The 56082-nt window shown below is 74.3% G+C and carries 54 protein-coding genes and 2 pseudogenes (1 of these 56 only partly in view); 20 read left to right on the top strand and 36 right to left on the bottom strand.

The genetic code is table 11. The annotated features are described in order from the left end of the window. The 5 genes from Sya03_RS00275 to Sya03_RS00255 form a co-directional block, all read right to left on the bottom strand. Positions 1-487, bottom strand: the 5' end (the start) of a protein-coding gene (locus Sya03_RS00275) for a glutamyl-tRNA reductase (RefSeq protein WP_203936043.1). The gene continues 815 nt to the left of window position 1, outside the view; the window shows 487 of its 1302 coding nt (coding positions 1-487); its start codon is at positions 485-487; the stop codon falls past the left edge of the window. Beyond that, complete coding sequence (locus Sya03_RS00270; protein WP_203936042.1) at positions 484-1224, bottom strand: redox-sensing transcriptional repressor Rex; 741 nt, start codon at positions 1222-1224, stop codon at positions 484-486. Before Sya03_RS00270 ends, Sya03_RS00275 begins: the two co-directional genes overlap by 4 nt. Positions 1225-1511: 287 nt before the next feature. Then, on the bottom strand, positions 1512-2153 hold the full coding sequence (locus Sya03_RS00265) for an HAD family hydrolase (protein ID WP_203936041.1): 642 nt from the start codon (positions 2151-2153) through the stop codon (positions 1512-1514). 10 nt (positions 2154-2163) lie between these two features. Next, a complete protein-coding gene (locus tag Sya03_RS00260) occupies positions 2164-2409 on the bottom strand; it encodes a glutaredoxin family protein (RefSeq protein WP_203936040.1) in 246 nt (81 codons plus the stop codon). Beyond that, positions 2406-3896 (bottom strand): AMP-binding protein, encoded by a 1491-nt coding sequence (locus Sya03_RS00255; RefSeq protein ID WP_275411411.1) that lies wholly within the window; start codon positions 3894-3896, stop codon positions 2406-2408. The genes Sya03_RS00260 and Sya03_RS00255 overlap by 4 nt, the downstream gene beginning before the upstream one ends. 367 nt (positions 3897-4263) lie before the next feature. On the opposite strand from Sya03_RS00255, the gene Sya03_RS00250 reads away from it, so the two are divergent. From Sya03_RS00250 to Sya03_RS00240, 3 genes and pseudogenes are all read left to right on the top strand, one after another. Beyond that, positions 4264-5208, top strand: coding sequence for an ECF subfamily RNA polymerase sigma factor, BldN family (locus Sya03_RS00250; protein WP_203936039.1), 945 nt, complete (start codon positions 4264-4266; stop codon positions 5206-5208). A 106-nt stretch (positions 5209-5314) separates the two neighbouring features. Next, positions 5315-6181: pseudogene (locus tag Sya03_RS00245) on the top strand (DUF5667 domain-containing protein); the annotation flags it as partial. Between the two features lie 379 nt (positions 6182-6560). Beyond that, entirely contained in the window at positions 6561-7643 is a 1083-nt protein-coding gene (locus Sya03_RS00240) for a hypothetical protein (protein ID WP_203936038.1), read from the top strand. A gap of 52 nt (positions 7644-7695) precedes the next feature. Here the strand turns inward: Sya03_RS00240 and Sya03_RS00235 are convergent, their stop codons facing one another. The 6 genes from Sya03_RS00235 to Sya03_RS00210 all read right to left on the bottom strand — a co-directional run bounded on the left by Sya03_RS00235 (position 7696) and on the right by Sya03_RS00210 (position 12351). Beyond that, entirely contained in the window at positions 7696-8376 is a 681-nt protein-coding gene (locus Sya03_RS00235) for a hypothetical protein (RefSeq protein WP_203936037.1), read from the bottom strand. A gap of 109 nt (positions 8377-8485) precedes the next feature. Continuing rightward, positions 8486-9493, bottom strand: coding sequence for a lysophospholipid acyltransferase family protein (locus tag Sya03_RS00230; RefSeq protein WP_370871909.1), 1008 nt, complete (start codon positions 9491-9493; stop codon positions 8486-8488). Next, positions 9490-10596, bottom strand: a complete 1107-nt coding sequence (locus tag Sya03_RS00225; protein ID WP_203936236.1) for an NAD-dependent epimerase/dehydratase family protein — start codon at positions 10594-10596, stop codon at positions 9490-9492. Before Sya03_RS00225 ends, Sya03_RS00230 begins: the two co-directional genes overlap by 4 nt. A gap of 108 nt (positions 10597-10704) precedes the next feature. Then, positions 10705-10806, bottom strand: coding sequence for a 30S ribosomal protein bS22 (locus tag Sya03_RS00220; RefSeq protein ID WP_007465623.1), 102 nt, complete (start codon positions 10804-10806; stop codon positions 10705-10707). Positions 10807-11011: 205 nt separating this feature from the next. Continuing rightward, a complete protein-coding gene (locus Sya03_RS00215) occupies positions 11012-11221 on the bottom strand; it encodes a helix-turn-helix domain-containing protein (RefSeq protein WP_203936036.1) in 210 nt (69 codons plus the stop codon). A 209-nt stretch (positions 11222-11430) separates the two neighbouring features. Further along, entirely contained in the window at positions 11431-12351 is a 921-nt protein-coding gene (locus tag Sya03_RS00210) for a proline dehydrogenase family protein (protein ID WP_203936035.1), read from the bottom strand. A 119-nt stretch (positions 12352-12470) separates the two neighbouring features. Between Sya03_RS00210 and Sya03_RS00205 the strand changes: the two genes are divergently transcribed. After that, the gene (locus Sya03_RS00205) at positions 12471-13016 is read left to right on the top strand and encodes a CGNR zinc finger domain-containing protein (protein ID WP_203936034.1); all 546 of its coding nucleotides are present in this window, start codon (positions 12471-12473) and stop codon (positions 13014-13016) included. On the opposite strand, the gene Sya03_RS00200 is transcribed toward Sya03_RS00205, so the two are convergent. Together Sya03_RS00200 and Sya03_RS00195 are read right to left on the bottom strand one after the other, a co-directional pair. Continuing rightward, the gene (locus Sya03_RS00200; protein ID WP_203936033.1) at positions 13003-13809 is read right to left on the bottom strand and encodes a sugar phosphate isomerase/epimerase family protein; all 807 of its coding nucleotides are present in this window, start codon (positions 13807-13809) and stop codon (positions 13003-13005) included. The genes Sya03_RS00205 and Sya03_RS00200 overlap by 14 nt on opposite strands. 80 nt (positions 13810-13889) lie before the next feature. Continuing rightward, complete coding sequence (locus tag Sya03_RS00195; RefSeq protein ID WP_203936032.1) at positions 13890-17090, bottom strand: hypothetical protein; 3201 nt, start codon at positions 17088-17090, stop codon at positions 13890-13892. A gap of 107 nt (positions 17091-17197) precedes the next feature. On the opposite strand from Sya03_RS00195, the gene Sya03_RS00190 reads away from it, so the two are divergent. Next, positions 17198-18088 carry a DUF3109 family protein gene (locus tag Sya03_RS00190; RefSeq protein WP_203936031.1) on the top strand — a complete coding sequence of 297 codons (891 nt, stop codon included), beginning with the start codon at positions 17198-17200 and terminating at the stop codon, positions 18086-18088. Here Sya03_RS00190 and Sya03_RS00185 read toward each other — a convergent pair. After that, a complete protein-coding gene (locus tag Sya03_RS00185) occupies positions 18061-19026 on the bottom strand; it encodes a helix-turn-helix domain-containing protein (RefSeq protein ID WP_203936030.1) in 966 nt (321 codons plus the stop codon). The genes Sya03_RS00190 and Sya03_RS00185 overlap by 28 nt on opposite strands. Before the next feature lie 98 nt (positions 19027-19124). On the opposite strand from Sya03_RS00185, the gene Sya03_RS00180 reads away from it, so the two are divergent. Further along, positions 19125-19313, top strand: coding sequence for a hypothetical protein (locus Sya03_RS00180; protein WP_203936029.1), 189 nt, complete (start codon positions 19125-19127; stop codon positions 19311-19313). A 116-nt stretch (positions 19314-19429) separates the two neighbouring features. Next, entirely contained in the window at positions 19430-20902 is a 1473-nt protein-coding gene (locus Sya03_RS31450) for a cellulose binding domain-containing protein (protein ID WP_275411410.1), read from the top strand. A gap of 43 nt (positions 20903-20945) precedes the next feature. Here Sya03_RS31450 and Sya03_RS00170 read toward each other — a convergent pair whose 3' ends face one another. Next, positions 20946-21629 (bottom strand): response regulator, encoded by a 684-nt coding sequence (locus Sya03_RS00170; RefSeq protein WP_203936028.1) that lies wholly within the window; start codon positions 21627-21629, stop codon positions 20946-20948. Then, a complete protein-coding gene (locus Sya03_RS00165) occupies positions 21629-22882 on the bottom strand; it encodes a sensor histidine kinase (RefSeq protein ID WP_239107016.1) in 1254 nt (417 codons plus the stop codon). The genes Sya03_RS00170 and Sya03_RS00165 overlap by 1 nt, the downstream gene beginning before the upstream one ends. Positions 22883-23026: 144 nt before the next feature. Here Sya03_RS00165 and phoU point away from each other — a divergent pair, with 144 nt between their 5' ends. Together phoU and Sya03_RS00155 are read left to right on the top strand one after the other, a co-directional pair. Beyond that, positions 23027-23671, top strand: a complete 645-nt coding sequence (gene phoU, locus Sya03_RS00160) for a phosphate signaling complex protein PhoU (protein WP_203936027.1) — start codon at positions 23027-23029, stop codon at positions 23669-23671. A gap of 37 nt (positions 23672-23708) precedes the next feature. After that, positions 23709-24593 carry a DUF4232 domain-containing protein gene (locus Sya03_RS00155; RefSeq protein ID WP_203936026.1) on the top strand — a complete coding sequence of 295 codons (885 nt, stop codon included), beginning with the start codon at positions 23709-23711 and terminating at the stop codon, positions 24591-24593. A gap of 46 nt (positions 24594-24639) precedes the next feature. Here Sya03_RS00155 and Sya03_RS00150 read toward each other — a convergent pair whose 3' ends face one another. Then, complete coding sequence (locus Sya03_RS00150; protein WP_203936025.1) at positions 24640-25389, bottom strand: phosphoglyceromutase; 750 nt, start codon at positions 25387-25389, stop codon at positions 24640-24642. 128 nt (positions 25390-25517) lie between these two features. On the opposite strand from Sya03_RS00150, the gene Sya03_RS00145 reads away from it, so the two are divergent. The 3 genes from Sya03_RS00145 to Sya03_RS00135 are packed head-to-tail and all read left to right on the top strand — an operon-like array spanning position 25518 to position 28929. After that, the gene (locus tag Sya03_RS00145; RefSeq protein ID WP_203936024.1) at positions 25518-26822 is read left to right on the top strand and encodes an MDR family MFS transporter; all 1305 of its coding nucleotides are present in this window, start codon (positions 25518-25520) and stop codon (positions 26820-26822) included. Next, the gene (locus Sya03_RS00140; protein ID WP_203936023.1) at positions 26819-28036 is read left to right on the top strand and encodes an MFS transporter; all 1218 of its coding nucleotides are present in this window, start codon (positions 26819-26821) and stop codon (positions 28034-28036) included. Before Sya03_RS00145 ends, Sya03_RS00140 begins: the two co-directional genes overlap by 4 nt. After that, positions 28033-28929, top strand: coding sequence for a GNAT family N-acetyltransferase (locus tag Sya03_RS00135; RefSeq protein ID WP_203936022.1), 897 nt, complete (start codon positions 28033-28035; stop codon positions 28927-28929). The genes Sya03_RS00140 and Sya03_RS00135 overlap by 4 nt, the downstream gene beginning before the upstream one ends. A 234-nt stretch (positions 28930-29163) precedes the next feature. On the opposite strand, the gene Sya03_RS00130 is transcribed toward Sya03_RS00135, so the two are convergent. The 3 genes from Sya03_RS00130 to Sya03_RS00120 form a co-directional block, all read right to left on the bottom strand. After that, positions 29164-30036, bottom strand: coding sequence for a hypothetical protein (locus Sya03_RS00130; RefSeq protein ID WP_239107015.1), 873 nt, complete (start codon positions 30034-30036; stop codon positions 29164-29166). A 74-nt stretch (positions 30037-30110) separates the two neighbouring features. Beyond that, the gene (locus Sya03_RS00125) at positions 30111-31508 is read right to left on the bottom strand and encodes an FAD-binding oxidoreductase (protein WP_203936021.1); all 1398 of its coding nucleotides are present in this window, start codon (positions 31506-31508) and stop codon (positions 30111-30113) included. A gap of 27 nt (positions 31509-31535) precedes the next feature. After that, entirely contained in the window at positions 31536-31955 is a 420-nt protein-coding gene (locus Sya03_RS00120; RefSeq protein WP_203936020.1) for a DUF6194 family protein, read from the bottom strand. Positions 31956-32045: 90 nt separating this feature from the next. Here Sya03_RS00120 and Sya03_RS00115 point away from each other — a divergent pair, with 90 nt between their 5' ends. Beyond that, positions 32046-32810, top strand: coding sequence for a MerR family transcriptional regulator (locus tag Sya03_RS00115; RefSeq protein WP_203936019.1), 765 nt, complete (start codon positions 32046-32048; stop codon positions 32808-32810). On the opposite strand, the gene Sya03_RS00110 is transcribed toward Sya03_RS00115, so the two are convergent. After that, on the bottom strand, positions 32722-33207 hold the full coding sequence (locus tag Sya03_RS00110) for a type III secretion system chaperone family protein (protein ID WP_203936018.1): 486 nt from the start codon (positions 33205-33207) through the stop codon (positions 32722-32724). The genes Sya03_RS00115 and Sya03_RS00110 overlap by 89 nt on opposite strands. Further along, positions 33204-34502, bottom strand: coding sequence for a D-inositol-3-phosphate glycosyltransferase (gene mshA / locus Sya03_RS00105; protein WP_239107014.1), 1299 nt, complete (start codon positions 34500-34502; stop codon positions 33204-33206). Before mshA ends, Sya03_RS00110 begins: the two co-directional genes overlap by 4 nt. A gap of 140 nt (positions 34503-34642) precedes the next feature. Here mshA and Sya03_RS00100 point away from each other — a divergent pair, with 140 nt between their 5' ends. From Sya03_RS00100 to Sya03_RS31975, 3 genes are all read left to right on the top strand, one after another. Further along, complete coding sequence (locus Sya03_RS00100) at positions 34643-35392, top strand: SDR family oxidoreductase (RefSeq protein WP_203936016.1); 750 nt, start codon at positions 34643-34645, stop codon at positions 35390-35392. Then, entirely contained in the window at positions 35392-36171 is a 780-nt protein-coding gene (locus tag Sya03_RS00095) for a class I SAM-dependent methyltransferase (RefSeq protein WP_203936232.1), read from the top strand. Before Sya03_RS00100 ends, Sya03_RS00095 begins: the two co-directional genes overlap by 1 nt. A gap of 914 nt (positions 36172-37085) precedes the next feature. Continuing rightward, positions 37086-37400: a YMGG-like glycine zipper-containing protein gene (locus Sya03_RS31975; RefSeq protein WP_503167688.1), complete on the top strand. Its 315-nt coding sequence runs from the start codon at positions 37086-37088 to the stop codon at positions 37398-37400. Here Sya03_RS31975 and Sya03_RS31970 read toward each other — a convergent pair. The 3 genes and pseudogenes from Sya03_RS31970 to Sya03_RS00080 form a co-directional block, all read right to left on the bottom strand. Beyond that, positions 37358-37876: pseudogene (locus Sya03_RS31970) on the bottom strand (CBM96 family carbohydrate-binding protein); the annotation flags it as partial. The gene Sya03_RS31975 and the pseudogene Sya03_RS31970 sit on opposite strands and share 43 nt — an antisense overlap. Positions 37877-38093: 217 nt before the next feature. Next, entirely contained in the window at positions 38094-38492 is a 399-nt protein-coding gene (locus Sya03_RS00085) for a response regulator (protein ID WP_203936015.1), read from the bottom strand. A 113-nt stretch (positions 38493-38605) separates the two neighbouring features. Further along, complete coding sequence (locus Sya03_RS00080; protein ID WP_203936014.1) at positions 38606-40267, bottom strand: S8 family serine peptidase; 1662 nt, start codon at positions 40265-40267, stop codon at positions 38606-38608. 237 nt (positions 40268-40504) lie between these two features. Between Sya03_RS00080 and Sya03_RS00075 the strand changes: the two genes are divergently transcribed. Further along, positions 40505-40726: a DUF7455 domain-containing protein gene (locus Sya03_RS00075; protein ID WP_203936013.1), complete on the top strand. Its 222-nt coding sequence runs from the start codon at positions 40505-40507 to the stop codon at positions 40724-40726. Positions 40727-40902: 176 nt separating this feature from the next. Further along, on the top strand, positions 40903-42828 hold the full coding sequence (locus Sya03_RS00070; protein WP_203936012.1) for a PAS domain-containing sensor histidine kinase: 1926 nt from the start codon (positions 40903-40905) through the stop codon (positions 42826-42828). A 31-nt stretch (positions 42829-42859) separates the two neighbouring features. Here the strand turns inward: Sya03_RS00070 and Sya03_RS00065 are convergent, their stop codons facing one another. The 3 genes from Sya03_RS00065 to Sya03_RS00055 form a co-directional block, all read right to left on the bottom strand. After that, positions 42860-43492 carry an SRPBCC family protein gene (locus tag Sya03_RS00065; RefSeq protein WP_203936011.1) on the bottom strand — a complete coding sequence of 211 codons (633 nt, stop codon included), beginning with the start codon at positions 43490-43492 and terminating at the stop codon, positions 42860-42862. A gap of 73 nt (positions 43493-43565) precedes the next feature. Continuing rightward, positions 43566-44279, bottom strand: a complete 714-nt coding sequence (locus tag Sya03_RS00060; RefSeq protein WP_239107012.1) for a hydrolase — start codon at positions 44277-44279, stop codon at positions 43566-43568. 163 nt (positions 44280-44442) lie between these two features. Beyond that, positions 44443-45999, bottom strand: a complete 1557-nt coding sequence (locus tag Sya03_RS00055; RefSeq protein WP_203936010.1) for a methyl-accepting chemotaxis protein — start codon at positions 45997-45999, stop codon at positions 44443-44445. 175 nt (positions 46000-46174) lie between these two features. Here Sya03_RS00055 and Sya03_RS00050 point away from each other — a divergent pair, with 175 nt between their 5' ends. Then, a complete protein-coding gene (locus tag Sya03_RS00050; protein WP_203936009.1) occupies positions 46175-46999 on the top strand; it encodes a peptidoglycan DD-metalloendopeptidase family protein in 825 nt (274 codons plus the stop codon). Here the strand turns inward: Sya03_RS00050 and Sya03_RS00045 are convergent. Continuing rightward, positions 46986-47594, bottom strand: coding sequence for a LysE family translocator (locus Sya03_RS00045; protein ID WP_203936008.1), 609 nt, complete (start codon positions 47592-47594; stop codon positions 46986-46988). The genes Sya03_RS00050 and Sya03_RS00045 overlap by 14 nt on opposite strands. 30 nt (positions 47595-47624) lie before the next feature. Between Sya03_RS00045 and pdxR the strand changes: the two genes are divergently transcribed. Next, positions 47625-49100, top strand: coding sequence for a MocR-like pyridoxine biosynthesis transcription factor PdxR (gene pdxR, locus Sya03_RS00040; protein ID WP_306889581.1), 1476 nt, complete (start codon positions 47625-47627; stop codon positions 49098-49100). Here pdxR and Sya03_RS00035 read toward each other — a convergent pair. The 7 genes from Sya03_RS00035 to flgN form a co-directional block, all read right to left on the bottom strand. Further along, on the bottom strand, positions 49086-49991 hold the full coding sequence (locus Sya03_RS00035; protein ID WP_239107011.1) for an aminoglycoside phosphotransferase family protein: 906 nt from the start codon (positions 49989-49991) through the stop codon (positions 49086-49088). The two genes, pdxR and Sya03_RS00035, sit on opposite strands and share 15 nt — an antisense overlap. Before the next feature lie 25 nt (positions 49992-50016). After that, positions 50017-52188, bottom strand: a complete 2172-nt coding sequence (locus Sya03_RS00030; protein WP_203936006.1) for a glycosyltransferase — start codon at positions 52186-52188, stop codon at positions 50017-50019. Between the two features lie 105 nt (positions 52189-52293). After that, entirely contained in the window at positions 52294-52533 is a 240-nt protein-coding gene (gene csrA, locus Sya03_RS00025; protein WP_203936005.1) for a carbon storage regulator CsrA, read from the bottom strand. A 52-nt stretch (positions 52534-52585) separates the two neighbouring features. Further along, positions 52586-53017: a flagellar assembly protein FliW gene (gene fliW / locus Sya03_RS00020; protein ID WP_203936004.1), complete on the bottom strand. Its 432-nt coding sequence runs from the start codon at positions 53015-53017 to the stop codon at positions 52586-52588. Positions 53018-53019: 2 nt separating this feature from the next. Then, complete coding sequence (gene flgL, locus Sya03_RS00015) at positions 53020-53898, bottom strand: flagellar hook-associated protein FlgL (protein WP_203936003.1); 879 nt, start codon at positions 53896-53898, stop codon at positions 53020-53022. Positions 53899-53930: 32 nt separating this feature from the next. Beyond that, complete coding sequence (gene flgK, locus Sya03_RS00010) at positions 53931-55316, bottom strand: flagellar hook-associated protein FlgK (protein ID WP_203936002.1); 1386 nt, start codon at positions 55314-55316, stop codon at positions 53931-53933. Position 55317: 1 nt separating this feature from the next. Then, the gene (flgN, locus tag Sya03_RS00005) at positions 55318-55803 is read right to left on the bottom strand and encodes a flagellar export chaperone FlgN (protein ID WP_203936001.1); all 486 of its coding nucleotides are present in this window, start codon (positions 55801-55803) and stop codon (positions 55318-55320) included. Positions 55804-56082: the final 279 nt, after the last annotated feature.

Raw genomic sequence — 56082 nt, 5'->3', positions numbered from 1 at the left:
GGCCCGCCTTGTCGATGCCGGTCTCGGCGTGCGCGCGCTTGCCGACCCGCAGCGCCTGCTGCATCAGCTCGTGCAGCAGGCGGCCGGCCGAGTCGGCCTCCGTCGCCACGTGGTACGCGTCGCGCAGCTGGCCGAGGATCTGCGCCTCGCCGACCACCATCGAGTCGAGCCCTGCCGCGACCCGGAACGCGTGCCGCACGGCCGCGTCGTCGTAGTGCACGTACAGGTGCTTCGCCAGCTCGGCGGACGGCAGCCCGGACTGCTCGGCGAGCACCGCGCACACGTCGCTCAGGCCGCCGTGGAAGCCGCTGACGCAGGCGTACACCTCGACGCGGTTGCAGGTGGACAGCACGACGGCCTCGCCCACGTAGGGCTGGGCGACGAGCCGGCCGAGGATGGCGGCGACGTCCGGCTCGGGCACCGCGAGGCGCTCGAGGGTGCCGACCGCGGCGGTCCGGTAGGACGCGCCGACGACGAGGAGGTTCACGACCCGACCGCCTCCTGACCAGAGGTGCCGGCCGCGCGCCCGCCGGGCAGCGCGGTCAGCGTGGACTTGCGGTGCTCGTGGAACGACAGGATCTGCAGCTCGATGGCGAGGTCGACCTTGCGCACGTCGACGTTCGGCGGCACGGACAGCACGCACGGCGCGAAGTTGAGGATGCTGGTGACCCCCGCGGCGACCAGCTGGTCGGCGACCGCCTGCGCGGCGGCGGCCGGGGTGGCGATGACGCCGATGGCGATGGCGGTCTCCGCGGCGACGGCGGGCAGCTCGTCGATGTGCCGCACCTGCAGGCCGTGGATGCGCTCGCCGATCGTGGCCGGGTCGGCGTCGAACAGGGCCACGACGTGGAAGCCGCGCGAGGCGAAGCCGTCGTAGCCGGCCAGGGCGTGGCCGAGGTTGCCGACGCCGACGAGGGCGACGGCGCGGCGCTGGGTGAGGCCGAGGACGTACTCGATCTGGTCGATGAGCAGGGCCACGTCGTAGCCGACGCCGCGGGTGCCGTACGAGCCCAGGTGGGACAGGTCCTTGCGCAGCTTGGCGGAGTTGACCCCCGCGGCGGCGGCGAGCCCCTCGCTGGAGACGGTCTCGTAGCCGGTCTCGGCGCAGTGGTGCAGCGCCCGGAGGTACTCGGGCAGCCGGGCGACGGTCGCCTCCGGGAGATCCGGGAGGGCCGGGACCGCGCCGGCGGGGCCGGACGTGCTTCCGGGTCGGTGCTGGCTCATGAGACTCCGTGCCGACGGCTGGTTTCTGCTGCGGTGAGCCCGCTCGCGTCCGTGGGAACCGGCTGTGGTAGCGGGGCTCGTCGGAGCTACAGAGTAGGCGCTTGTGAAGACGTGCACAAATCGCGATCTTGGTGGCGTAACTGGACAGGGACCGGCTCTCCATGCTAACGACCGCTGACGCGATCGTCCGCCTGTGAGCAGCGCGATCCCTGTTCCGGAGTATGGCCCAACGGGCGTCCCGATCGCCAATCGCGGACGCGCTTCCGACCGATCGGGGGTCGGATCGCCTACAGGGTCGTGGCCAGCTCCACGGCCTCGACCAGGGTGTCGGCGGCCGGGTAGCCGGACGCGCGCAGCCGCTCCGGATCGGTGAACCCGCCGGTGTAGAGGACGACCGCCGCGCCGACCGCGTCCGCGGCGTGCGCGTCGTCCAGCGAGTCGCCGATCAGCACCGCCCGCTCACCGGCGACGCCCAGCTCGGCCAGGTGCGCGGCGAGGTGGCCGGCCTTGAACCCGCCGCCGACCGCCGCCTGCAACCCGTCGACGCGGGCGAACAGGCCGTTGAGCCCGTACGACTCGACGGCCGGCACCAGCTCGGCGTGGAACCACATGCTCAGCAGCGACTGGTCGCCGGGCCAGGCCTTGATCGCGGCGGTGGCGTCGGCGGCGAGCGAGCAGGACGTCAGCCCCACCCGGTACGCCTCGTGGAACACCTCGTCGAGCCGCTGGAACTCGTGCGCGTCGACGACCCGGCCGAGCACCTCGCCGTAGTACTCGGCGATCGGGCGGCGGAACGACCGCCGGTGCGAGTCGGCGTCGACCTCGGGGCCGCCGATCGCGGCGAACGCCGCGTTGGTCGAGGAGACCACGAGGCTCAGGTCGTCGAGCAGGGTGCCGTTCCAGTCCCAGACAAGGTGATCGCGCGCCATCCGGCGAACATTAATACGGCGGCGCGCCCGGTGGCCGGGCCAGGTCGCGCCGGAGCCGGTCCTCGTCGATGCGCCAGTACCCGTGCTCGCGGCCGTCGAGCAGCAGCACCGGCACGCGGTCGGAGTACTCGCGGACCAGCTCGTCGTCGGCGTCGACGTCGAGGCGGGTCCAGGGCTCGCCGATCCGGTCGAGGGCCTGCTCGGCGACCTCGCACAGGTGGCACCCGGCCCGGCTGATCAGCGTCAGCCTGGTCACGTCGCGTCCCGCAGCTCGGTCTTGCGCACCTTGCCGATGGCCGAGTGCGGCAGCTCGTCGACGACCTCGATGCGGTCGGGCCGCTTGTACCGGGCCAGCCGGGCGGCGCAGTGCTCCGCCAGGTCGTCGGCCGGGCCGGACAGCACGACGAAGGCGCGCACGGCCTGGCCGGTGGCGGCGCTGGGCACGCCGACGGCGGCGGCCTCGCGGACGGCCGGGTGCTCCTCCAGGACCCGTTCGACCTCGCGCGGGTAGACGTTGAAGCCGTTGACGATGATCAGCTCGCCGACCCGGTCGACGAGGAACAGCTCGCCGTCGGCGTCGGCCAGGGCGATGTCGCCGGTGCCCCACCAGCCGTCGGCGTCGGGCCCGCCCCGGCCGTCGGGCCAGTAGCCGCTGAACAGGTTCGCGCCGCGCACGACGATCTCGCCCGGTTCGGTGCCGGCCGGGTCGCCGGGGTCGACGTCGTAGTCGTCGGTGGTGGCGTCGGGGGCGCGCAGCACCAGCTCGACGCCGGGGACGGCCCGGCCGATCGAGCCGGGCTTGGCGTCCGGTGACGGGTCGGTGGCGGTGAGCACCGGGGCCGTCTCGGTGAGGCCGTAGCCGATCCGGATGGCGGTGTGCGTCTCGGCGTGCCAGCGGCTCAGCACGTCGGGGTCGAGCGGGGCGGCGCCGCAGACGGCCTCCTCGACGGTGGCCAGCCGGCCCGCGACGCCGGGCTGGGCGAGCCACGCGGCGTACATGGACGGCACGCCGACCAGGACGGACACCCGGTGCCGCTCGACGGCGGCGAGCGTGGCGGCGGCGTCGAACTCGGCCACGACCACCCCGCAGGCGCCGTGGTAGGCGACGGAGCCGAGCCCGGAGTTGAGGCCGTAGGCGTGGAACATCGGCACGGCGAGCAGCACGACGGACCGCTGGTCGACGACGCCGAGCCCGGCGAGCTGCTCGTGGTTGGCGACGAGCGCGGCGTGGGTGAGCATCGCGCCCTTCGGCCGACCCTCGGTGCCGGAGGTGTAGAGCAGCACGGCCAGGTCGTGCGCGTCGACGGCGGGCAGCGGCCGGTCGCCGCCGGCCGGCAGGTCCGCCGGCACGCAGGTCAGGCCCGGCAGGTCGAGGGTGCGCCCGACGAGTACCGAGGCGCCCGCGTCGGTGAGCACGTGGCGCATCTCGGGCTCGGTGTAGCCGGGGTTGACCGGCACCGCGACGAGCCCGGCGCGCATCGCGCCGAACAGGGTGACGGCGAAGTCGGCGCCGTTGGGCAGGGCGATCGCCACCCGGGGCGGGTGGGCGCCGGTGCGCGGGCCGGCGAGGGCGAGCAGCGCGCGGGCGGCGGCGTCGACGGCGGCGTCGACCTCGGCCCAGGTGCGGATGTCCTCGTCCGGGCCGGGGGTGATCAGGGCGGGATGGTCGGGGCGCATGAGCGCGGCCCGGCGGACCGCTCCGGCGAGGGTGTGGGGGTGGCTCGCCGTGTCGGGGGTCTCCACCGGGCGAGTCTGGCACACCGGCCGACGGCGCCGCTCCGGCCGTGTTTAGGGCGGAAAGTCCGTTAACAGCCGTGAACGACTAATTTCGCACAGCGCACACAGTGTGCGACGCCGCGTGTGCGTCGGCGGAAATACTTCCCCTCGAGTAACGGACTCCACGCCTTTGGGTGATGTCGCCGCTGTCCGTGCGGCGGTTAACTTGCCCTCTTTGTGGCGAGTTGTCACACCCCTCTCCCCCCGAGGAGGCCGCAGTGCCCGTTGGTCGGCTGATGCACCTGTGTCGCCCGGCGGCGCCCCCCGAACCACCCGCCGGGGACCGCGCCGAAGCAACGGCACACCGGACGAGCTGCCGGGTGGAGGAGGCCCCGTGAGCCATGCGTTCCCCCTGGACCCGGTCGACCGCGACGTCCGGAGTGCCCGTCAGGCCCTCAACGAGGGCCTGACGTCGTTGCACGACACCATCGCCTGGGCCATCGCCGGCGACGGCCCGAAGCGCACCCGCAACCGGCCGCACGTCAACGAGCCGCCGGGCCGCAACCAGTCCCCCGCCGGCAACGTGCGCCCCGTCGGCGGCCGCGTCGTCGCGCCGGGCCGCCCGCAGATGCCGGGGCAGCGCCCCGCCGGGACGGGCCCGCTCGACGTGCCGGCCCCGCCGGTCGCCGACCAGCAGTCCGTGGTCGTGCCCGCGCAGAGCACCACCGGCCCGCCCGCCGAGCAGCCGCGGCCCGCCCGCCCCGACCGGGACGACCCGGCCGCGCACGTGTGGGCGCTGGTCGAGCGGGCGCAGGCCGGCGAGTCGGAGGCGTTCGGCCTCATCTACGACCGGTACGTCGACACCGTCTTCCGGTTCGTCTACTTCCGCGTCGGCAACCGCCAGCTCGCCGAGGACCTCACGTCCGACACGTTCCTGCGCGCGCTCAAGCGCATCGGCTCGTTCACCTGGCAGGGCCGCGACCTGGGCGCCTGGCTCGTGACGATCGCCCGCAACCTGGTCGCCGACCACTTCAAGTCCGGCCGGTACCGGCTGGAGGTCACCACCGGCGACGTCCTCGACGCCGACCGCGAGGACCGCGGCCCCGAGGGCAGCCCCGAGGCGGCCGTCGTCGACCACATCACGAACGTCGCCCTGCTGACGGCCGTGAAGCAGCTCAACCCCGAGCAGCAGGAGTGCATCGTTCTGCGCTTCCTGCAGGGGTTCTCCGTCGCGGAGACCGCGCAGACGATGGGCAAGAACGAGGGCGCCATCAAGGCCCTGCAGTACCGGGCCGTGCGCGCACTGGCCCGGTTGCTGCCGGAGGGCTTCACGCTGTGACGACCGGCGAACTGGAAACATTGTTGCCCGTAACCGCGCGCGCCCGTCGGGCGTTTGTCCGGGTGCGACCGGTCGAAGGCGGCCGGTCCATCACCAGCGAAGGGAGGTGCCCGCGGTGAGTCTGGACTTCCTCGACCGCCGGCGCGCCGAGCGCTTCGCGCAGCTTTTGGACGAGACCAACGGCGGTCCTCGGCACCACTCGCACGGTCGCGGAGACGACGACCTCGCCGAACTCGCTGCGGTCGGCAACACCCTGACCGCGATGCGACCGGCGGTGCGGACCGAGGTCGACCGCGAGTTCCGCCAGGACCTGCGCGCCATGCTCATCGCCACCGCCGAGCGCGAGGGGATCGGTGTCACCGCCGCCCCGGGCACCGCGGAGATCGACGAGCCCCGCCGCCGTTTCAGTCTCGGCGCCGGCTCCGGCCGGCGTCTGCGGGCCCGCGGCGCGATCGTGGCCGGCGTCGCCGTCGGCGCCGTCGCCGTCTCCGGCATGTCGTTCGCCAGCGAGGACGCGGTTCCGGGCGATGCCCTCTACGGCGTCAAGCGCTCGGCGGAGAAGGCACAGCTCGCGCTCGCCGGCTCCGACGTGACCCGCGGCCAGCTGTTCCTCGGCTTCGCCCGCAACCGCCTCGCCGAGGCGGCCGCGGTGCAGGCCGGCGGCACCCCGCTGACCACCGTGCTGGGCGACATGGACCGCGACACCCGCGAGGGCGTGCGCCTGCTGACGACGTCGGCGGTGCAGCGCAAGGACCCCGCCCCGTTCGCCGTGGTGGACACGTTCGTCCTCGGCCAGCGCCGCCAGCTCCAGCCGCTGCTCGCCCGCGTCGGCCCGGCCGACCAGGAGGCCGCGGTCACCTCGATCACCCTGCTCGACGCCATCGAGCGTCGCGTCGCCGGCCTGCGCAAGGGCCTCGACTGCGGCACGACCGGCGCCGACGGCCTCGGACCGCTGCCGCGGACCTGCTCGGCCGCCCCGCAGGGGATCGAGAAGGGCTCCGGCACCGGCAAGTCGACGACCGGCAAGCAGGGTCAGCAGCGCGAGCAGGACGCCGAGCGCGGCACCGGCTCCGACCAGCAGGGCACGGGCCCGGCGACGGGCACGGGCACGGGTACCGGCAGCACCGGCGCCGGCACCGGGACGGGCGCCACGGCGGACGAGGTCCCCGGCGGCGGCCAGACCGGCGCGGCCGTCCCGGACGGCGAGCCGTCCGACGGGGCCGAGGCCCCCGCGCCGCAGCCAGGAGCCGAGGACGAGGGTCTGATCGGCCGCATCTTCGGCGGCATCCTCGGCTGACATCGCACGACGCACACGGCGGAAGGGTGGCCCGGCGGGCTACCCTTCCGTCGTCATGCCGTCCTACCTCAGCCGCGCCACGGTGGCGCTCGCCGTCGCCCTGACCGCCGCCGTCGCGCTCATCGTCCTGGCCCCCACCGGCGACCGGGCGCCCGCGGCGCGCACCGGCCCGGTCAGCGCCGCCGAGCAGTGGCCGGGCGCCACCCGCGCCGACATCCCCGGCTCGGTGCCCGACGGGCCGTCGTACCAGCCGGTGTGGTTCCTGTCCGCCACGGACAGCATCGGCACCGCCCCCACGCCGGACGCGAGCGCGCTGCGCCTGCTGCGCCGCGCCGCCGACGGCACGGTCACCGAGCTGCACCGGGTGCCGCTGTCCGGCAACCCGACGTACGGGGGCTTCACCGCGTCCGCCGACACGTTCGCCTTCTCGGTCTCGGTCGCCGACGGCGGCACCACGCTGTACGCGCTGCCGCTGGCCGGCGGCGCGGTTCGGCGGCTCACCGGCGACACCGGCGACATCGTGTTCTTCAACTCGCAGTACGACATGGTCATCGCCGAGGGGCGGCTGCACTGGGTGGCGGTGGCGGCCGGCGACGAGCCCGCCACGGAGCTGCGCTCGGTCGCGCTGACCGGCGGGGCGGTGCGCACGACCGTCCAGCGGGGCGCCTGGGCGCGGGCGGCGTGGCCGTACCTCGTCAGCGCGAGCAATCAGCTCGGGCCGGTGCAGGTGCGCAACCTGGCGACGAACCGCGTGACGGAGGTCGCCACGGGCGGCACCGAGCTGGCCACGTGCAGCTCCGCCTGGTGCCGGGTGCTGGTGCTCGCGGGCGACGCCCCGGCGCGCACCGACCTGATGCGGCCGGACGGCACGGACCGGCGGCGGGTCATCGGCGGCGACGGCAACGCGGCCACGGTCGACGTGGCGATCCTCGACCGGTTCGAGATCGTGTCGGCGGCCGGCTCGGACAACGGCACGACCAGCAGCCAGCAGCTTTTCGTCCACGACCTGACCACGAAGGAGACGGTCCAGGTGGCGACGGGCGTGGGGGTGGTCATCTGCCGCGGCGGGATCCTGTGGTGGTCGACGGGCGACGTGGACGACACCGTCTGGCACACCCTCGACCTGCGCACGGTCTGAGAGGGGGGCGGCCCGGGCGCCTCGTCCCGCGCCCGGACCGCCCCGGCTCACCTCAGTAGCGCAGCAGCGCCCGCACCGTGCCGCAGCCGGCGGGGGCGGTCGCCTCCATCGGCAGGCTCGGGTCGAGGTCGCTGACGACCGGGCCGTCGTACGCGCCGGAGCCGTTCTTGTCGACGCCGTGCACCACGAGCACCGCGTTGCCGGCCCGGATGGCGGCGGCCGCCGCCGGGTCGACGGTGATCGTGCGGTGGTACGTGATCCGGCCGCGCGGGGCGGTCGGGAACCGGTCGATGGCCAGGCCGCTGGCCGGGCTGGTGTCGCCGGAGGTGGTCAGCGACGTGACGATGTCGCCGTAGAACGGGTGACCCTCGGAGACGCTGACGAAGCCGTCGTCGTTGCTGTCGGCCGCCCCGGTGGGGCAGGTGCCCCGCGCGCCGGCGTGGAAGTGCATGGCGTGCGGCGCGTTGCGGACCAGCCCGAACGCCGAGAGCCGCACGTCGGCCTTCTGGCCCTTCAGGTGGACGGTCGCCACGCCCCAGGCGTCGGAGCCGTTGAGCTCGCGCACCTTGGCGAAGCCGAGCGTGGAGCCCGGGTGCACGGCCACGGCCGCGCCGGCGCCGGCGCCGGACCCGCCGTGGTGGTGACCGTCGTGGGCCTGGGCCGGCATGGCGGCGCCGGCGCCGAGGAGGGCGGCGGCGCCCGCCGCGGCGCCGATCCTGGTCAGTGTGTTCACGGTGTGATCCCCCCGGATCATCGGGCCCCGAAAGGCCGCTTATCGGGCATATCAACCGTGATTCGGTGCGAGATCACCCCCGGACTGCCGGGTCACCCGAACGGGGAGATCAGAGCCCGAACGGATCCGGGCGATCCTTGAGCAGGTCGTGCAGCGTGGCCTGGATCGTCTCCCGGACCTGGTCGGCGAGGTTGTAGACCACCATCGGGTCGTCCGCCGCGTCCGTGAGGTGCGCCGTCGGGATCGGCGGGCAGAACCGGATCAGCCACTTGCTCGGCAGCGGCACCAGCCCCAGCGGCCCCAGCAGCGGGAACTGCGGCGTCACCGGGAAGAACGGCACGCCCAGCAGGCGGGCCAGCGGCTTGATGTCGGCGAGCAGCGGATACGTCTCCTCCGCGCCGACGATCGCCACCGGCACGATCGGGGTGCCCGTGCGCAGCGCCGCCGACACGAACCCGCCCCGGCCGAAGCGCTGCAGCTTGTAGCGCTGGCTGTAGTGCTTGCCGATGCCCTTGAAGCCCTCCGGGAACACGCCGACCAGCTCGCCCGTGCTCATCAGGCGTTCGGCGTCCGGGTTGCAGGCCACCGTCACGCCCGACTTGCGGGCCAGCTCGCTGACGACCGGCACCCGGAACACCAGGTCGGCGCCGAGCAGCCGCAGGTGCCGCTGGGCGGGCGTCTCGTCCCGCACCGCCACCGTGAGCATCAGGGCGTCCCAGGCGAACGTGCCCGAGTGGTTGCCGACGAGCAGGGCGCCGCCGGATTCGGGGACGTTCTCGACGCCGCTGACCTCGGTGCGGAACCAGTCGCGGTAGAGCAGCTTCAGGATCGGGTGGAAGACGCCGTCGGTCAGCTCCGGGTCGAAGCCGAAGTCGTCGACCTCGTACTGGCCGGACAGGCGGCGGCGCAGGAACGCCAGGGCGGCCGCGACGCGGGCGTCCCACACGTCGCCCGGTCCGTCGGCGACGCCCTGGTGCAGGGGCGCGGGTGGCACCCCGTCGGCTTTCCCGTTCACGTGGCCGTTCACCCCGTTCCGGTGGTGGCCGTTCACCGATTCCGGCCGGAACGACACGCTGCCGGGCAGCACCTGGCGCGCCGAGCGCTCCTCGGCGCTCACTGCCCGGCTCCGGCCCGCGACTCGGCCGCGCGCAGGGCGGCGGCGCCGGCCGCGCGGACCTGCCGGATGCGGTCGAGGACGGCCCGCTCGGCGGCCTCCAGCCGGTCGGCGGTGAGCGCCGCGCCGTCCGGGAAGCCCGCCACGAAGTCGTCGAGGGCCTCGGCGGTGCTGCGCGGGGTGAACCCGAACTCCTTGACGAGCCGGCTGGTGTCGACGACCCGGCCGTGCACGAACAGGTCGATCTGGTCGAGGCCGAACTGGCCGACGCCGACGTTGCGGGCCATGCTCACGGCCGCCGACAGGGCGGGCTCCAGCACGGGCACGGAGATGCGCCCGGCGCGCCGGATGACCTGCGACAGCGACAGCACCCCGGCGCCGGCGACGTTGAACGTGCCGGGGTGGTCCTCGACCACCGAGCGGTGCAGGATCTCCAGCGCGTCGTCGACGTGCACGAACTGCAGCCGGGCGTCGCGGCCGATGACGGTCGGCACGAACGGCAGCGCCAGGTAGCGGGTCAGCGTGGTGTCGGCGGTGGCGCTGATCATCGGCGCGAAGCGCAGCACGGTCGCGGCCACGTCCGGCCGGCGGCGGCGGAAGCCGCGCACGTAGCCCTCGATGTCGAGGATGTCGCGGGCGAACGGGCCGCGCGGCACCGCCCGCGGCTCGGTCTCCTCGGTGAAGACGGCCGGGTCGCGGAACGAGGCGCCGTACGCGGCCGTGGACGAGCGCAGCACCAGCTTGCGCAGCCGCGGGGCGCCCTGGCAGGCGGCGAGCAGCTGCATCGTGCCGATGACGTTCTGTTCCTTCATGGCCGCCCGGCCGCCGTGCTGGGGGTCCGGGGCGCCGTTCACCGCGAGGTGCACGACGGCCTCGGCGCCCAGCTCGCCGATGGCGCGCACGGCGTGGCGGGCGTCCGCGCGGATGTGCTCGACGCCGTCGAGCAGGCCGGCCAGCCGGGCCGACGGCTCGTGCGGGTCGAGGCCGACGACGCGCTCGACGCGGGGGTCGGCGACGAGCCGGGCGGCGACCCGGGCGCCCAGGAACCGGCTGACCCCGGTCACGACGACGACCCTCGGCGGGGTCACGGGCGACGCCGAGGTCACCGCGGCCCCCGGCAGGGGTGCGGTGACCACCGGAACGTCAGCACGAGAGCCTCCCGACGAGGGTCGACAGGGTCTGGCAAGCGACGCGGGGCGGCAACGCCCCGGCCGTCACTTGCCGAGACGGCGACGCTGGACGCGGGTCTTGCGCAGCAGCTTGCGGTGCTTCTTCTTGGCCATACGCTTGCGGCGCTTCTTGACCACGGAGCCCATACGACAGACCTCTCGAGAACGTGCGGGTCGGACCGGTGCGCACGTGGAGGTGACGCCGGCTTCCGAACTGGACAGCGGACCGGACCTCGGGGCGCCCCGCCCAGGGGCACGGGAGCGCGGTCACGGTCGCGCTCCAGGGTAACCGGCGCGCGTCAACAGGGCCAACACGCCCCCTGCGCGAGGGGGCCGCGGCTGCGGTACGGACCTACGCGGACTCGGAGAACGCGCCCTTGAGGTACGTGTGCACGGCGTGCTCCGGCACGCGGAACGACCGGCCGACCCGGACGGCGGTCAGCTCGCCGCCGTGGACCAGGCGGTAGACCGTCATCTTGGAGACCCGCATGAGCGACGCGACCTCGGCGACCGTGAGGAACCGGACCTCGGGCAGTTCCCCGGCGTGCGGTGTTCCCGTCATGGTGATGGCACCGACCCTCTGTGCTCCCGGCGCGTTCATATCGACGCGCGTTTCATCAGTACGGTAGCGGGGCGGCTGTGACCAGCGCGATGACTTCGCGAAAATGGTGTACCGGAAGTCAAGGCGACACACCGTTGATGCGCCGGTTTTCACCCTCCCGCGTTCCGATCGGCCGCCGGAGGGCGCGGATGAGTGTTTCGGGACTGCCGTTAGCCGCGGGACACGAGGTTCCGGGCGAAGAACGCCACGTTGGCCGGGCGCTCCGCCAGGCGGCGCATCAGGTAGCCGTACCACTGGTCGCCGTACGGCACGTAGACGCGCACGACCTGGCCGCCCGCGGCGAGCCGGGCCTGCTCCTCCGGGCGGCAGCCGAACAGCATCTGGAACTCGTACTCGTCGGCGGCCCGGTCGAACCAGCGCGCCCGGTCCTCCGCGATCGCGATCAGCCGCGGGTCGTGCGTCGCCACCATCGGGTAGCCGTCGCCGGACATCAGGATGTTCAGGCAGCGCACGTACGCCTTGTCGACGTCCAGCGCCGACTGGAACGCCACCGACTCGGGCTCCGCGTACGCGCCCTTGCACAGCCGCACCCGGGACCCGGCGGTGGCCAGCTCCCGGCAGTCCGCCTCGGTGCGGCGCAGGTACGCCTGCAGCACCGCCCCGGTGGACGGGAAGTCGGCGCGCAGCTTGGCGAGCGTCTCCAGGGTGGCGTCGGTGGTGGTGTGGTCCTCGGCGTCGAGGGTGACCGTGGTGCCGGCGTCGGCGGCCGCGGCGCAGATCGCCCTGGCGTGCTCGTACGCCAGCCGCTCGTCGATCTTCTGCCCGAGCGCGGAGAGCTTCACGCTGACCTCGGCGGCCGGGGCCAGCCCGCCGTCGCGCAGCAGCCGCAGCAGCGTCACGTACGCGTCGCGGACCGCGACGGCCTGCTCGCCGGTGACCGTGTCCTCGCCCAGGTGGTCGAGGCTGACGGTGAGCCCGTCGTCGATCAGCTGCCGGGTGACCTTGAGCGCGTCCGCCGTGGAGGAGCCGGCGACGAACCGGCGGACCACGCTGCGGCTGACGGGCGCTCGTTCGGCGAGGCGCTCGAGGGCCGACGACCGGGACGCGGCGAGGAAGACGGATCGCAGCATGAGCCGAGCGTAGCGCCCGGCACACCGCGCGTCGGATCCACGTCCGAGTTGACGGCCGGCGCCCGGACGCCCGTTTCGCCGCTGCGTCGATTCCCGCCGTCGTCGTCTACGGTTGTCGGGTGGACTTCGATGCGTACGCGCGCACGGCCGTCGACCTCGTCAACGCGGGCCTGGACGACCTCGACGCGCTGCGCGGCCTCTTCGCCGACGGCGAGAACGACTGGATGCGCGACGAGGTCGCCGAGCGTGACGTGACCGTGTTCCGGCGGGCGCAGCGCCGCCTGCGCCAGGTCTTCGAGGCGGGCACCAGCGGCCGCGACAACGAGGCCGTCGCCGAGCTGAACGCGCTGCTGTCGGCGTTCCCGGTGCAGCCGCGCATCTCCGGCCACGACGCCGCCGACTGGCACATGCACGTGACCAGCCGCGGCGCGTCGGTCAGCAGCGAATACCTCGCGGGCGCGGTGTGGGGCCTGTCGGTGTGGCTGTGCGAGTACGGCAGCGCCCGATTCGGCATCTGTGCCGACGAGCGCTGCCGCAACGTCTACCTGGACACCTCGTCGAACAACTGCCGGCGATTCTGCTCCGAGCGCTGCGCGACCCGCTCGCACGTCGCCGCGCACCGGGCCCGCAAGCGCGCCCAGTCGGGGTCGCTCACGCCGGCGTGACGGCCTGCGCCGGCAGGTGCCGGCGCGCGAAGTCGAGCGCCTCGCGCAGGTCGGCCTCGCGCACGGCGCGGCTGGCGGCCTTGCGGGTGGCCACCTCGACGGCCACCGACCCGGTGAAGCCGCGCCCGGCGAGCGACGACAACAGCTCCGCGCACGGCTGGGTGCCGCGGCCGGGCACCAGGTGCTCGTCGCGGCCCTCGCCGGTGCCGTCGCCCAGGTGCACGTGGGCCAGGTGGGCGCCCATCTTGTCGGCCATGGCCAGCGAGTCGGTGCGGGCGGCCGCGCAGTGCGACAGGTCGAGGGTGTAGGCGTCGTAGCCGGCGAGCGTCGGGTCCCAGCCGGGGGCGTACGGCACGAAGTTCCGGCCGGCCATCTTCACCGGGTACATGTTCTCGATGGCGAACCGGATCTCCGGGTGCCGCCGCTGCACGTCGTCGAGGCCCTGGCGGAAGTTCCGGGCGTAGTCGCGCTGCCAGGTGAACGGCGGGTGCACCACGACGGTGGGGGCGCCGAGCGTCTCGGCCAGCTGCGCCGCCTTCGCCAGCCGCTCCCACGGGTCCGGCGACCACACCCGCTGGGTGACCAGCAGGCAGGGCGCGTGCACCGACAGCACGGGCACGCCGTAGTGGTCGGCCAGGCCCTTGAGCGCGCCGGCGTCCTGGCTGACGGCGTCGGTCCAGACCATCACCTCGACGCCGTCGTACCCGACCGTCGCCGCCATCTCGAACGCGGCCGCGGTCGGCTCCGGGAACACCGAGGACGAGGACAGCAGCACGGGTACGCGGGTACTCACGCGCTCCAGGGTAGCCCCGGGCCACGAATGGGGTAAACCACCGCACCCCGGGCCGGTGGTCCGGCCCGGGGTGTCGGCGGTCAGCGGCGGGCGGCGTGCTCCCGGACCAGCTCCAGGTTCCGGATCGCCTCGTCCACCAGCGGCAGCGTCTGCACCTCCTGCCTGAGGTGGAGCGCCTTCGAGTGCACCTCGTAGCGGTACCGCAGCTCGTCCGAGCGCTTCCGGCCCTCACCGAGCAGGCAGCTCGCCACCGGGTCGTCCTCGTAGTACAACCGCTCGATCGGCACGCAGCTGCCGGTCGGGGCGTCGAGCAGCGGCTGCTCCACGCCGCCGGACTTGCGGGCCCTGGCGTTCTCGGCCGCCTGGAGGAAGACCGCCTGCAGCAGCGGGGTGGCGGAGAGATTGTTCGGCAGCCCGTGGCCGCCGTGCAGCAGCGCGCGCAGCATCTCGTCGTTCTCCAGCGCCCGCGGGAACCCGACCGCCGTGTACGCCTGCAGCCGCCGCATGCTGGAGTCCAGCGCGCGGGCCGACGGCAGGGCGTTGGTGCGCAGCCGGTTCGCCACCAGCGTGTAGTAGGCGGCCCGGCGCCGGTCGAGCAGGGCGCGCGCCTCCTCGATGCCCGCCGTGGCGGTGCTGGTCGTCGACTCGAACGTGCCCAGCGACAGGGTGGCCACCTTGTCGGCCGCGTTGCCGCCGTTCGCCGGGCAGTCGTCCGGCACGGGCTCGAACTCGTCGCGGGAGTCCCAGGAGCACAGCAGCACCTTGCGCTTCGTGGTCGTCGCGCGGCCCAGCACCCGGCCCTGGCCCGTCACGTCCACCCACTCCTGGAAGTCGGCGATCAGGTAGCTGTGGCGGCTGTGGTGCCAGACGATCGCCGGCGGGTGTCCGTTGCCGCCGCCGATGAACTCCCGCCGCTTCTCGTTGAACGCGGCCGACCAGCGGGGGTTCGTCCAGCACACGCGGTACGAGTACGAGGCGTCGGCGTACAGGCCGAGCAGCAGAGGGCGGGGCAGGTTGCGGCCGGTGACCGCGTCCGGGACCTTCGTGGGGCGGCTGTTGTCGCTGCACCGGGTGGCTTGGGCGGGCACCGCCCGCAGCTTGTTCACTGCGCCGTCGGTGGGGTTGACCGACATCTTGTCGACGTCCACGGGTTGCATCTCGGCCGGCGGCGGGCCCGACGCGCCCATCGGCTGACCACTCCACAGCCGGATCCGCCGGTCCGGGACCATCACCTGCTCCTCCAGGTCGGGCAGGCTCTCCGCGAACGCCGCGCGCAGCCGGTCGTTCTCCGCGAGCAGGCCGGTGTAGAGCGGGTTCGTCGCGGTCCAGGCGCCCGACGCCGGCGGGCCGACCGGCGTGCTGAAGGCGGCTGCGGTGTCGCGGATCTGCCGGCCCGCGGCGAGGATGCGGTCCGCCCGGGCCGACGACTCGATCGCCGCGAACCGCGGGTTCTGCGCGGCCGTCAGGGTGTACGCGCGGGCGGCCGCGGCCCACAGGTCCGCGTTCGGGACGCGGCTCGCCGAGCGGGGCACCGTCAGCCCGTACGCCGCGGCGCGCACGGCCAGGTAGTCGACGGCGCCGAGCGGGCCGTGCGCGTCGACGGCGGCGTCGAACTCGGACGAGGTGAGGTCGGCCCAGGTGAAGTTGGCGTTGCGGGCCGTCGACGTGGCCGTGGTGTCGAACCGGTTCACGCCGGTGACGTAGTCGTTGCCGCCGGACTCGTAGTTGGGCAGCGGCGTGTTGTTCTGGAACTCGTAGTCGACGTACAGGTTGGCGGCGTTGAGGAACTCCGTCTTGTTCGCGTCGGACACCTGGCTGATGAGCTGGAAGTTGAACGCCTGCACCTTCGACTCCAGCGCGAGCAGGTCGGTGTGCACCCGGCGCACGTCGGCGCGGACGTCGTGCAGCAGGGAGATCACCGTCTGGAAGTGGGACATCATGTCGCGGTAGATCCGGGACAGCCCGGCGTCGACCCGGTCGAACCGGTCGTTCATCGCCTCGTAGAGGGTCTCGAACGACTGCTGGACCCCCCGGAAACCGTTCGCCATCGCGCGCAGCAGCTGCTCGTGCTGCTCGTTCTTGGCCGCCGCGTCATCACCGCTGCCCCACGAGAAGATGATCTGGGCGAGGCCGATGACGGCGCCGATGATCGCGCCGATGTAGCCGAAGGTGGCGGCGCCCATGCCGGTCGAGACGGCCAGGGTCGCGATGGCGGTGTAGAGCTTGTTCAGCGCCGTCGCCAGCTGGTACACGGTCTCGGTGAACACCGCGAGCCGTTTCGCGAAGCCCTCGTCGACCCGCTCGGCGATCCAGACGATGGCGTCCAGCCCCGCCTTGGCGCCGTCGATGATCTCCTGCCGCTCCTGCAGGTCCTTCTTGGCCTGCGCGATCTGCGCCGGCGTCGGCCCACGCTCGCCCGGCTTGCCCGGGACACCGGCCCGGCTCAGCAGGTCCTCGATGGCCCGGGTCAGCTTCGACTGCTCGCCGGTGAGCTTCGTCTGCAACGCCTCGAACTGCTCGCGCAGCTCGGTCCAGAACTCCTCCGACCCCTCGTCGGCGGCTTTCTTCAGCTCCTTGACGTCGACGAGCTTCGACAGTTGCAGCGCGTCGGACGCGAAGTCCTCGAACGTCCATTTCGGGTCGGCGCCGGCCGGCTCGGCCGCGGTCGGCTTGCCCAGCTCGTTCTTCCAGGTGGTCGCGACGCTCGTGTCGGCGTCCGCGCCGACCTTCTTGCGCAGCGCCAGCCACGTCGACTGCTGGGCGTCCGCGTACGCGATGTCGAGGGCGTAACGCTGCTGGGCACCGGACAGCCGCTGGTCGATCGAGTCGACGCCGGCCGCGAGGTCCTTCGCGGTCGCCACGTCGAGCAGGCCGGTGGTGCGCTCGCCGGTGACGACCGCGCCGGGAACGGTGTAGAGCACCTGGAGCTGCCGGCCCAGCAGTTCGGCCCCGGGCAGCGCCCGGTCGGTCTCGGTGAGGGCGGCGTCCAGGCCACCCGCGACGGCGGCCATATGCGCGGCGACGGCGGGCTGGTCGGCGGCCGGGTTCGCGGCGCGCCAGTCGAGCAGCTCGGCGGTGAGCACCACGGAACGGTGGTACGCCGGGCCGCTGTCCTTGAGCCGGACGGCGGCGCCGAACAGGACGTCGGCGATCTCCGCCTCGGACAGGGGGACGGGGTCGGCGGCTTGCGCCGGCGTCAGGTAGCCGGAGGCAATGGCGAGGACGAGGCCGCCCGCCAGGACGGCGCTCATCCTCCGCGCGCGGCTGAACGGCTTTCTCATGACGGTCATCCTGCGAACGCCGATGATCGGCCGGCACGCCCGAAAGGGAACGCCGACGGGCAACGGCATCCGAGCCGGGGGCAGCCCTCGGGCGTACGCTGGCGCGGGTGAGCCCCCGGCGGACGAACCTTCGTGTCCTGGTCGACCCCCCGCAGCGCGAGGTCGGCCTCGACTTCCCGCGCGAGTGGATCGAGTTCGCCGACCCGGCCGACCCGCAGCACCTCGTGCGCGCCGACCTGACCTGGCTGCTGTCGCGGTGGACGTGCGTGTTCGGCAAGGCGTGCCACGGCATCGTGGCGGGCAAGGCGGACGAGGGCTGCTGCTCGCACGGCGCGTTCTTCACCGACGCCGACGACGAGAACCGGGTCCGCTCGGCGGTCGCCCGGCTCACCCCGCAGACCTGGCAGCACCACCGGCGCGGCTTCAAGAACTGGACCGAGGTCGACACGATCGACGGCAGCGCGCCCGCGCGGCGCACCGCCACCCGGGTCGCCGACGGCCCGTGCGTGTTCCTCAACGAGGCGGACTTCCCGGGCGGCGGCGGCTGCGCCCTGCACGCGCAGGCGCTGCGCGACGGCGCGCACCCGCTGGAGTACAAGCCGGACGTCTGCTGGCAGCTGCCGGTGCGCCGCGAGCAGGAGTGGACCAAGCGCCCCGACGGCACGAAGCTGCTGGTCTCGACCCTGACGGAGTTCGACCGGCGGGGCTGGGGCCCGGGCGGGCACGACCTCGACTGGTGGTGCACGTCGTCGCCCGAGGCGCACACCGGCACCGAGGCGATGTACCTGTCGTACGGCCCGGAGCTGGCGGCGCTGATCGGCGAGAAGGCCTACGCGGAGCTGGCCCGGCTGTGCGAGGCCCGGCTGGCGCAGGGGCTCATCTCGCCGCACCCGGCCACGGTGGCGGCGGCGCGTTCCGGCGAGGACCTGGACGAGGGCGGGCGCGAGCCGGCGTCGCCGCCCGGGCCGGGTCAGCGGGTGGCGAAGGCCCGCCGGTAGTCGCGCGGCGGGACGCCCCGGCGGCGCACGAACTGCTCGCGCAGGGCCGCCGACGTGCCGAAGCCCGCCATCCGGGCGACCTCCTCGACCGACAGGTCGTGCGTCTCCAGCAGCTCCTCGGCGCGGTGCACCCGCTGGCCGAGCAGCCACGCGTGCGGGGTGGCGCCGGTGGCGGCCTTGAAGTGCCGGGCGAAGCTGCGCGGGCTCATCAGGGCGCGGGCGGCGAGCTGCTCGACCGACAGCGGCAGGTGCAGGTTCTCCCGCGCCCAGCCGATGACCTCCTGGAGCCGGTTGTCCTCGCACAGGTCGGGGACGGGCGCCGCCACGTACTGGGCCTGGCCGCCGTCGCGGTGCGGCGGGACGACGAGGTCGCGGGCGAGCGCGGTGGCGACGCCGGAGCCGTACTCGCGGCGCAGCAGGTGCAGGGACAGGTCGAGCCCGGCGGCGGAGCCCGCGCCGGTGACGATCCGGCCCTCGTCGATGTAGAGGACCTCGGGTTCGAGCCGCACGGCCGGGTAGCGCGCGGCGATGGCCTCGGCGTACCGCCAGTGGGTGGTGGCGCGGCGGCCGTCGAGCAGGCCGGCGGCGGCGAGCACGTACGCGCCGGTGCAGTGGCTGGCGATGGTGGCGCCCCGGTCGTACGCGGCGCGCAGCGCGGCCAGCGCCTCGGGCGACGGGTTGGCGGCCAGGTCCTCCCAGCCGGTGACGATGACCAGGTCGGCGGCGGCGAGCCGGTCGAGGCCGTGCTCGACGAGGACGGTGAGGCCGGTGTCGCTGCGCAGCGGCCCGGGGACGTCGGCGCACACCGCGAAGTCGAACCGGGGCAGGCCGCGGCCGCTGCGGTCGTAGCCGAAGATCTCGCTGACGATGCCGAGGCCGAAGGCGCCGAAGCCGTCGCTCACGTACGCGGCGACGGACCGGAACGGGTGCGCGCTCATGGCCTCAGCATGGCACCGAAACGGGGTTGGCAGAAGACTTGCGATGGCGGTCTTTTCTGCCACTGTCGGCGCGCGCGGCGCGGCGGGACGCTGTTCCCATGTTCGCCATCGACTGCCCCAGCCACGGCCGCCAGGTGCTCGTCACCGACCGCCGCATCCGCTCGCTCGCCAACACCGACCACGGCATCGTCCTCGACGTCGAGTGCTGGTGCGGCACCCACGTGACCCTGGTGACCGGCCGGTCCGCCAGGCCCGCGGCCGCCCGCCCGCTGACCCCCGCCGCGTGACGGCCGGCCCCGGCACGCGGCGGGCCCGTTCCGCACGTGGTCCGTAGACGCCGTCCACGCCTGTGGTCGCGTTCACCCCATTGACCTTCGTCCACAGCTTGAAACAAACTGCACAGGTGATCGCCCCCTCCCTCCGCCGCGGCGCCCTCGCGGTCCTGCTCGCCACCGCGGCCGGCGCCGCCGCGGTGGCCGTCGCCCCCTCGGCCCACGCCGCGCAACCCGTCCTGACCGCCACGTTCGTCCGCACCTCCGCCTGGAGCTCCGGCTACGGCGCGGACTACGTGCTCACCAACCGCGGCGACGCCCCCGCCACCGGCTGGACGGTCGAGTTCGACCTGCCCGCCGGCACCCGCGTCACCGGCTCGTGGAGCTCGGTGCGCACCACCACCGGCGACCACCACCGGTTCGCCGACGCGGGCTGGAACGGCACCGTCGCGCCCGGCGCCAGCGTCAGCTTCGGGTTCAACGCCGCCGGCCTCGGCACCCCGCTGAACTGCACCGTCAACGGCGCCCCGTGCGCCGGCGGCCCGCCCCCGCCAACCACCACCGCACCGACCACTCGTCCGCCGGCCACCCCGCCCGCCACGACCGCGCCGCCGACCACGCCGCCGACCGGGCCCCCGGCCGGGCCGGTCGTCGACGTGCGCACCGCCGCGCAGCTCGAGGCCGCCGTCGCCGCCGCCCGACCCGGCCAGACCATCCGGCTCGCGCCCGGCACCTACCACGGCGCGTTCGTCGCGCGCACCGTCGCCACCGCGGCCCAGCCGGTCACCGTCACCGGCCCCGCCACCGCGATCCTCACCAACCCCGAGCCCGCCGGGAGCAACCCCGGCTGCACGGTGCCCGCCGCCGGGTTCGACCCCGGCTACGGCTTCTGGCTGTACGGGGCCGCGCACTGGCGGCTCACCGGCTTCACCGTCACCGGCGCGCGCAAGGGCATCGTCGTCGACGCCTCGCCGCACGTCACCGTCGACGGCGTCCACGTGCACACCATCGGCGACGAGGCCGTCCACTTCCGGCGCACCTCGCCGGACGGCATCGTGCGCAACTCGCGCATCGAGAACACCGGGGTCACCCAGCCCCAGTACGGCGAGGGCGTCTACCTCGGCTCGGCCAACTCCAACTGGCCCTGCTACGGCACCGCCGGCGGCCCCGACCGCACCGACCGGGTGCAGGTGCTGAACAACCGGATCGGCCCGGACGTGCGCGCCGAGCACATCGACATCAAGGAGGGCACCACCGGCGGCGTCGTGCGCGGCAACACGTTCGACGGCCGGGGCATCGCCGGGCAGAACTCCGCCGACTCCTGGGTCGACGCCAAGGGCACCGGCTACCTCATCGAGGACAACACCGGCACGTTCCGGGCCCCCGGCACGTTCGCCAACGGCTACGAGACGCACCACCCGACGCCCGGCTCCGGCTGCGGCAACGTGTGGCGCGGCAACCGGTCCGATCTCGGCGGCGCCGGGCGGTGGGCGGTCAACGTGACGTCCACGTCGAAGTGCGCCGGCAACCTCAACGTGGTGTACGCGTCCAACACGGTCGTGAACGCCACCGGCGGCCTGACGAACATCGCCGTCACGCCGTGACGGAAGGCCCCGGGCGCCGGTGGTGGGACCGGCGCCCGGTCCGTCACGGCTCGAACTTGTAGCCCAGCCCGCGCACCGTGACGATGTAGCGCGGCGCCGACGGCTCCGGTTCGACCTTGGAGCGCAGCCGCTTCACGTGCACGTCGAGGGTCTTGGTGTCGCCGACGTAGTCCGCGCCCCACACCCGGTCGATGAGCTGGCCGCGGGTCAGCACCCGGCCCGCGTTGCGCAGCAGCAGTTCGAGCAGCTCGAACTCCTTCAGCGGCAGCTGCACGCCCGCGCCGTCCACGGTCACGACGTGCCGCTCGACGTCCATCCGGACCGGCCCGGCGGCCAGCGTCGGCGTCGACGCCTCCGGGGCCGGGTCGCCCTGGCGGCGCAGCACCGCGCGGATGCGCGCCACCAGTTCCCGCGGCGAGTACGGCTTCGTCACGTAGTCGTCGGCGCCGATCTCCAGGCCGACGACCTTGTCGATCTCGCTGTCGCGCGCCGTCACCATGATGATCGGCACGTGCGAGCGCTGCCGCAGCTGGCGGCACACCTCCGTGCCGGACATCTCCGGCAGCATCAGGTCGAGCAGCACGATGTCGGCCCCGGTCCGGTCGAACTGGGTCAGGGCGGAGGTGCCGGTCGGCGCGACCGAGACCTCGAAGCCCTCCTTGCGCAGCATGTACGACAGGGCGTCGGAGAACGACTCCTCGTCCTCCACCACGAGTACGCGGGCCACTAGCTGTTCCTTCCGGGTACTTCCGCCGCCTCGGGCGCGAGCGCCGGCGGGAGCGGGAGCGGCGCCTCCAGCGGTTGCGCCGGGAGCCGCAGGGTGAACGTCGAGCCGCCGCCCAGCACGCTGGACACGTCGACCCGGCCACCGTGGTTGGTGGCGATGTGCTTGACGATGGCGAGCCCCAGCCCCGTGCCGCCGGTGGCGCGGGAGCGGGCCTGGTCGGCGCGGTAGAAGCGCTCGAAGATGCGGTCGAGGTCCTGCGGGCTGATGCCGATGCCCTGGTCGGTGACGTCGATGTCGACCCACTCGTCGGCCTGCCGGACCGTGAGCCGCACGGTGGTGCCCTCGGGCGAGTACGCGACGGCGTTCTCGACCAGGTTGGACACGGCCGTGGCGACCTGGCTGTCGGTGCCCCACACGGTGGCCCCCTTCGGGCCCTCGTACGTGACGTCGATGTTCTTCGCCGAGGCGGTGGTGCGGGTGCGGTCGACGACCTCGGCGATGACCCAGTCGAGGGAGACCGGCTCGGGCGTCGGCAGCGGCTCGGCGCCCTGCAGCCGGGACAGCTCCAGCAGCTCGCTGACCAGCCGGCCCATGCGGTGCGACTCGTGGTGGATGCGCTCGGCGAAGCGGCGGGCCGCCACCAGGTCCTCGTTCGGCTCGGCCGCGCCGTCGCCGGCCAGCTCGGTGGCGTCGAGCAGCGCCTCGGACAGCAGCTGCAGCGCCCCGATGGGGGTCTTCAGCTCGTGGCTGACGTTGGCGACGAAGTCGCGGCGCACCCGGGCGAGCCGGTGCGACTCGGTGACGTCCGCGGCCTCCACGGCGACGTGCCCGGCGGCCAGCGCCACCGCGCGCAGGTGCAGGCCCAGCGGGGCCGGGGCGGCCCCGGCGCGGCCGCGCGGCATGTCGAGCTCGACCTCGCGGCGCACGCCCGTGCGCCGCACCTGCCCGGCCAGCGTGCGCAGGATGGGGTGCGCGGCGATCGTGCCGGGCGCCCCACCGGAGCGCAGCAGGCCCATCGCCCGGGCGGCCGGGTTGACCAGCACCGGGTGGTCCGAGCCGTCCAGGACGACCACGCCCACGCGCAGCGAGTCGAGACTCTTGCGGCCGAGCCCCTTCAGGACCCCGCCGTCCTGCTCCGTCCCGATGACGTGCCTCCCCTCGGCGCCGGCTCGCCGGCGGACGACGAACAGCCCCGCCGCGACTCCAGCCAGAGCGCCGGCGAGGACGAGGCCGGCGCCGACCACCCATTCCACGCTGCGATCGTAGGGGCATTGTTTACCCGGGCGGATCAGAGAAAAGGACTTTCCGGGCGCGCTTTCCGCACTGTTCACCATCCGGCCCGGCCTCGTTCATCGCCGTTCACGCGCCCGCCGCCGCCCCGACCTACGGTGAGGACCATGCGTGAAGAGTTCCAGGCCGAGCTCACCGAGCTCAGCCGTCTGCTGGTGACCATGGCCGAGGGCGTCCGCGCCGCGATGCGCAAGGCGACGTCCGCGCTGCTGAAGGCCGACCGCGACGCCGCCGAGCTGGTCGTGGAACGCGACGTCGAGATCAACCACCTGTACCGGCAGGTCGAGCAGAAGGTGTGCGACATCATCGCCCGCCAGGCCCCCGTGGCCAGCGACCTGCGCGCCGTCGTGGCGGCGCTGCACATCTCCGCCGACCTGGAGCGGATGGGCGACCTCGCCGAGCACGTGGCGAAGACCTCCCTGCGCCGGCACCCCTCCCCCGCCGTCCCGGCCGAGTTGCGCCCCGTCTTCAAGCAGATGTCCGAGGTCGCCGACCGGATGGCCGAGAAGATCACCGGCGTGCTGGCGGAACCCTCGGTCGAGGGCGCCAAGGAGCTGGAGACCGAGGACGACATCATGGACGACCTCGAGCGCGCCCTGTTCAAGGTGCTGCTCAGCGACGACTGGCCGTACGGCGCCGAGACCGCGATCGACGGCGCCCTGCTGGGCCGCTTCTACGAGCGCTACGCCGACCACGCCGTCAACTCGGGCCAGCAGGTCATCTACCTGATCACCGGCGAGCCCGTCGGCTGACCGCCGGCGTCCTGAGCCGCTGCGCCATGCTGGGCGCGTGGATCATCCGGACGGCGACGACACCCGGCCGCCCCTGAGCCGGCGCCGGCGCGGCGCCGTCGTCGCGGCCGCGGCCCTGGTGGCGGCCGCGCTCGCCGCCGCCTCGGCCGCCCGCCCGGACGGCTTCGGCATGCCCGTCGCCGGCCCGGTGCCGTGGGCGGACGACCCGGCGGCCAGCGTCCCGCCGCTGCTCCGGCGGGCGCCCCTGCCGCCCGCGCCGCCCTGCGACCCCGCCCGGCTCGGCCCGCTGCGCACCGACGGCGGCGGCGCCTGGCACACCGTGAACACCGGCCCGCGGCGCTGCACGCTGGCCGGCCGCCCGGCCCTGGTGGCCGGGGCGGGCGCCGCGGTGCGCACCGTCCCGGCGGTGCGGGGCCGCAGCGAGCTGGAGCAGTACCCGGCAACGGTGGAGCCGGGCGAGGCGGCCCGCGTGGTGGTGGAGGCCCGGGACTGCCCGGCGACCGGGCCGGCGCTGACCGCGCCCCGGCTGGTGATCGGCGGCGCCGAGCTGCCGATGGACGGCCTGCCGGTGTCCGAGGGGTGCCCGGCGTCCGTCAGTGACTGGCACGTCGTGCCGCCGGTGGTCGGCGGGCCGGCCCGGGTGACCGTGGCCGCGCCCCCGCAGGTCCGCGCCGGCGGGACGGCCGAGTACACGGTCACCTTCGACCGGGGCCTCGACGAGTGCCCCGTCTACCTCGCGCAGTTCGACGGCGCCGGCGCATGGCGGCAGCTCGGCTGCCGGTGGCTGGCCCGGACGTACACGATGCGGCTGGCCGTGCCGCCGGACGCGAACCCCGGCGACCACCGGCTCGGGTGGCGGGCCGTGTGGCCCGACGGCCGGATGACGGTGGCGGGCGAGGTGACCGTCCGGGTCGGCGGCTGACGCGGCGCCGGGCGGGGGCGCGCGGCCCCCGCCCGGCGCCGGTGCGTCAGCGGCCCTGGTTGGCGACCGCGGCGGCGGCGTCGCGGGCCGCGTCCGGGTCGAGGTACAGGCCGCCCGCGGTGACCGGGCGCAGCTCGGCGTCCAGGTCGTAGCGCAGCGGGATGCCCGTCGGGATGTTCAGCTTCGCGATGGCCTCGTCCGAGATCTGGTCGAGGTGCTTCACGATGGCGCGCAGCGAGTTGCCGTGCGCCGCGACCAGCACGGTCCGGCCCACGAGCAGGTCGGGCACGATCTGGTCGTACCAGTACGGCAGGGCCCGCTCCAGCACGTCCTTCAGGCACTCGGTGAGCGGGGCCAGCTCGGGCGGCAGGTCCGCGTAGCGCGGGTCGCCGACCTGGGACCACTCGTCCTTCGGGTCGATCGCCGGCGGCGGGGTGTCGTACGAGCGGCGCCAGAGCATGAACTGCTCCTCGCCGTACTCCTCCAGGGTCTGCTTCTTGTTCTTGCCCTGCAGCGCGCCGTAGTGGCGCTCGTTGAGCCGCCAGTGCCGCCGCACCGCGATCCAGTGCCGGTCCGCCGCGTGCAGCGCCAGCTCGCTGGTGCGGATGGCGCGGCGCAGCACGCTGGTGTGCACCACGTCGGGCAGCAGGCCGTGCTCCTTCATGAGCTCCCCGCCGCGGCGGGCCTCGGCCACGCCCTTCTCCGTCAGGTCGACGTCGACCCAGCCGGTGAAGAGGTTCTTCGCGTTCCACTCGCTCTCGCCGTGCCGGAGCAGCACCAAGGTCCCCACAGTCATGCGTTCATCCTGCCGCAGCCCGCACTGCGGGACGCGCCGGGTGGCGATAACCACGTGGAAGCCGGGGACGCCGGTCACTAGCGTGTAAGCCGGGGTCGGTGGACAGCTCATTACCTGGGGGGTCGGACGTGCGCGGCTGGTTGCGGCGGACCACCGGCGGGCTGCCGGCCACGTTCTGGTACCTGTGGACGGGCACGCTGGTCAACCGGCTCGGCGCGTTCGTGCTGGTGTTCCTCGCCATCTACCTGACCCAGGAGCGCGGGTTCTCGCAGAGCCGCGCAGGCCTGGTCATCGGCCTGTGGGGCGTCGGCGGCGCGGTCGGCACCCTGGCCGGCGGGGTGCTCGCCGACCGGTGGGGGCGGCGGCCCACGCTGCTCACCGCCCACCTGGGCACGGTCACGATGATGCTGGCCGTCGGCCTGGCCCGCGACTTCTGGGCGCTGGCGGCGGGGGCGCTGCTGCTCGGCATGTTCGCCGAGGGCGCCCGGCCGGCGTTCGGCGCGATGATGGTCGACGTCGTGCCCGAGCGCGACCGGGTGCGCGCGTTCTCCCTCAACTACTGGGCGATCAACCTGGGCTTCGCGTTCTCCGCGGTGCTGGCCGGGCTGGTCGCCGAGGTCGACTACCTGCTGCTGTTCGCCATCGACGCGGGCACCACCCTGGTCACGGCGGTCATCGTGTTCCTGCGGGTGCCGGAGACCCGCCCGGCCGCGGCGCCCCGCACCGGGCGCGGCCCAGGCCTGGGCGCCGTGCTGCGCGACCGGGTGTACCTGATCTTCCTGGCGCTCAACCTCCTCGGCGCGCTGATGATCATGCAGCACCTGTCCACGCTGCCGATCGCGATGAGCGCCGACGGGCTGTCCCCGGCCACGTTCGGGCTGGTCATCGCGCTCAACGGGGTGCTCATCGTCAGCGGCCAGCTGTTCGTGCCGCGCCTCATCGAGGGCCGCGACCGGTCCCGGGTCCTCGCCCTCGCGTCGGTGATCATGGCGGCCGGCTTCGCGCTGACCGCCGCCGCCGACGTCGTCTGGGTGTTCGCCGTCTCCGTGCTGATCTGGACCGTCGGCGAGATGCTCCAGTCGCCGTCGAACTCCGCGCTCATCGCCGAGCTGTCGCCCAGCGCCCTGCGCGGCCGCTACCAGGGCACGCTGTCGCTGACCTGGTCGGCCGCCGCCGCGCTCGCGCCCGTGCTCGGCGGCGCCACCCAGGAGCACCTCGGCGACACCGTGCTGTGGCTGGGGGTGGGCGCGGTCGGCGTGCTGGTCGCGGCCGGGCAGCTCGGGTCGGGCCCGTCGCGCGAGCGCCGCGCGGCCGCGTTGCGCGCCGCCGAGCGGGCGGCCACCCCGGCGGTACGCCCGGAGCCCGCGCCCCTGCCGCCGCCGGAGCCCGCCGAGCAGGCCGTCGACCCGGCGCCCGCCGTGGAGCGCACGTGACCGGCCGCTGGCTGCGCGACGCCGCGGGCGGGCTGCCCGCCACCTACTGGTACCTGTGGGCCGGGCTGCTCATCAACCGGCTGGGCGCGTTCGCCGTGCTGTTCCTGTCGCTCTACCTGACCGAGGCGCGCGACGCGTCGCCGGCCCGCGCGGGCCTGGTCGTCGGCATGTACGGCGTCGGCGGCGTCGCCGGCACCCTGCTCGGCGGCGTCCTCACCGACCGGTGGGGCCGCCGGCGCACCCTGCTCGCCGCGCACGCGGCCGCCGCCGCCGTGCTCGTCGCGCTCGCGGTCAGCACCCACCTCGGGGTGATCGCCGCGCTGGTGGCGCTGCTGGGCCTGGCCCACTCGATGCCCGGCCCGGCGTTCGTCGCCGCCATCATCGACGTGACCCCGGCGGACCGCCGCTCGCGGGCGTTCAATCTGCAGTTCTGGGCGTTCAACCTGGGCATGGCGGGCGCCTCCCTGCTGGCGGGCCTGCTGGCCGAGCAGAGCTTCCTGGCGCTGTTCCTGGTCGACGCCGCCGCCACCGCCCTCACCACGGCGATCATCGCCTGGAAGGTGCCCGAGACCCGGCCCGCGCACGCCGACGCCCGCGCGGCCGGCAGCATGCTCACCCCGCTGCGCGACGGGGTGTTCCTGGTATTCGTCCTGCTCACGTTCGTCCAGGCCCTGCTGAACATGCAGAACAGCACGATCCTGCCGCTGGCGATGGCCGCCGACGGGCTCGGCGCGTCGGCCTACGGGCTCGTCGTCGCGGTCACCGGCGCGCTCATCGTCGCGGGCCAGCTGTTCGTCCCGCGGCTCATCGACGGCCGGGACAAGGCCCGCGTGCTGGCGCTGTCGATGGCCGTGTTCGCGCTCGGCTACGCGGCGCTCGCCGGGGCGGACGCGCTGTGGGCGTACCTGCTCTGCGCCGTCGTGTGGACCCTCGGCGCGATGATCGCCGCCCCGCCCAACGCCGAGATCAACTCCGAGCTGGCGCCGGCCCTGCTGCGCGGCCGCTACCAGGCCGTCTTCTACCTGGTGTGGCCCGCGGCCGGGTTCGTCGCCCCGGCGCTGGGCGGCGTCAGCCTCCAGCACCTCGGCGGCGCGCACTGGCTGCTGGTCGGCCTCGCCGGGGCAGCCGCGGCGGCCGGGCAACTGTGGGCGGGCCCCGCCCGCGCGCGGCGCGTCGCCGCCACCGCCGAGCGCACCGGCACGATGGTGCGGTGAGGATCCGTGCCGCCACCGCCGACGACGCGCCCGCCGTGGTGGAGCTGCGCCGGCTCGTGTACCCGTACCTGGTCCGCGGGGTCGCCGCGACCCGGCGGCTGATCGAGCACCCGCTGCCCGCCGAGCGGCAGGCCGCGTTCGTCGCCGAGGACGCCGGCCGCGTCGTCGGCTGGGTCGCCGCGAAGCGCAACGTGCGCACCGCCGACGCGGGCGCCGGCGACCTGTCCCTGCTGCACGTCCACCCCGGCCACCGGGGCCGCGGCGCGGGCGCCGCCCTGTACGAGGCGGCCCGCGCGCACCTGCGCGCCGTCGGCGCCCGCCGGGTGCGGGCCGTCGCGCCGCCCGAGGGCCTCGACTTCGCCCGGGCCCGCGGCTTCACCCCCGGCCGCGAGATCCGCTACGCGGCGCTGGACCTGCGCGCCGCCCCCGGCCCGCCGCCGGTCCCGCCCGGCATCCGGCTGGTCACCGCCGCCGAGGTCGGCCCGAGGCTCATGTACGCGGCCGAGGCCGCCGGAGCCGCCGACGAACCCGACGACGCGCCCCCGGACGCGCTCACCTTCGACACCTGGCGGCACGACGTGTGGGATGACCCGGGCCTGGACACCGGCGCGAGCACCGCCGCGCTGGCCGGCGCCTCGGTGGCCGCGTTCTCGCTGGTCACCGTCGACGGCGACCGCATGTGGTCGGACATGACGGCCACCCTGCCCGCGCACCGGGGCCGCGGCCTGGCCCTGCTGGCGAAGACGACCGCCCTGCACCGGGCCGCCGCGCGGGGCGTGGTCACCGCGTACACGGCCAACGACGGGTCGAACGCGCCCATGCTGGCCATCAACGAGCGGCTCGGCTACCGGCCGGTCGCCCGGCAGTTCGCCTGCCTCACCGACCTGACCTGAGCGGGCCCGGACGCGGGGCGGGCGGCGCCCATCCCCATGAGCGCCGCCCGCACTTACCGCCGGTGTCGAGTGGCGCCGTCCCCCAACGGCCTCGAATGCCACCCGTCCCCATCCGTGCCCCGGCCGGACCGGGCCCGTACTCCCCAGAACGGACCCCCGGTCGGGACATCGATGATCACGGTAGTTGTGGCAGCTCAGCGGCCACAACCCGAAATCGAGTCTCCATCGTCACAGTCAGCCGTCCTCGCGGTCCGGGCTCTCCAGCTGGAAGAAGTTGCTGCGCCGGCCGTTGGACAGCTTCTGCTGGTAGATGAAGTTGAGCCGCCGCTTGTCGAACGTCTCCAGCCACTCCACCCAGTCGACGTGGCGCAGCGTCTCGCCGCCGTAGCCGGGGAAGTCGAACCGCAGCACGCCGAGGGTGTCGCCGGGGCCGGTGCCCTCGACCGTGGCCGGCACCGCCTTGCGGGCCTGCGCCCACCGGCGGATGACCTCGTGGTCGGTGGTGACCAGGCTGCGGCCGTCGCGCTCGGGCCGGTCGTCCGTCGAGCGGATCTCCTGCGAGTACTTGAGCGAGTCGGACGTCTCCGGGCCGGTGCGCAGGGTGGACTTCCGGCCACCGCCGGAGGAGCCCTTGACGGCGACCTTGCCGCGGCCCTTCGCCGGGGCCTTGCCGCCGGTCTCCTTCGCGCGGGACGCCTTCGTGCCGGGCGCGCCGGCCTCCACCGGGACGGTCGCCTGCACCCGCGCCTTGCTGCCGGACGCCTTGCTGCCGGACGCCTTGCTGCCCGATGCCTTGGCCGAGGACTTGGTGGCCGACTTGGTGGCCGACTTGGTGGCCGACTTGGTGGGCGACTTGGTGGTCGAGGCCTTCGTGCTCGTCGACTTCTTCGCGCCGCCGCCGCCCGACGTCAGCTCCTTGACGAGCTTCTTCACCAGCTCGGGCTTCTTCAGCTCGGCGGTGCCCTTCACGCCGCGGTCGCGCAGCCGCTTGCGCAGCGCGTCGACCTTCATCGCAGCGATGTCGCTCTCGCGCACCCCCGGGGTGTTCGGCGTGTCGTTGCCGGCCGTCGGGTTCTTCGACGACCGCGACTTCGTCGTCGCTGCCATGATCACTCGTCCTTCCGCTAGGTGACTCATCGACAGTCACCTACCCGGAGGAGACCCCGGTCGAACGTGTTCGCTCAGACGGCGTACGGGGTGCGGAACGTCCCGGCGGGGTCGGCGGCGGCCCGGATGCGGCGCAGCGCCGCCAGGTGCTGCCCGTGGTAGAGGGGCAGCGCGGCGGTCCCGGGCTCCACATAGTTCACGTAGCGGCCGGACGACCAGGGCGCGACGGCGGCGTGGCCGGCGTCGACGAAGGCGTACCCGTCGCGGACCGTCGCGGCGTCGCCGCTGCCGGGCTGGACCAGCCACTGCATCAGGGTGTGGCAGCGCCGCCACGGGAACGCGGTGGCGCCCGGCGCGATGCGCGACACGGCCCCGGTCAGCGGCTTGAGCTTGGCGACGCCGGGGCGGCGGGCGGCGGCGCGGCGCTGCACGACGGCGAGGACGCGGGCGACGGCCGCGGCGGGCAGGGGCGCGGCGAACACGTCGCTGCCGACGAGCTCGACGTCGCGGCCGCTCTCGGCGCCGGCCCGCTCGCGCACCACGGGCAGGTACGCCTTGCGGGTCACCGTGGCGGTGCGCGGGTCGCGGCCGATGGCGGCGGTCAGCGCGGCGAGGTCCGCGTCGGCGCCGAGCGTGAAGCCGGAGACGCGCACGCCGAGCCGGCCGCGGGCGTCGCTGCTGAACTGGCACGTCGACCAGGTGCGTTCGGGGGTGCGGGCGAGGACCCGCAGCCAGCCGGCGGCCACGGCGGCGGCGTCGCGCCAGTCGTAGGTGAGCACGAAGCGCCCGACCGTGGCGGGCACGCCGAAGGTGCGCAGCCGCCAGGCGGTGACGATGCCGGCCCGGCCGCCCCCGCCGCCGCGCAGCGACCAGAACAGCTCCGGCTCGCGGCGGGCGTCGACGGTGCGGTACCGGCCGTCGCCGGTGACGATGTTGGCGGCGACGACGACGTCGCTGGTGAGCCCGTACGCGCTGGACGCGAGCCCGATGCCGCCGCCGAGCGTGATGCCGCCGATGCCGACGGTGCCGCAGGAGCCGGACGGGATGCTGCGCCCGGCCACGCCGAGCTTCTCGTAGACGTCGAGCAGGCGGGCGCCGCCGCCGATGACGGCGGTGCCGCTGGCCGGGTCGTAGCTGACGGCGTCGAGCCGGCGGGTGTCGACGACGAGCGCGGACGCGCTGGTGGACGCGCCGACGTACGAGTGCCCACCGCTGCGCGCCACCACCCGCAGGCCGTGCCGGCGGGCGAACGCGACGGCGTGGTACGCGTCGGCCGGGGCCCCGCAGCGCACGACGGCCGGGGGCCGCACGGCGTCGAAGCGCGGGTCGTTCAGGGCGCGGGCGTAGTGGTAGCCGGCGGTGCCGGGGTGTTCGACCGTGCCGGCGAGGGTGGCGTCCAGGGCGGACCAGTCGGCGGCGCGCGGCGCGGCGAGGCCGAGGAGCGGGGCGGCCAGCAGGCTTCGTCGCAGCACGCCGCCGATCCTGCCATATCGGACAGTTCAGGCGCGGCGGGCGCGCTGGTTGGCGTGCTTGCGGGCCGCGAAGGCGTGCGCCTCGGCCAGCAGCTCCTCGTACGGGTGGCTGGGGTTGACCACGCAGACCCAGTGCTGGCCGGCGTAGACCGGGTGCGGCAGCACGACGTCGGTGACCGTGTGGTCGACCGGGCCGTCGACGGCGCCGACGCGCTGGGCGTACCCGGCCTTGGTGAGGCCGACGTTGAGCCGGAAGAAGCCCGGCCGGTCGAGCTGCGAGGCGGTGTCGTGGCGGTCCCCGGTGACGACGGTGGCGTACGGCATCTGCCGCTCCGGGGGCAGGTCGGCGTCCGGGTCGTAGAGCAGGTAGCTGTCCCCGTCGGCCTCCAGGACCCGGGTGCCGGGGAAACGGTCGCGGATGAAGGCGGTCAGTTCGGCGGCGTCCATACCGTCAATTTTCTCATTGAACTCCCTGTAGAGCGTTTGACCGGCGACCGCCGCGGTCACCGGCCCGCAACCCTCAAATAGGGTGGCAACGTGCGACTGGTCGAGCTGGCCCGCCGGGCGGGGATCACGGAGCAGCAGGTCCGCAACTACCTCGCGGACGGGCTGCTGCCCCCGGCCGGCCGCGCCGCGAACAACTACCGGGTGCTCACCGAGCGGCACGCGGCCGCGCTGACCTGCCTGCGCGCCCTGGCCGCCGGGCACGGCTGGGCGCGGGCCCGGCAGATCATGACCGCCGTGCACGCCGGCGACGTGGCGGCCGCGCTGGCCTGCGTCGACGACGGCCACGCCGACCTGGCCAGCGAGCGCGCCGCCGTCGCCGCGGCGAGCCGGGCCTTCGCCGAGGTCGCGGACGCACCGGCGGCGGACGCGCGCGGCGGCGCCCGGATCGGCCGGGTGGCGCGGGCGGTCGGGGTGCGCACGCCGGTGCTGCGGCTGTGGGAGCGGCGCGGGCTGCTGCGCCCGGAGCGTGACCCGGCGACCGGGTACCGGGTGTTCGCCCCGGCGGAGCAGCGGGTGGCGCACCTGGTGGCGGTGCTGCGGGCGGGCGGGTTCGACTTCGGCATCATCGCCGACGCCGTCGGCACGCTGCGCGAGCGCGGCAGCACCGCCGACGCGCTGGCGCAGCTGGCCCGGCGCGGCGCCCAGGTGGACGAGGCGAGCCGGCGGCGCCTGGCCGGCACCGCGGCGCTGCACGGTTACCTGGCCGTCAGTCCTTCTTCTCCGCCAGATGCGCGAACGCCTGCAGGTTCGCCAGCGACTCGCCCCGCTTCACCCGCCAGTCCCACTCCCGCCTGATGGCCGTGCCGAAGCCGATCTCCAGCATCGTGTCGAACGACTCGTCGGCGTAGGTGAGCACGGAGCCGAGCAGGCGGTCCAGCTCGTCGGCGTCCAGTGCGGACAGGCTGACCCGTCCGGTCAGGTAGACGTCGCCGGCGGCGTCGATGGAGAACGACACCCCGTACATGCGGGCGTTGCGGCGCAGCAGCCAGGCCCACAGCTCCTCGTGCCGCTCGTCCGGCTGCCGCATGACGAACGCCTCGATGCGCAGCGCGTGCTCGCCGACGATGAGGTTGCAGACGGTCTTCAGCTTGTGGGTGCCGGGCAGGGTGACGGCGAACGACGCCGGCCCGGTCGGCTCGCAGGGCAGCTCGCGGTCGGCGCATACCGCCTGGATCAGCTCGGTCACGCTCATCGGACGAGGTCCGCCAGTTCCGCCGTCAGCCTGCTCCGGTGCTCCGCCACGGCCTCACGGTAGACCGCCAGCAGCCCGCTCGCCGTGCGCGTCCACGAGAAGTCGCGGGCGTGGGCGACGGCGCCGCGGGACAGCTCGGCCCGCTGCCCCGGCGCGGCCAGCAGCGCGGCGAGGACCCGCGCCCAGTCGGCGGGGTCGTGCGAGTGCACGAGCCGGCCGCTGACCTCGTCGCGCACGGCGGTGACCAGGCCGCCGACGGCCGCGGCGACGACCGGCGTCCCACACGCCTGCGCCTCCAGCGCGACCAGGCCGAACGACTCGTTGTGCGACGGCACCGCGACCAGGTCGGACGCCCGGTACAGCGCGGTCAGGTCGCCGCCGGTCTGCGGGGGCAGGAACCGGACGGCGTGCGCGACCCCCAGCGACGAGGCCAGCTCGATGAGGGCGCGGGGCCGGTCGAGGCCGCTGCCGCTGGGTCCGCCGCACACCACGACGGTGACCTGGCGGGCCAGCTCCGGGTCGCGGCGGTGCAGCGCGGCGAGTGAGCGGATCAGCACGTCGGGGGCCTTGAGCGGCTGGATGCGGCCGACGAACGAGACGATCAGGCCGCGGGTGGGCAGCCCGAGGCGGCGGCGGGCCGCGGCGGACGAGCCGGGCAGCGGCCGGAACCGGTCGAGGTCGACGCCGGGCAGCACCACGGACACCCGGGCCGGGTCGGCGTCGTACGCGGTGACCAGGTCCTGGGCCTCGAAGCGGGTGTTGGCGACCAGCCGGTCGGCCTCGGCGATGACCTGCTCCTCGCCGATGACGCGGGCCTTCGGCTCGGGGCGGTCGCCGTCGGCGAGCTGCCGGTTCTTCACCTTGGCCAGGGTGTGGGCCGTGTGCACCAGCGGGACGCCCCAGCGTTCCCGGGCCAGCCAGCCGACCTGCCCGGACATCCAGTAGTGGCTGTGCACGAGGTCGTAGAAACCGGGCGGGTGGGCCGCCTCGGCGCGCAGCACCCCGTTGGTGAAGGCGCACAGCTGCGACGGCAGCTCCTCCTTCGACAGGCCCTCGAACGGGCCGGCCGTGACGTGCCGCACGTGCACGCCGGGCGCCATCTCGGCGACGGGCGGCAGGCCGCTCGCCGTGGCCCGGGTGAAGATCTCCACCTCGACGCCCATCTCGGCGAGGCGCCGGGACACCTCGACGATGTAGACGTTCATGCCGCCGGCGTCGCCCGTCCCGGGCTGTTCCAGCGGCGAGGTGTGCACCGACAGCGTCGCGATGCGTCGCGGCGTCAGTACGTCAGCCACCCGGGACTCCCTCCGCACACAAAAAAGGCCGCAAGCAACAACCTTTGCGCCACGGTTCATCTTCCCCGCGGCCCCGGACTCAACCGTCGCCGTGCCGACCCCGGGTGATCCTGGCCACCGCGGCGAGGCAGGATCGACGCATGAGCACAGCGGTTGTCACCGGGGCGTCCAGCGGGATCGGGGCCGCCACCGCGCGGCGGCTGGCCGTGGAGGGCTTCCACGTCGTGGCCGTGGCGCGCCGGGCCGACCGGCTCGCCGAGCTGGTGGCCGGCATCACCGGCGCCGGCGGTTCGGCGACGGCGGTGGCCTGCGACATCACCGACGACGCGGCGGTCGCCGAGCTGGTCCGGGCCGCCGGGGCGGAGGTCGCCCTGCTGGTCAACAACGCGGGCGGGGCGCGCGGCGCCGACCCCGTCGCCGACGGCCGGGTCGAGGACTGGCGGTGGATGTACGAGGTGAACGTGCTCGGCACCCTGCGCGTCACCCAGGCGCTGCTGCCCGCGCTGGTCGCGAGCGGCGCCGGGACGATCGTCACGGTCGGCTCCACCGCCGGCTTCACCGTCTACGAGGGTGGCGGCGGCTACACCGCGGCCAAGCACGCCGAGACGGCGCTGGTCGGCACGTTGCGGCTGGAGCTGTCGGGGCAGCCGGTGCGGGTGATCGAGATCGACCCCGGCATGGTGCGCACCGACGAGTTCGCGCTCAACCGGCTGGGCGACCCGGAGAAGGCGGACGCCGTCTACGCGGGGGTGGCCGAGCCGCTGGTCGCCGACGACATCGCCGACTGCGTCGCCTGGGTCGCCACCCGGCCGCACCACGTCAACGTGGACCGGCTCGTCGTGCGCCCGCTCGCCCAGGCCGCCCAGCACAAGGTGCACCGCGTGCAGTGATGAAGCCGCTCGGCACCGTCACCCGGGGCACCACCAACCCCAACCGGCTGCGCCGGATGGACCACTGGATCGCGTACGCCTGCGGTGACGCGCTGCGCGCGGCGGCCGAGCCGCTGGTCGTCGACCTGGGGTTCGGGGCGTCGCCGGTGACGGCCGTCGAGCTGCGGCAGCGGCTGGCCGCCGCGGTGCGCCCGGACGTGGTGGTGGCCGGCCTGGAGATCGACCCGGCGCGGGTGGCCGCCGCGGAGCCGTTCGCGCGGCCGCCGGGCCTGGTGTTCCGCCGCGGCGGCTTCGAGCTGGCGGGGCTGCGCCCGGTGGTGGTGCGGGCGGCGAACGTGCTGCGCCAGTACCCGGAGGCGGAGGTGGCGGCGGCCTGGCGCACGATGACCGCGGCGCTGGCGCCGGGCGGCACGCTGGTCGAGGGCACCTGCGACGAGCTGGGCCGCGTCGCCACCTGGGTCGCCGCGGACGCGGCGGGCCCGCGCACCCTGACCCTGTCGGTGCGGCTGGCCGACCTGGACCACCCGGCGACGATCGCCGAACGCCTGCCGAAGGCCCTCATCCACCGCAACGTGCCGGGCGAGAACGTGCACGACCTGCTGGCGGCGCTGGGCGCGGCGTGGGACGCGGCGGCGTCGCCGTTCGGGCCGCGGCAGCGGTGGGTGGCCGCGGCCGGCGCCCTGCGCGCGGCGGGCCGGCCCGTGCTGGACGGCCCGCGCCGGTGGCGGCTCGGCGAGCTCACCGTCGGCTGGGCGGCGGTGGCCCCGGCCCGGACATGATCAGGCCGCCCGGCGCGGGGGGCGCCGGACGGCCTGATCTCGGGGGGAAGGAACTACGTCACTTGAGGTTGAGCTTGACCTGGAACATCGGGTCCGCCGCCACCTTCTTGAACGCGGCCAGGCTGCCGGCCGTGCTCTTCACGCTGATGTTGCGGTCACCCTCGTCGTCGCGCTCGGTGTCGAAGTAGACGACCGCCTTGATGTTCGGGCGGTTCTTCAGCTCGGGCACCACGGTGTTGAACGCGGCGGCCTTGTCCACGGTGACGCTGGTGCGGTGGTACATGCCCCACTCGGCGACCATGATCGGCTTGGTCGGGTGCTGCGTGGAGGCCCAGTCGTACCAGCCGGTGCCGCCGCCGGACGGCTGACGGTCGAGCAGGTCACCGAAGTCGCCGTAGTGGTAGTAGCCCTTCTCGACGCTGACGTACGAGTCCAGCGCGATCCAGTCCACGACGTCGTCGCCCGGGTACAGGTCCTTCCACCAGGACTGCGCCATCCACTTCTCGTTGCCCATGTAGGCGAGGACGTTGACCACGTTGTCGACACCGTTGGCGCGCAGGCGCTTGATGACGTGGCGGTACATGGCGGCGAAGTCCTTGGCGGTCATGCCGGAGCCGGCGGTCGCGACGACGTCGTTCTCGGGCTCGTGGTGCAGGGCCAGGAAGAACTTCTCGTTGTAGTTGGCCTTGACGTACGCGGCGAACTTGTCGATCCGGGCGTCCTTCTCGCCGGCGGCGACCTTGGCCCAGGTGGAGCCGTAGGCGACCTTCCAGTTCTCGAGCAGCACGCGCGGGTTGTTCGGGTCGCGGGTCATCGCGATCTCGGCCTTGGTCGGGAAGACCTCGTCGCCCTTGTGGTACTGGTGGAAGATCGTCGCGGTGCGACCGGTGGTCTGCTCCCACTCCTTCAGGGCGATGTCACGCGGGGTGTCGGTGAAGCCGCCGGCCGCGGCGCCCCACAGCACGCCGCAGGACGGCACGAGCAGCTCGCCGGTGACGCACTCGCCGCTCTCGGGGGCGGTGGTCGGCGCGGTGGTCGGCGCCGTGGTGGGCTCGGTGGTCGGGGCCGAGGTGGTCGGCGCGGTGGTCGGCGCCGTGGTCGGCGCGGTCGTCGGCGCGGTGGTGGCCGGCGTGGTCGGGGCCGTGGTCGGCGCGTCGGCGACGGTGCGCTTGGTGGTGAGGACCAGCTCCGGGCCGCCGGAGGTGACGGTGCCGTACTCCAGGGAGTAGAGGCGCGAGACCGCGGCGGAGGACTTCAGGGCGAAGGAGTACACGCCCGGCTTGGTGACGAGCTTCGACAGGTCGAACTTGACGACCGTGCTGGTGGCCGAGACCTTCGCCGAGCCGACGGTCAGCGTGCTGATCGGCGCCCGGGCGGCGGTGACGGTCTTCTCGCTCCACGCGGTGGTGGTCTTCATCAGCGTCAGCGTGGACGCCGGGGGCTTGCTGGCGAACGGCAGCTTCAGCTCCGCGCCGGCGATCGTCGTGCCCGAGGCGAGCGCGCCGACCGTGAACTTCACGTAGGTGGTCTTGACGTCCGTGCCGTCGCGACCCGCAACCAGCTTGGTGTCCTGGCCGAAGTTGGCCGTCTTGCGCGCGCTGGACGTGTACGCGTCGTCCGAAGCCCAGATGCTCTTCGACTCGGTGACCGTACCCGCGTTCGCCGTGCCCACCAGGGCGATACCACCGGCGACGACGGAGCCCATCAGCAGCGCCCCGATCAGACCTCGCTTCGACAAAACATTTCCCCCTGTGTCTGCGCTTCCGTTGCCTACGTGAAGAAGGTTCGGCTCGCGCAGTAGCGGGGGCGGATAGGGGACGGGTGCAGCAGGGTTGTTCAGTTGCCGGGAACACAGAACCGGCGGGCCGAGAGTTCTCGGCCCGCCGGATTCAAGCGTTCAGCGGCTGTGGATCCCGGTGGGATCAGGGTGCCGTCGCGGGTGCGGCGAGGGCTTCGCGCAGCGACGTGACCAGGGCGTCCGAGGTGAACGGCTTCTTCACCAGGCGGGCGTCGGCGGCGATGAGACCCTTGTCGAGGGCCACCTCGCGGGGCAGGCCGGAGATGTAGACGACGCGCATCCCGGGGCGCAGGGTGGCCGCCTCGCGGGCGAGGTCGCCGCCCGAGACGCCGGGCAGGCCCAGGTCGGTCAGCAGCACGTCGATGTCGCCGGTGTGGGTGCGGCAGGCGGCGACGGCCTCCTCGGAGTCGCCGGCGACCAGGGCGCGGAAGCCCTTGCGCTCCAGCATGCGGCGCATGATGTCGCGCAGGTCCTCCTCGTCGTCGACGACGAGCACGGTCGGGCGGTCGGCTTCCTCGCTCACGACTGCACGCTAACCCGACTTCGGCGACGAGCGGCGCGTTTCGCCCGGGAAGCGGCGGGGGCGGGCCCGCCGGATGCCGGCAGGCCCGCCCCCGGGCGGCGGTGCGGACGCGGTCAGAGCGTCAGGCTCCAGCTGGTGAGGAAGCCGATGTTGCCGGAGTACTGGTCGGTGATCTTCAGCGTCCAGGTGCCGTTGCGCGGCGAGCCGGACGCGTCGACCGTGTAGGTGGCCTTGACGTTGTCCGCGGTGTCGGTCGACGAGGCGGACTTCAGCTTGTAGGTGACGCCGCCGGGGCCGACCAGCCAGATGGCCAGGTTGCCGCGGGCGCTGTGGCTGATGGCGACGGAGACCTTCGCGGCGGCGGAGGCGGTGCCGGTGCAGCCGGCGACCGTCTGGGCGCTGGTGATCGTCTTGCGGTCGCCGATCATCACCATCTTCTTGGCGGTGAACGGCCCGCAGGCGGTGACGGCCGGGGTGCTCGGCGCGGTCGTGGGCGGCGTGGTCGGGGTGGTGGTCGGCGTCGTCGTCGGCATCGTGGTCGGCGGCGTGGTCGGGGTGGTCGCCGGCTGGGGGGCGGCCGTGATCGCGCCGGTGTAGAGGAGCTTGTTGACGCTGCCCGCGCCCGGGTTCGTCACCCGGCCGGTGCCGGCGGAACCCACCAGGTCGTCGCGCACCTGCACCGGGGTCCAGGACGGGTTCGCGCCCAGCACCAGGGCGGCCGCGCCGGCGACGTGCGGGGCGGCCATCGAGGTGCCGCTCATGATCGCCGTGCCGGTGTCGCTCGCCTTGCTCGCGGCGGTGATCTTCACGCCGGGCGCGAAGATGTCCAGGCAGGCGCCGTAGTTGGAGAAGGAGGCGCGGGCGTCGGCGCTGTCGGTCGCGCCGACGGTGATGGCGCCGGGCAGCCGGGCAGGGGACTGCTGGCAGGCATCGACGTTGTCGTTGCCCGCGGCGACGGCGTAGGTGACGCCGGAGGCGATGGAGCGCTTGACGGCGTCGTCCAGCGCCGTGCTGTTCGAGCCGCCCAGGCTCATGTTCGCCACGGCCGGTTTGACGGCGTTCGCGGTGACCCAGTCGACCCCGGCGATGATCTTCGAGTAGGCGCCGCTGCCGGCGCAGTCGAGCACCCGGACGCCGACCAGCTTGACGTCCTTGGCGACGCCGTAGGTCGCCCCGCCGACGGTGCCGCCCACATGGGTGCCGTGGCCGTTGCAGTCGGTCACGTCGGCGTCGTTGTCGATGAAGTCCCAGCCGGCCCGGGCCCGGCCGCCGAACTCGGCGTGCGAGACGCGCAGCCCGCTGTCGAGGACGTAGGCGGTGACGCCGGCCGCCGAGCCGTACGAGTAGCTCCGCGACAGCGGCAGGGCCTGCTGGTCGACGCGGTCCAGGCCCCAGGTGGGCGCCGTCTGCACGGCGTCGAGCGTGACCACGCGGTCCTGCTCGACGTAGGCGACGGCGCTGTTGGCGGCGAGCCGCCGGGCGGCCGCGGGGGTCGTGGTGATGGTGAAGCCCTTGACGGCGGAGGTGTAGTTGCGCCGCACGGTGCCGCCGTACGTCCGGGCCAGGCCGCTCGCCTCGCCGGCCACGCGGGTCCCGGCGGTCGTCTTCAGCACCACGATGTAGCTGTTGGTGATGGCGCCGGCCGCGCCCTCCTGCAGGATCCGGCCCGTGGCCTGGGTGGTGCCGGCCAGGGCGGTGCCGGCCGTGCCCACGGCCGCGCCGAGCGCGACGAGGGAGCCGATCAGGATGCCGAAGGTGCGACGCGAGCGGGTCATACGGGCGGGCCCTCTCCTCCTGCGCCGTGTCCTGCGCTCCCCCGGCGGGAACGGTTCTCACGGCGACTCCGGCCACGATTCCGAGGGCGCGGAGCCGGTCCGGGACCCGCCCGGTTGCGGTGAAGTTGCGCTGCTCAGGTGTGGTTCGAGGGACATCGGGAACCACTAAGGGACCTTTCCGGGCGACCGAACGAACCCCTGTCAGGACCGGTGCACCACCGAACGAGGAGACTTCCGATGACGCCCACCGCGACGTCCCCCATGACTGTCGAGACCGCGCCCGAGGTGACCGAGCGCTGCGACGGCTGCGGCGCCGCCGCGAAGCTGAACTTCGAGCTGATCTCCGGCGGGCACCTGGCCCTGTGCGGCCACCACGCCAACAAGCTGTCCGGCGGCATCGCGAAGGTGGCGCGCCGCGTCACGGTCGAGGAGGGTTTCGCCTGGTCCGGCGCGAACTGACCGCGCCGCTCGAAGCTCTGTGCACCGGTACGAGGCCGGGTCGCCCTGCGGGGTGGCCCGGCCTCCGCCGTCCGTTCATCGCGCCACCAAGCAACTACTTTGCGTAAATAGCGCTGATAGTCTCGGTTGTGACGATCCGGGAGTGTGCCCGGACGCCGGACGAGAGGCGCTGCCGAGTGCAACGTGAGGCGCGATGGTCGCGGGCGCTGGGCGCCGTCGCGGGCGCCGCCGTCGCCGTGTTCGGCGCCGTGGCGCTCGTGTCGCTGTGGCACGACCTCGGCATCCCGCCGCTGGGGCTGTCCCCCACCTCGATCCTCGGACTGGTCACGGCCGGGCTCGCGCTGCTGCTCACCGCCACCGCGGTCTCCCCCGGCCTGCGCTGGACGACCGTCGCGCCCGCCGCCCTCACCGTCGCGCTCGGCGTCCTCGGCCTGGTCGACGCGGCCACCCGGCTGCCGGTCACCGAGCGGATCAACGGGCTGCTCAGCGGCGAGTCGTTCAACGGCCTGCCCCCGCGCGACCTGGCCCACGACGTGCCGCCCGCCGCCAGCCTCGCCGTACTGCTCGTCGGCCTGGCCCTGCTGCTGGTGGACCGCTCGGTGCGGTTCGGGGTGCACCCCACCGGGCCGCTGCTCGTCGGCGTCATCGTCATCGCGGTGGTCGCCCTCGCCCCGTCGCTGTTCGCGCTCGGCGTGACCCCGGACCGCGGCCCGGGCACCGTCATGTCGCCGTACGCCGCGACCGCGCTGCTGGCGCTCGCCGGCGGCACCCTGCTGGCCCGGCCGGAGCGCCGCCCGCTGGCCGGGGTCGGCACCGGCACCCCGGGCGCCGCCGTCACCCGGCGGATCGGCGCCACCCTGCTCGCGCTGCCGTTCGTCGCCGCCCTGTTCAGCGCCATCGCGGCCGCCGGCGGCATGCGGCGGCCCACCGCCGCGATCAGCACCGGCACCGTGGTCGCCGCGCTGGCCCTGGTCGTCGTCCTGGCGCAGTTGGTGCGCTCGCTGGACGAGGCCGACCGGCGGCAGCGCCGGCTGATGACGGAGCTGCGTGAGCGGCGCGAGTTCGCCGACACCCTGCTGCAGCAGATGAACGCCGCCGTGATGGTGCTGGACGCCGACCGCCGGGTGGTCGAGGTCAACCAGCACTGGCAGGCGCTCACCGGGCAGCCCGCCGACGCGGCGATCGGGCAGCTGCCGCCGTACCCGTGGGAGCCCGAGCCGGACGACGGCGACCTGGTGATCCGGCGGCCGGACGGCACGAGCGTGCCGGTGCTCGCCTCGACGGCGCCGGTGACCGGCCCCGGCGACACCGCCCTGGGCTTCGTCGCCACCTACGTCGACATCGGTGGCCGCAAGCGCGCCGAGCGGGCACTGGCCGCGCACGCCGCCGCGGTGGAGACGAAGAACCGCGAGCTGGAGGCGGCGCTCGCCTTCAAGAGCGACCTGACGTCGATCCTGACCCACGACGTCTCCCAGCCGATCAGCTCGGTGGCGAGCATCGCCGAGCTGGTCGTCGAGGCGTGGGACGACATGACCGACGCCGAGCGGCTCCAGCTGCTGCGCAAGATCCACACCAACGGCCAGAAACTCGTCGCCATGATGACCGAGCTCAGCCTGCTGTTCCGGCTCGACACCGGCTCGGTCACCGCCCGCCGGGCGCCCGTCGGGGTGCGCGACGCGGCCGAGGCGACCGTCGAGGCGGTCTGCCCGGGGCTCGCCGAGGTGGACGTCGACCCGCAGCTGGCCGTGCTCGCCGACCGCGAGCAGGTGCGGCACGTGCTGACCGCGCTGCTGAAGAACGCCGTCACGCACGGCGGCGCCCCGGTGCGGGTGGAGGGCCGGCGCGAGGGCGACCACGTGGTGATCGTCGTGGCCGACGAGGGCCGCGGCGTGCCGGCCGAGCGGGTGCCCGCGCTGTTCGACCGGTTCACGCGGGGCAGCGGCATGGGCCTGTTCATCGTGCGCCACCTGGTCGAGGCCAACGGCGGCGCGGTGCGCTACGAGGCGGCGGTCCCGCGGGGCGCCCGGCTCGTCGTCACGCTGGAGGCGGCCACCACGGCCGCCGCGCCCGCCCCCGAGAAGGCGGCAGCGCCGGCCGGGTAGGGACCCGGCCGGCGCTGTGGTGCGGGGACCGTCAGAACGTCTCGTCCTCGGGGTTGCCGCGCATGCGGCTCCGGCCGATGCGGGCGGCGACGGCCGCCGGCGAGTTGTACGCGATCGAGGTGCCGTGCCCGATGCCCGGCGTGGGCACCTCCCCGAGCGCGCCGGCCTGCATGCCGCGGTCCGGGCGGGCCTGGCCCATGCCGATGCCGCTGGCGCCGGTCATCGCCGTGCCGCTCATCCGGGCGAAGCCGGGGTCGTGCTCGATGAGCCGCTTGAAGCTCTGCAGGTCGGCCTTCAGCCGCTTGCGCAGCGACTCGCTGGCGTGCCGGTCGCTGGGCATCAGCGCGGCGACGTCGGCCTCGAGCTGCGCCACCACCTGGGTGCGGGTCTCGCCCACCGGGCGCAGCGTGATCGTCTCCTCCAGCGCGGGACCGTCCGTGCTGCGCCAGTGCACCCGCTGGTCCATGGTGCACTCGACGAGCTGGGCGTTGAACTCGCGCAGCTCGCCGTCGAGGTTCATCACCCAGTGCGTGCGGTCGTCCGAGACCTGGGTGACCTCCTGGACGCCGGTCATGAACTGCGGGTAGTTCTCCAGGTCCGCCAGCTGCTCGTACACCTCGTGCAGCGGGGCGCTCACCTCGATGGCCTGCTGAACCGTACTCATGCTGTCTCCCATCCCCGAAAGCTCAGGCATGACAGAGAGTACAAGCGCGAATACGGCTCGCGTTCGGGTTCGGTCAGATGCTGCGCACGTACTGCCAGGTGCCGACCTCGGCCGCGTACCGCGCGTCACTCGCGGCCGCCACCGGCACACCGGCCTCGGCGAGCAGCCGCACCAGCCGCGGCGACGGGCTGCGCCACGCCTCACTGACCTCGACCAGGGCGTTGGCCTCGCGGCACCCGGCGACCAGGTCGGCGAGCAGCTCCGCCGGCACGACGGCGTCGTCGAGGCCGGCCTGGGTCAGCAGGCTCAGCGGGCGGGCCAGCTGGGTCGGGGCGTAGCGGGCGGCCCGCTCCAGCCCGCGCACCGTGGCGCCCACGACGATCTCCGCGACGTCGGCCGCGGACAGCCGGCCGCTCGCCAGGGCGGCGCGCACCTCGCGCGGCCCGAGCAGGGCGCCGGCCACCGGCAGCCGCGACACGGCCACCGAGACGGCCTCCACGTCACCCAGGTCGCCCGGCCACGCCAGCCAGCCGTCCGGCTGGACGACCTCGATCTCGGCGGCGATGAGCAGCTCGATCTCGGTGCGCTGCCGGGCCCGGCGGACGCTGTCGGCGTACGCGGGCAGCCAGGCGGTGCCGGGGCCGACCTGGTCGGCGAACGTCAGCGCGGCAAGCCCGGCCCGGTCCGCGGCGGCCACCAGGACCCCGACGGCGTCCCGGCCGGCGGCGAAGCCGGTGTGCACGTGCGCGTCCCGGCGCAGGTCCAGCCCCTCGGCACGGCCCAGCACGGCAGCTCCTCCCACCGCGTCACCCGCGACAGCGCCCACCACGTCCTCCTCGACGTCCCCCGCGCCCCCGCCCACCGGCGGCGCACGATCAGAGCATCGCCCCGCGCGGCTGTGCGCGGAGGTCCGGAGCCGGTGCAGTCCGGGTGCGTCCCGACGGAACCGGCTAGTGCAGGCGGAACGCGCCGACGAGGCCGCGCAGTTCCTCGGCGGCCCGGGCCACCTCGGCGCTGGCCGCCCGGGCCTGCTGCACGCCCTCCACCGACGACGACGTGGCCGCCGAGACGTCGGAGATGTGCCCGGCGATGCGATGGCTGCTGGAGGCGACCTCGCCGATGCTGCGGGTCATCTCCTGGGTGGTGGCGGTCTGCTCCTCGACGGCGCTCGCGATCGTCGTCTGGTACTCGTTGATCTTGGCGATGACCTCGCTGATCCGGCTGATCACGTCCACCGCGCCGGTGGTGTCGTTCTGGATCGCGCTGACCCGCGCGCCGATGTCCTCGGTCGCCCGCGCCGTCTCCTGGGCCAGGTCCTTGACCTCGCTGGCCACCACCGCGAAGCCCTTGCCCGCGTCGCCCGCCCGGGCCGCCTCGATCGTGGCGTTCAGCGCCAGCAGGTTGGTCTGCTCGGCGATCGAGGTGATGAGCTTGATGACGTTGCCGATCTCGGCCGACGACTCGCCCAGCTGGCGCACGGTGTCCGTCGCCCGGGCCGCCTCGTTCACCGCGACCGCCGCGATCTGCGCCGCCTCGCTGGTGTTGCGCGAGATCTCCCGGATCGACAGGCCCATCTCCTCCGAGCCGGCCGCCACCGTCTGCACGTTGCGGGCGATCTCCTCCGCCTCGGTGGACGCCGACGCCCCGCGCGCCTCGGTGCCGTGCGTCGCGTCCGCCAGCTGGCTCGACACCGCCGACAGCTGCGACGCCGACGACGCCAGCCCCTGCGCGTTGGTGTCGATCGTCTCCATCGAGGTGCGGATGGTCGCCACCGCCCGGTCCAGCGCGACCGCCATCCGGCCCAGCTCGTCCTTGCTGGTCACGCCGGTGCTCTCGCGCAGGTCGCCGCGCGCCAGCGCGTCCACCACCACGCCGACCCGGTGCACCGGGCGCTGGATCGACCGCACCAGCGGCACGGCGATGACCAGCAGGGCGACGACGCTCAGCACGCCGATGCCGATCGCCCACAGGTTGCCCTGACGCTTGGTGTCGTCCAGCTCGGCCCGCTTCGCGGCGGTCAGCTCGTCGACCCGGGCGTGCAGCGCGTCGAGCTGGTCGTCCACCGCGCTGTTGCGGTCCGCCACCTCGGCCACCTGGCCCGCCGCCGCCGCGCCGGACGCCCCGCCGGACACCAGGCCGGACACGAAGGTGGAGAAGCCGTCGACGTCGTCGCTGACGGCCGCGAAGTCGTCGGTGAGGTCGGCCGGCAGCACTGCCTCGACGTCCGCCACCGCCTCGCGGACCGAGGCGACGTCGTCGGCCGTGTCGCCCCGCATGTCCTCGCCGAGCAGCGACCGGAACGCGTCCGACTTCAGCTCGCTCTCCCGGGTGTCCAGGTGGTTGAGGGCGCCGTTGAGCTGGGCCAGCCGCTGGAGTTCCCCCGCCTGCTCGGTGATCATCGCCGTCGCCGTCACGCCGCCGATCACCGTCAGCGCCAGCGTCAGCAGCGCGGCGCCGACGAGCAGACTCAACCGCTTCGCGACACTCAGGTCGGCCATACGGGGCATGGGGCACTCCTCGCGAACGGGACGTCAACCTCTCCGCTGGTCGATTCGGCGATGCATCGGCGCTGCTTAAGGTTCCGGCGCACCCGATCCGCAACGCCCCGGCACCGGTTCCGGCAGCCGCCGCCCGACAGGCTCCCCGGGTGGCGCGCGACGGCGCGCCGGAACGGGGGACAGCATGCGGGGCCGGACCGTGCTCGTCGGGCTGGCGGTGGCGGCGACGGCGGCCGCCGCGCTGCTCGTGACCGCGCCGGGCGCGTCCGCCGGCGACGCGGCGACCGGGGTGGTCGACACCCGGGGCATCGTCCTGAACGCGCGCGGCGGCCCGTCGCCGGACGCCGAGAAGCGGGGCGCGATCCCGCACGGCCGCACCGTGACGATCGTCTGCCAGCAGCCCGGTGCGACGGTCACCGGCACCGTCCGGCGCACGGACCTGTGGAACCGCCTGCCGGACGGCAGCTACGTCTCCGACGCGTACGTCGAGCGGGGCGCGGCCGCGCTGCCCGTCTGCGACGCCCCCGCCGCCCGGCCGCCCGCGGAGCCGGCGCCGGCCTGGGTGCCGCCTGTCGCCGCGAGGCTGGGCAGCACGTTCCGCAGCGCCCACCGCCCCGCGCACGACGGCATCGACTTCCCCGCCCGCAAGGGCACGCCGGTCCGGGCGGCGTCGGGCGGCACCGTCATCCGGGTGGCCTGCCAGTCGGGCACCGGCACCTGCGACGCCGACGGCTTCATCGGGGCGGGCGGCTGCGGCTGGTACGCCGAGATCCAGCACGCCGGCGCGGTCGTCACCCGGTACTGCCACCTGGTCCGCCGGCCGCCGGTCGCGGTCGGGCAGGCGGTGACCGCCGGGCAGACCATCGGGCACGTGGGCTCGTCGGGCAACTCGTCCGGGCCGCACCTGCACTTCGAGGTCCACCGGGACGCCGCCCCCGCGACCGACGCCAACGCGGTGAACCCGGTGCCGTTCCTGCAGGCGCGCGGCGTCGCGCTCAGCGGGCGCTGAGCGCCAGGCTCACCCCGAGCGCCAGGAACGAGCCCGCGAGGGTGCGCCGCAGCCAGCGCAGCACGCCCGGCCGCCCGAGCACGTGCCGGCGGGCGGCCCCCGCGGCCAGCCCGTAGGCGGCGAACACGGCGAACGTCACGAGCATGGCCACCCCGCTCAACACGAGCAACCGGATGGTTGCGTCCGGCGCGCCGGCGGGGACGAACTGCGGCAGGAACGCGACGAAGAACAGCGTCAGCTTGGGGTTCAGCAGGTTGACCAGCACCGCCCGCCCGATGATGGCCGCCGGCCGCAGGGCCGCACCCTCGGCGACGGGCGGCGGCGGGCCGGCGCGCAGCGTCGACCAGGCCATCCACAGCAGGTACGCGACCCCGGCCCAGCGCACCGCCTCGAAGGCGACGGCCCCGGTGCGCAGCAGCGCGGCGAGCCCGGCGAGCGAGGCGGCGACGTGCGGCAGCAGCCCCAGGGTGCAGCCGAACGCGGCGACGACGGCGGCCCGGCCGCCGCGGGCCAGCGCCACGGACAGCGTGTAGACGACCCCGATGCCCGGGGTGGCGGTCATGATCACGGTGGTGACGAGGAAGGCGACGCTCACGCAGGCCAGCGTGCGCGCGACAATGGCCCGGTGGACAGGGCCATGAACGCCGCGCCGGAGGGGTCCACAGGCGCCGACTTCCTTCAGCTCGACATCGGCCACGCCCCCGCCGGCGGCCGGGCCGACTGGCTCGCCGGGGCGCTGCGGCAGGCCATCGGCGACGGGCGGCTGCCGGTCGGCGCCCGCCTGCCCGCCACCCGGGAGCTGGCCGGCGACCTCGGCGTCTCCCGCGGCGTGGTGACCGAGGCGTACCGCCGGCTGGCCGACGAGGGCCACATCGCCGGGCGCCGCGGCCGGGCCGGCACGGTCGTCGTGGCGGCCCCCGCGGCGGCCGGGCCCACGGCGGTGTCCGCCCCCGCGCCGCCGCCCTTCGAGCTGGCCGACCCCGGCACCGAGGTGTTCGAGGCGCTGCGCGCGGCGCCCGCCCGCATCGACCTGTCGCCCGGCGTACCGGACCTGGCCGCGTTCCCGCGGGCCGCCTGGCTGCGCGCCGAACGGGCCGTGCTCGGCCGGCTCACCCCGCCCGACTTCGGCTACGGCGACGCCAGCGGCACCCCCGCGCTGCGGGTGGCGGTCGCGCACTGGCTCGCCCGCAACCGCGGCATCGCCGCCGACCCGGCCGACGTCATCGTGGTGGGCGGCGTCTCCCAGGCGCTGGCCCTGATCGCCCAGGTGCTGCGGTCGGGCGGGGTGCCCGCCGTCGCCGTCGAGGACCCCGGTTCGCTCGGCGCCCGGCAGCAGCTGCGCGACTGGGGCATGGCGACCCCGTCCGTGCCGGTCGACGACGAGGGCCTGGTCGTCGACGCGCTCGGCGACCACCCGGCGGTGATGGTGACGCCGGCGCACCAGTTCCCGACGGGTGTCGTGCTCAGCGGGGCGCGCCGCCGCGAGCTGGCCCGGTGGGCGGCCGCGGGCGGGCTGGTCGTCGAGGACGACTACGACGCCGAGCACCGCTACGACCGGCTGCCCGTCCCCGCGCTCAAGGCGGCCATGGGCGAGCACGTCGTCTACACCGGCAGCGTCAGCAAGCTGCTCGCCCCGGCGATGCGGATCGGCTGGCTGCTCGCGCCGCGGCGGCTGCACGGCGCGCTGGCCGCCGCCAAGCGCAACGCCGACCTGGGCAACGCGGCCCTGCCACAGCTGGTGCTCGCCGAGCTGATGACCAGCGGCGCGCTGGACCGGCACCTGCGGCTGATGCGCCGCCGGCACATCCGCCGCCGGGACGCGATGATCGCCGCGCTGGCGGCGCACCTGCCCGGCGCGGTCGTGCACGGGGCGGCGGCGGGCCTGCACCTGATGGTGACGTTCCCGGCGGGCCTGCCGGGCGGGCACGCGGACACCGACCTGGCCGCCGCCGCGCTGGCCGCCGGCGTGCGGGTGCAGCCGCTGTCGTGGCACCGCCGCCTGCCGGGGCCGCCCGGGCTCGTGCTCGGCTACGCCGCCGGCAGCGCCACCCAGACCACCGAGGGCATCCGCACGATCGGCGCGGCGCTACGACGCCTGTAGTGCGATGCGGTCGGCGGCGCCGAGCATCTCCCGCGCCTCGCGGTCCATCCCGATCGACAGCAGCACCAGGCCGGTCGACACCCGCTCGGTCACGCCCCACTCCCAGATCGCCGTGGCGTCGGTGCCGGTGCGGGCGGCCAGCCAGCGCGCCCGCTCCCGCGGGTCGCCCGCCGCCATCAGCTCGACCGGGTCCTCGCGCATCAGCACGCCCAGGTCGTACTCGGCCTCGGCGAGCAGGCCGTCGGGGTCGACCAGCTTGAAGCCGTCGCCGGCCGACAGGGCGTTCCACTGGTGCACGTCGCCGTGCACGAGCACCGCCCGCTCGTCGTCGTGCGCCGCAATGCGCCGGGTGACGCACGTCAGCGCGTGCTCGACGGTACGCTCGGCGCACGGGCGGCCGAGGTCCTCCCACGACCGGGCCACCATCGCGGCCAGCCAGCGGCCCTTGTCCGCGCCGGTCGGCAGGCCCTGCCCGGCGGCCGGCCGCCACACGGCGGCGGCCAGGCCGGAGAGGATCCGGTGCCGGTGCAGGATCGGCATCCGCAGGTCGGCCATCGACGGGCCGAGCCGCTCCAGCAGCAGCGCCGCCCGGGACGCGTCGTGCCGTAGCAGCCGCGCGCACCCCTCGCCGCCGGCCAGCCGCAGCGTGGTGATCTCGTGCGCCGGGTCGTTGCCCAGCCGCGGCACGATCAGCTTGAGCACCGCCGGCTCGCCGCCGGCCAGGACCGCCTCGGCGACGTACGCCTCGGTGCCGTCGCCGTACGACCGCCCGGCGGTGAAGCCCCACTCGTGCTCCAGCTCGGCCACGAGCCCGGGCAGCCCGGCCAGCCAGGCGTGCGAGCCGGCGAGCCGGGCCTTCGCGCTGACCGCGGGCGGCACATCGAGGACCACGGGCCTCAACGTAGCGCCCCGCGGGTCAGCGGGCGGCGGCCGGTTCCATCATCGCCGCGACGCTCGGCGCGAGCGTGCGCAGCCGCTCCAGCACCGGGCCGGCGTCCTCGGCGGTGACCCGCTCCAGGGACTCCACCAGCAGCGGCACCGCGGCCGGGTCGCCGAACGTCTCGTGGGCCATCGCCGCCGCCAGCACCCGGTCGCCGACGCTGCGATCGGGCTGCCGGGCGATCGCCAGCAGCGGGCAGCGGTCCGCGAAGCCGTGGGCGCGCTGCCGCGCCGACCACTCCAGCGCCCGCATCAGCGGCAGCCGGTCGCCCAGCCACGCGACGAAGCCCAGCACCAGGGAGTCGCCGGGGTAGCGCTCGAACAGCGCCTCGGCCAGCGTCTCCGCCAGCTGCGGCTCGGCCCGGCCCGCCTGGTGCAGCAGCCAGCGCAGCCGGTCCTGCGGCATCAGCTCGGCCACCTCCGCGACGGACGAGCCGCCCTCCTCCAGCACCTGGGCCAGGCCGACGAGCGGCAGCGGGAACTCGCCGCGGCGCAGCGCGGCCCGCAGCATGTCGGCCGCCTCGTCCGGGCGGCCCAGCTCGCGCAGGGCGCCCACCTGCATGGACGTCAGGTGGCTCAGCCCGTGCACCTGGTTCAGGTCGTCGCGCGCCCGCTCCGGGAACACCGCCATCAGGTCGAGCGCCTCCTGGAAGCGCTTCTCCCCGTACAGGACGTGGATCTCCATGTTCTGCACCGTGACCTCGCGGGTCGCGATCTCGCGCAGCCGGTCCAGCCCGCGCCGGGCCTCGGCCAGCCGCTGGAGCTGGACCTCGCCGCGGATCGCGAGACTGAGCAGTTGCACCTCGGCCCACTGCGGCTGCGGCGTGCGCATCGCCTCCCACGCCGTCGCCACCGCGCTCTCCACGTCGCCGGCCGCGACCTGCGACCGGGCGAGGTTGACGACGCCGGCCGGGCCCAGCACCTGGTCGGCCACGCCCTTCTCGGCGAGCCTGCGGTTGCGGTCGCCCTTGTCCTTGATGGCGAACGTCGCGGCGGAGTAACCGGTGTGCATGACGGTCAGCTCGGTCAGGTGGCTGCCCACCAGCATGACGCCGGTGGCCAGGTCCAGCGGCTGCTCGTGGAGCCGGCCGGAGTAGCGCGCCAGGGCCCCGCGGAACAGCCGCGAGCCCATGAAGTCGTACGTGCCGGACTCCTCGATCGTGCGGACCGTGACCGCGTGCCCGCTCTCGCCGCTCTCCTCCAGGGCTGCCCGCAGGGCGTCCGCGTCGGCGACGGTCACCTCGTCGGCGTCGACCACCAGCACCCACTCGCCCGAGCAGTGCGCGAGGCCCCGGTTGCGGGCGTCGCCGAAGTGGTCGTCCCAGTAGCCCTCGACCACCGTGGCGCCGTGCTCGCGGGCGATCTCGCGGGTCCGGTCGGTCGACCCGGTGTCGTACACCACCACCTCGTCGACCACCGCGTTCAGCGCGGTCAGCGACGCGGGCAGCGCGTTCTCCTCGTCCTTGACGATCAGGGCCGCCGACAGCAGCGGGGCGCCCGGCGGGCGCGGCACGCGCAACCCGCACTGCGAGCCGCCGCCGTGCGCGGCCAGCACGCTGCGCACCAGCACGATGCGGCCCAGCTCGCGCAGGCGCTCGTACGGCATGTCGAGCGTCGGCCCGCCGGCCGCCTCCAGCGCGGAGCGGCGCACGACGACGCAGACCGGCCCGAGCCGGTCCATGTCGGTGGTCTGGCCGCGGTGGTCGTTCCACCACTGCCGGGCGTACGCCTTGAAGACGGCGACCCCGGACAGCACCTGGTCGTCCAGCTCCACGCCGCCCTGCGGCCCGAAGCTGTTGTAGCAGTGCGGCCCGGCCGCCACGACGGTCTCGTCGTCGAACTCCCGCACCAGCGGCTCGCGCCAGCGGCCGGGCAGGATCAGGTCGCCGTCGAACAGCGCGACGATGTCGTGCCGGGTGGCCGCGAGCCCGGCGGCCCAGCGGGCCCCCTGGTCGGACGTCGTGTCGTCGAGCACCCGCACCCACCGGTGGCCCGTCAGCTCCCGGCGCAGGTCGTCCCGGCCGGCCGGGACGAGGCAGACCACCTCGTCGCGCGGCCCGAGGCCCGGGCGCAGCGACTCGAGCAGGGCGTGGAAGTCGTCGGCGCTGCCGCCGGCGGTCACGACGACCGACAAAGGTTGTGTGCTCACATGACCCCCATCGACCGGTTCGCCGGTGCGCTGAGGCCGTTCGCACCGCGAACGCACCCGGGCCGCACCCCGCGTGTGCGGAGTGCGGCCCGGGCCACTGCTGATCTAGCTCTTGTCGGACGGCCGGATGAGATCGGCGAACGCCTTGACCGCGTCGGCGGTCGGCGAGGCGGCCTCCCGGTTCGAGGCCTGGAGCTCGCGGTAGATCTCCTCGCGGTGCACCTGGATGTCCCGCGGCGCGCGGATGCCGAGCCGTACGACGTCACCCCGCACCTCGAGCACGGTGATGACCACGTCGTCGCCGATCATCACGCTCTCGCCGGAGCGGCGGGTCAGCACGAGCACAGCGGTTCCCCCTCTTCTCCATCCGTGGACAGGGGCGCGGAGCCGCGGGCCGTCAGGCGACCCCGAACTGCTCCCGGACCGAGTAGCCACTGCCGGTCAGCACGACCTGGATCGCGCGCCGGTTCCCCTGGTCGATGATGATCGGCGCGAGCAGGTTCGCGGTGACCCGCGCCTCGGCGGCGGTGACCACCAGCAGCAGGAGCAGCTGCTGAGGGTCGGGGTTGCCGAGAAGCTCGAGCGTCTCGTCGTCGACCTCCGGAGCGTAATCCGGGAAGAACGGCGCAGGAGGCACAACCAGGAAACGGAGGTCGGAATCGCGCACCGACTGCAGTGCGTAGAGCAGGCCGGCCTCGTCCAGCCGGACCAGTGCGAAATCGCGGTGGTCCGGGAAACCCGGGATCGGCGTGACGAACTCGAGCGTCGGCAGGGAGATGTCCTCGGTTTCGAGATCCTCGGACGGTCGAGCAGGTGCGTGCGTAGCCATGATCACCTCAAGAAATCGACGAGTGACGGCTGAATCACCTTCGCGGTGGCCGAGAGCGCGGCCTGATAAGCGGTCTGCTGCAGCTGCATTTCCATGATGGTCGCCGGCAGGTCGATGTCCTCGACCGCGGAAAGCTGAGAGTTCAGCGTGACGATCCGGTTGTCGGCGGCGTTCTTCATGCTCTCGACGCGATTGTATCGAGCGCCGACCTGCGAAAGACTCGTTTTCACGCTGATCGCAACCGAGTCCAGTCGCTTCAGTTCGTCGCCCAGCGCGGCGGGGTCGTTCTTCATCTTGTCGGAGATGGACGCGAGGACGTTGAACAGGTTGTCCGCGCCGGTGCCGAACGCCTCCGGACCGGTCAGGTTCACCTGCACCGGGTCGCCGTCGCCGACGGTGCGCATCACCTTGCCGGCGTCGCCCAGGTAGGCGCCGGTGGCGTCGTAGGCGGCCTCGCCGGCGGTGTTGCCGCCGAAGATCGGCCGGCCCAGGTACGACGTGTTCGCGACGCCCACCAGCGACTGGCGCAGGGCGTCCACCTCGGCGGCGAGCGCCGCGGGCGAGGTGTCCGACGCCGAGCCGGTGCTGATGCCCTGCAGCACCAGGTCGCGGACGCGGTTGACCTGGTTGGAGGTGCTCTCCAGCGCCGTGTTGGCCAGGTCCAGCCACGCCATGCCGTCGTTGGCGTTGGTCGAGTACTGCTGCAGCGCCCGGTTCTCGGAGCGCAGCTGCAGCGCCTGGACCGTGCCGGTCGGCGAGTCGGACGGCCGGTTGATGACCTTGCCGCTGGACATCTGCTCCTGGATGGTCGCGTTGCGGCCGAGGCTGCGCTGCAGGTTGTTGAGGCTGGTGGTGGAGATGCCACGCTCGGTGACGCGCATGCGGGGGTTACCTTTCGGGCTCGGGTGCGGGCTCAGGCCGCCATGCGGTTGACCAGGACGTCCAGCACCTCGTCGATGGTGCTGATCACGCGGCTCGCGGCCTCGTAGGAGCGCTGGTACGACAACAGGTTCGTCATCTCCTCGTCGAGGCTGACCCCGGACTCGGATTCGCGAGCGGCGTCACTGCGCTCGGTGATCACGCCCTGGATGTCGGAGCGGCGGGCCGCCGACTGCGACTCCACGCCGAGCCGGCCGATCAGCGAGCGGTACTGCGCGTCCGGCCCGTTGTTGGCGGTGCCCAGCTTGGCGAGCTTCTCGGCGATCGAGTTGTCGAGCGAGCCGCCCGGCTCGGCCGACGCGGCGACCTGGGTCGGCGAGGTGATCGCGACCCGGAGCGTGTCGGCGGTGGTGCCGGCGAAGAACGGGCGGCCGGTGACCCCGTCGGAGCCGTAGCCGGTGGTGTGCACGGCGTTGACGGTGTCGGCCAGGCTCCGGGCGATGCCGTCGAGCGCGTCCGCGTAGCCGGGGATGGTCTTGCTGAGCGACTCGGTGACCGAGCCCATCGTGCCGCCGAGCGTGACCGGGTTCGACGAGTCGGCGAACGCGATGCGCACCGGGTCGGAGCCGGCCTCGGTCAGGCGGCCGGCGCCCTGCACCTCGATCTGCCGCGCGGACACGCCACTGACCAGCGTGGACCCGTTCAGGAAGACGTCGGCGGTGCCGTCGTCGCGGGCCACCGCGGTGGCGCCGGTCAGCTTCGACAGGTGCATCGTCAGCTGGTCGCGCTGGTCGGCGAGCTCGTTCACCGGCAGGCCGGAGGCGTTGGCGCGGCGGATGGTGTCGTTGAGGTTCGCGATGGTCGACGCGGTGGTGTTCACGTCGTTGACGTACGCGTCGAGCTGGGTGCGCGTGCTGTCCCACTGCGTCGTGAGCGAGCCCTTCGCGTCCTTCATGCCGGTGATGAGCGTCTCGGCCCGGGTCATCACGACCGTGCGGGCGGCGACGCCCTCCTTCGAGTCCGGGTTGGTGCTCACGGTGCTGAACGCGGCCCAGAAGTCGGACATCTGGCGCTGGATGCCGGTGTCGCTGGGCTCGCCGAAGCTCGACTCGATGTAGCCGTACACCGAGGCCTGGTTCGCCAGGTACGCGTTGGTGGAGTGCTCGGCGCGGCCCTTGTTCTCGAGGAACTCGTTGCGGACCCGCTCGACCTCGGCCACCCGGACGCCGTCACCGACCTGCGTGCCGACCGACCAGCGGGCGGGCACGATGCCGGCGCCCTGCGACTCCATGTTCACCCGCTGGCGCGAGTAGCCCTCGGTGTTCGCGTTGGCGATGTTCTGTCCGGTGACGTCGAGACCGCGGCGCTGGGCCTGCAGGCTGGACAGGGCGCCGGAGATCCCGGAGAAGGTGCTCGACAATTCAGATCGCCTCATCCACGAGCTGGGCGCGACGTGCGCCTTCGGAAACGGTCTGGCCCTTGCGGCCGTAGGTCTCGACATTGCCGGCGATGACCATCATGGTCTCGCGGGCGGCCCGCTGACCGGCGGTCAGCAGGTCCCGGTTGGTGGCGGCCAGGCCGCTGATCTCGCTGGTCAGTGCCACGAACGCCTTGCGGTGCTGGTGCAGCAGCTCCGACCACGGCTCCGGGGCGGCGTTCGCGATGTCGCCCAGGCTGGCCTCGGGGTGCAGGCCCAGCTCGACGGCGACGGACTGCGCGTAGGCGGCGCGGGCGACCTCGACCTGCCGGGTCTGGTCGAGGACGACCTCGACCTCCCGGGTGGCGTGCGCCAGCCAGCGCGACCGGCCGGCCGCCAGCAGCAGCTGTTCCTCCTCGAGCTTGAACAGCAGCAGCTCGAGCAGCTCGCGGGTCCGCCACAGGACGCTGGACAGGTCAGTCAGGCTCACGCGCTCCTCCGTCTCTCGCGTCCGTGGGTCCGCGCCACCGGCGGCGCCATCCCCGTTCACCCGGTCAGGTCGGCAACCCGCGCCGATGGCTGAGGACTTCGCCCGCCGGAGCAGCGAACCGCTCCCGCGGGGGCGCGACAGGTGTTAAGGACACGGCGGGCCCCGCGACGAACGCGCCGAGATCGTCGGAGGAAATGCTCACGCCGGCCGCCCGGCTACCGAACTGAGTGGTGCGCAGCTCACGGATGGGCTGTGCAGGGCCTACTCAAGGAGGAAACG

This window comes from Spirilliplanes yamanashiensis (genome assembly GCF_016863475.1).
GTDB lineage: Bacteria > Actinomycetota > Actinomycetes > Mycobacteriales > Micromonosporaceae > Spirilliplanes > Spirilliplanes yamanashiensis.
This window is presented reverse-complemented; position numbering and strand designations above follow the sequence as displayed.

What these genes read in the sequence shown, in the direction of transcription:
- Sya03_RS00270 (WP_203936042.1), bottom strand. Translation starts at nt 1,224, where the DNA reads ATGAGCCAGCACCGACCCGGAAGCACGTCCGGCCCCGCCGGCGCGGTC.
- Sya03_RS00265 (WP_203936041.1), bottom strand. Translation starts at nt 2,153, where the DNA reads ATGGCGCGCGATCACCTTGTCTGGGACTGGAACGGCACCCTGCTCGAC.
- Sya03_RS00240 (WP_203936038.1), top strand. Translation starts at nt 6,561, where the DNA reads ATGCCGTCCTACCTCAGCCGCGCCACGGTGGCGCTCGCCGTCGCCCTG.
- Sya03_RS00220 (WP_007465623.1), bottom strand. Translation starts at nt 10,806, where the DNA reads ATGGGCTCCGTGGTCAAGAAGCGCCGCAAGCGTATGGCCAAGAAGAAG.
- Sya03_RS00215 (WP_203936036.1), bottom strand. Translation starts at nt 11,221, where the DNA reads ATGACGGGAACACCGCACGCCGGGGAACTGCCCGAGGTCCGGTTCCTC.
- Sya03_RS00210 (WP_203936035.1), bottom strand. Translation starts at nt 12,351, where the DNA reads ATGCTGCGATCCGTCTTCCTCGCCGCGTCCCGGTCGTCGGCCCTCGAG.
- Sya03_RS00195 (WP_203936032.1), bottom strand. Translation starts at nt 17,090, where the DNA reads ATGAGAAAGCCGTTCAGCCGCGCGCGGAGGATGAGCGCCGTCCTGGCG.
- Sya03_RS00185 (WP_203936030.1), bottom strand. Translation starts at nt 19,026, where the DNA reads ATGAGCGCGCACCCGTTCCGGTCCGTCGCCGCGTACGTGAGCGACGGC.
- Sya03_RS00180 (WP_203936029.1), top strand. Translation starts at nt 19,125, where the DNA reads ATGTTCGCCATCGACTGCCCCAGCCACGGCCGCCAGGTGCTCGTCACC.
- phoU (WP_203936027.1), top strand. Translation starts at nt 23,027, where the DNA reads ATGCGTGAAGAGTTCCAGGCCGAGCTCACCGAGCTCAGCCGTCTGCTG.
- Sya03_RS00150 (WP_203936025.1), bottom strand. Translation starts at nt 25,389, where the DNA reads ATGACTGTGGGGACCTTGGTGCTGCTCCGGCACGGCGAGAGCGAGTGG.
- Sya03_RS00130 (WP_239107015.1), bottom strand. Translation starts at nt 30,036, where the DNA reads ATGGCAGCGACGACGAAGTCGCGGTCGTCGAAGAACCCGACGGCCGGC.
- Sya03_RS00120 (WP_203936020.1), bottom strand. Translation starts at nt 31,955, where the DNA reads ATGGACGCCGCCGAACTGACCGCCTTCATCCGCGACCGTTTCCCCGGC.
- Sya03_RS00110 (WP_203936018.1), bottom strand. Translation starts at nt 33,207, where the DNA reads ATGAGCGTGACCGAGCTGATCCAGGCGGTATGCGCCGACCGCGAGCTG.
- Sya03_RS00100 (WP_203936016.1), top strand. Translation starts at nt 34,643, where the DNA reads ATGAGCACAGCGGTTGTCACCGGGGCGTCCAGCGGGATCGGGGCCGCC.
- Sya03_RS00095 (WP_203936232.1), top strand. Translation starts at nt 35,392, where the DNA reads ATGAAGCCGCTCGGCACCGTCACCCGGGGCACCACCAACCCCAACCGG.
- Sya03_RS31975 (WP_503167688.1), top strand. Translation starts at nt 37,086, where the DNA reads ATGTCACGCGGGGTGTCGGTGAAGCCGCCGGCCGCGGCGCCCCACAGC.
- Sya03_RS00080 (WP_203936014.1), bottom strand. Translation starts at nt 40,267, where the DNA reads ATGACCCGCTCGCGTCGCACCTTCGGCATCCTGATCGGCTCCCTCGTC.
- Sya03_RS00075 (WP_203936013.1), top strand. Translation starts at nt 40,505, where the DNA reads ATGACGCCCACCGCGACGTCCCCCATGACTGTCGAGACCGCGCCCGAG.
- Sya03_RS00065 (WP_203936011.1), bottom strand. Translation starts at nt 43,492, where the DNA reads ATGAGTACGGTTCAGCAGGCCATCGAGGTGAGCGCCCCGCTGCACGAG.
- Sya03_RS00055 (WP_203936010.1), bottom strand. Translation starts at nt 45,999, where the DNA reads ATGCCCCGTATGGCCGACCTGAGTGTCGCGAAGCGGTTGAGTCTGCTC.
- Sya03_RS00050 (WP_203936009.1), top strand. Translation starts at nt 46,175, where the DNA reads ATGCGGGGCCGGACCGTGCTCGTCGGGCTGGCGGTGGCGGCGACGGCG.
- fliW (WP_203936004.1), bottom strand. Translation starts at nt 53,017, where the DNA reads ATGGCTACGCACGCACCTGCTCGACCGTCCGAGGATCTCGAAACCGAG.
- flgL (WP_203936003.1), bottom strand. Translation starts at nt 53,898, where the DNA reads ATGCGCGTCACCGAGCGTGGCATCTCCACCACCAGCCTCAACAACCTG.